41 protein-coding genes are annotated in these 40834 nt (G+C 70.9%); 23 read left to right on the forward strand and 18 right to left on the reverse strand.

What is annotated here, in order from left to right:
* Nucleotides 1–124: 124 nt before the first annotated feature.
* The gene (locus G401_RS51115; protein WP_051367835.1) at nucleotides 125–1405 is read right to left on the reverse strand and encodes a diacylglycerol/lipid kinase family protein; all 1281 of its coding nucleotides are present in this window, start codon (nucleotides 1403–1405) and stop codon (nucleotides 125–127) included.
* A gap of 17 nt (nucleotides 1406–1422) precedes the next feature.
* Here G401_RS51115 and G401_RS51120 point away from each other — a divergent pair, with 17 nt between their 5' ends.
* Nucleotides 1423–2004, forward strand: coding sequence for a phosphatase PAP2 family protein (locus G401_RS51120; RefSeq protein WP_051367838.1), 582 nt, complete (start codon nucleotides 1423–1425; stop codon nucleotides 2002–2004).
* Here G401_RS51120 and G401_RS0137380 read toward each other — a convergent pair.
* Genes G401_RS0137380 through G401_RS0137390 form a run of 3 tightly spaced genes read right to left on the reverse strand, consistent with a single transcriptional unit; the run spans nucleotide 1979 to nucleotide 4895 of the window.
* Nucleotides 1979–3049 (reverse strand): ATP-dependent DNA ligase, encoded by a 1071-nt coding sequence (locus G401_RS0137380; RefSeq protein ID WP_027346504.1) that lies wholly within the window; start codon nucleotides 3047–3049, stop codon nucleotides 1979–1981. The genes G401_RS51120 and G401_RS0137380 overlap by 26 nt on opposite strands.
* 38 nt (nucleotides 3050–3087) lie before the next feature.
* Nucleotides 3088–4107 (reverse strand): RNA polymerase subunit sigma-70, encoded by a 1020-nt coding sequence (locus G401_RS51125; RefSeq protein WP_084558055.1) that lies wholly within the window; start codon nucleotides 4105–4107, stop codon nucleotides 3088–3090.
* Nucleotides 4089–4895 carry an SDR family NAD(P)-dependent oxidoreductase gene (locus tag G401_RS0137390; RefSeq protein ID WP_211240957.1) on the reverse strand — a complete coding sequence of 269 codons (807 nt, stop codon included), beginning with the start codon at nucleotides 4893–4895 and terminating at the stop codon, nucleotides 4089–4091. Before G401_RS0137390 ends, G401_RS51125 begins: the two co-directional genes overlap by 19 nt.
* Nucleotides 4896–5021: 126 nt before the next feature.
* On the opposite strand from G401_RS0137390, the gene G401_RS0137395 reads away from it, so the two are divergent.
* The 3 genes from G401_RS0137395 to G401_RS0137405 are packed head-to-tail and all read left to right on the forward strand — an operon-like array spanning nucleotide 5022 to nucleotide 7949.
* On the forward strand, nucleotides 5022–6245 hold the full coding sequence (locus G401_RS0137395; RefSeq protein WP_051367851.1) for an APC family permease: 1224 nt from the start codon (nucleotides 5022–5024) through the stop codon (nucleotides 6243–6245).
* A gap of 21 nt (nucleotides 6246–6266) precedes the next feature.
* Nucleotides 6267–7544 (forward strand): hemolysin family protein, encoded by a 1278-nt coding sequence (locus tag G401_RS0137400; RefSeq protein WP_027346507.1) that lies wholly within the window; start codon nucleotides 6267–6269, stop codon nucleotides 7542–7544.
* Nucleotides 7545–7574: 30 nt separating this feature from the next.
* Nucleotides 7575–7949, forward strand: a complete 375-nt coding sequence (locus G401_RS0137405) for an STAS domain-containing protein (protein WP_245602056.1) — start codon at nucleotides 7575–7577, stop codon at nucleotides 7947–7949.
* Nucleotides 7950–8079: 130 nt separating this feature from the next.
* Here G401_RS0137405 and glsA read toward each other — a convergent pair whose 3' ends face one another.
* Together glsA and G401_RS0137415 are read right to left on the reverse strand one after the other, a co-directional pair.
* Nucleotides 8080–8976: a glutaminase A gene (glsA, locus tag G401_RS0137410; RefSeq protein ID WP_027346509.1), complete on the reverse strand. Its 897-nt coding sequence runs from the start codon at nucleotides 8974–8976 to the stop codon at nucleotides 8080–8082.
* Between the two features lie 295 nt (nucleotides 8977–9271).
* A complete protein-coding gene (locus G401_RS0137415; RefSeq protein ID WP_027346510.1) occupies nucleotides 9272–9697 on the reverse strand; it encodes an SRPBCC domain-containing protein in 426 nt (141 codons plus the stop codon).
* Between the two features lie 95 nt (nucleotides 9698–9792).
* Between G401_RS0137415 and G401_RS0137420 the strand changes: the two genes are divergently transcribed.
* Nucleotides 9793–10938 carry a metallophosphoesterase gene (locus G401_RS0137420; protein WP_027346511.1) on the forward strand — a complete coding sequence of 382 codons (1146 nt, stop codon included), beginning with the start codon at nucleotides 9793–9795 and terminating at the stop codon, nucleotides 10936–10938.
* On the opposite strand, the gene G401_RS0137425 is transcribed toward G401_RS0137420, so the two are convergent.
* Nucleotides 10935–12533, reverse strand: a complete 1599-nt coding sequence (locus G401_RS0137425) for a P-loop NTPase family protein (protein ID WP_157546749.1) — start codon at nucleotides 12531–12533, stop codon at nucleotides 10935–10937. The genes G401_RS0137420 and G401_RS0137425 overlap by 4 nt on opposite strands.
* Before the next feature lie 72 nt (nucleotides 12534–12605).
* On the opposite strand from G401_RS0137425, the gene G401_RS0137430 reads away from it, so the two are divergent.
* Entirely contained in the window at nucleotides 12606–12920 is a 315-nt protein-coding gene (locus G401_RS0137430) for a hypothetical protein (protein ID WP_027346513.1), read from the forward strand.
* A gap of 41 nt (nucleotides 12921–12961) precedes the next feature.
* Nucleotides 12962–13444, forward strand: coding sequence for a DUF6232 family protein (locus tag G401_RS0137435; protein ID WP_027346514.1), 483 nt, complete (start codon nucleotides 12962–12964; stop codon nucleotides 13442–13444).
* Nucleotides 13445–14684: 1240 nt separating this feature from the next.
* On the opposite strand, the gene G401_RS0137440 is transcribed toward G401_RS0137435, so the two are convergent.
* Both G401_RS0137440 and G401_RS0137445 read right to left on the reverse strand, forming a co-directional pair.
* A complete protein-coding gene (locus tag G401_RS0137440) occupies nucleotides 14685–15494 on the reverse strand; it encodes a polyprenol monophosphomannose synthase (RefSeq protein WP_051367841.1) in 810 nt (269 codons plus the stop codon).
* A 163-nt stretch (nucleotides 15495–15657) separates the two neighbouring features.
* Nucleotides 15658–16071 carry a ribonuclease domain-containing protein gene (locus tag G401_RS0137445; RefSeq protein WP_027346516.1) on the reverse strand — a complete coding sequence of 138 codons (414 nt, stop codon included), beginning with the start codon at nucleotides 16069–16071 and terminating at the stop codon, nucleotides 15658–15660.
* 169 nt (nucleotides 16072–16240) lie between these two features.
* Between G401_RS0137445 and G401_RS0137450 the strand changes: the two genes are divergently transcribed.
* Both G401_RS0137450 and G401_RS0137455 read left to right on the forward strand, forming a co-directional pair.
* A complete protein-coding gene (locus G401_RS0137450; protein ID WP_027346517.1) occupies nucleotides 16241–16747 on the forward strand; it encodes an RNA polymerase sigma factor in 507 nt (168 codons plus the stop codon).
* Nucleotides 16744–17691 carry a CU044_5270 family protein gene (locus G401_RS0137455; protein WP_027346518.1) on the forward strand — a complete coding sequence of 316 codons (948 nt, stop codon included), beginning with the start codon at nucleotides 16744–16746 and terminating at the stop codon, nucleotides 17689–17691. Before G401_RS0137450 ends, G401_RS0137455 begins: the two co-directional genes overlap by 4 nt.
* On the opposite strand, the gene G401_RS0137460 is transcribed toward G401_RS0137455, so the two are convergent.
* Nucleotides 17688–19118, reverse strand: a complete 1431-nt coding sequence (locus tag G401_RS0137460; protein WP_027346519.1) for a glycoside hydrolase family 76 protein — start codon at nucleotides 19116–19118, stop codon at nucleotides 17688–17690. The two genes, G401_RS0137455 and G401_RS0137460, sit on opposite strands and share 4 nt — an antisense overlap.
* A 191-nt stretch (nucleotides 19119–19309) precedes the next feature.
* Nucleotides 19310–20191, reverse strand: a complete 882-nt coding sequence (locus G401_RS51130; RefSeq protein WP_051367843.1) for an N-acetylglucosamine kinase — start codon at nucleotides 20189–20191, stop codon at nucleotides 19310–19312.
* Nucleotides 20192–20297: 106 nt separating this feature from the next.
* On the opposite strand from G401_RS51130, the gene G401_RS51135 reads away from it, so the two are divergent.
* The 9 genes from G401_RS51135 to G401_RS0137510 all read left to right on the forward strand — a co-directional run bounded on the left by G401_RS51135 (nucleotide 20298) and on the right by G401_RS0137510 (nucleotide 29424).
* Nucleotides 20298–21248, forward strand: a complete 951-nt coding sequence (locus G401_RS51135) for a MurR/RpiR family transcriptional regulator (protein ID WP_051367845.1) — start codon at nucleotides 20298–20300, stop codon at nucleotides 21246–21248.
* Nucleotides 21235–21987 (forward strand): sugar isomerase domain-containing protein, encoded by a 753-nt coding sequence (locus G401_RS0137475; RefSeq protein ID WP_027346520.1) that lies wholly within the window; start codon nucleotides 21235–21237, stop codon nucleotides 21985–21987. Before G401_RS51135 ends, G401_RS0137475 begins: the two co-directional genes overlap by 14 nt.
* Before the next feature lie 77 nt (nucleotides 21988–22064).
* Nucleotides 22065–23435 (forward strand): N-acetylglucosamine/diacetylchitobiose ABC transporter substrate-binding protein, encoded by a 1371-nt coding sequence (ngcE, locus tag G401_RS0137480; protein WP_027346521.1) that lies wholly within the window; start codon nucleotides 22065–22067, stop codon nucleotides 23433–23435.
* Nucleotides 23435–24343 carry a carbohydrate ABC transporter permease gene (locus G401_RS0137485; RefSeq protein WP_027346522.1) on the forward strand — a complete coding sequence of 303 codons (909 nt, stop codon included), beginning with the start codon at nucleotides 23435–23437 and terminating at the stop codon, nucleotides 24341–24343. Before ngcE ends, G401_RS0137485 begins: the two co-directional genes overlap by 1 nt.
* Nucleotides 24344–24346: 3 nt before the next feature.
* Nucleotides 24347–25162: a carbohydrate ABC transporter permease gene (locus G401_RS0137490; RefSeq protein WP_027346523.1), complete on the forward strand. Its 816-nt coding sequence runs from the start codon at nucleotides 24347–24349 to the stop codon at nucleotides 25160–25162.
* A gap of 182 nt (nucleotides 25163–25344) precedes the next feature.
* Nucleotides 25345–26562 (forward strand): glycosyl hydrolase, encoded by a 1218-nt coding sequence (locus G401_RS0137495; protein WP_027346524.1) that lies wholly within the window; start codon nucleotides 25345–25347, stop codon nucleotides 26560–26562.
* Between the two features lie 852 nt (nucleotides 26563–27414).
* Nucleotides 27415–27537 carry a ribosomal protein bL36 gene (locus G401_RS0137500; RefSeq protein ID WP_027346525.1) on the forward strand — a complete coding sequence of 41 codons (123 nt, stop codon included), beginning with the start codon at nucleotides 27415–27417 and terminating at the stop codon, nucleotides 27535–27537.
* An 89-nt stretch (nucleotides 27538–27626) separates the two neighbouring features.
* Nucleotides 27627–28616, forward strand: coding sequence for a fatty acid desaturase family protein (locus G401_RS55345; RefSeq protein ID WP_084558059.1), 990 nt, complete (start codon nucleotides 27627–27629; stop codon nucleotides 28614–28616).
* Nucleotides 28561–29424: a fructosamine kinase family protein gene (locus tag G401_RS0137510; protein WP_027346532.1), complete on the forward strand. Its 864-nt coding sequence runs from the start codon at nucleotides 28561–28563 to the stop codon at nucleotides 29422–29424. The genes G401_RS55345 and G401_RS0137510 overlap by 56 nt, the downstream gene beginning before the upstream one ends.
* Here the strand turns inward: G401_RS0137510 and G401_RS51145 are convergent.
* The gene (locus G401_RS51145; RefSeq protein ID WP_051367849.1) at nucleotides 29408–30112 is read right to left on the reverse strand and encodes a TIGR03089 family protein; all 705 of its coding nucleotides are present in this window, start codon (nucleotides 30110–30112) and stop codon (nucleotides 29408–29410) included. The genes G401_RS0137510 and G401_RS51145 overlap by 17 nt on opposite strands.
* A gap of 9 nt (nucleotides 30113–30121) precedes the next feature.
* Nucleotides 30122–30586 carry a VOC family protein gene (locus G401_RS0137520; RefSeq protein WP_027346526.1) on the reverse strand — a complete coding sequence of 155 codons (465 nt, stop codon included), beginning with the start codon at nucleotides 30584–30586 and terminating at the stop codon, nucleotides 30122–30124.
* Nucleotides 30587–30778: 192 nt separating this feature from the next.
* Between G401_RS0137520 and G401_RS53850 the strand changes: the two genes are divergently transcribed.
* Together G401_RS53850 and G401_RS0137530 are read left to right on the forward strand one after the other, a co-directional pair.
* A complete protein-coding gene (locus G401_RS53850) occupies nucleotides 30779–33277 on the forward strand; it encodes a protein kinase domain-containing protein (protein ID WP_051367850.1) in 2499 nt (832 codons plus the stop codon).
* A 13-nt stretch (nucleotides 33278–33290) separates the two neighbouring features.
* Entirely contained in the window at nucleotides 33291–34118 is an 828-nt protein-coding gene (locus tag G401_RS0137530; RefSeq protein WP_027346527.1) for a DUF1295 domain-containing protein, read from the forward strand.
* Here G401_RS0137530 and G401_RS0137535 read toward each other — a convergent pair.
* From G401_RS0137535 to G401_RS0137550, 4 genes are all read right to left on the reverse strand, one after another.
* Complete coding sequence (locus G401_RS0137535; RefSeq protein WP_027346528.1) at nucleotides 34102–34557, reverse strand: hypothetical protein; 456 nt, start codon at nucleotides 34555–34557, stop codon at nucleotides 34102–34104. The genes G401_RS0137530 and G401_RS0137535 overlap by 17 nt on opposite strands.
* Before the next feature lie 109 nt (nucleotides 34558–34666).
* Nucleotides 34667–35053 carry a VOC family protein gene (locus G401_RS0137540; protein WP_027346529.1) on the reverse strand — a complete coding sequence of 129 codons (387 nt, stop codon included), beginning with the start codon at nucleotides 35051–35053 and terminating at the stop codon, nucleotides 34667–34669.
* Nucleotides 35053–35334 carry an ArsR/SmtB family transcription factor gene (locus tag G401_RS0137545; RefSeq protein WP_027346530.1) on the reverse strand — a complete coding sequence of 94 codons (282 nt, stop codon included), beginning with the start codon at nucleotides 35332–35334 and terminating at the stop codon, nucleotides 35053–35055. Before G401_RS0137545 ends, G401_RS0137540 begins: the two co-directional genes overlap by 1 nt.
* A 414-nt stretch (nucleotides 35335–35748) precedes the next feature.
* Nucleotides 35749–36162: a MarR family winged helix-turn-helix transcriptional regulator gene (locus tag G401_RS0137550; protein WP_027346235.1), complete on the reverse strand. Its 414-nt coding sequence runs from the start codon at nucleotides 36160–36162 to the stop codon at nucleotides 35749–35751.
* A gap of 29 nt (nucleotides 36163–36191) precedes the next feature.
* Between G401_RS0137550 and G401_RS0137555 the strand changes: the two genes are divergently transcribed.
* From G401_RS0137555 to G401_RS51160, 3 genes are all read left to right on the forward strand, one after another.
* Nucleotides 36192–36566: a VOC family protein gene (locus G401_RS0137555; RefSeq protein WP_027346236.1), complete on the forward strand. Its 375-nt coding sequence runs from the start codon at nucleotides 36192–36194 to the stop codon at nucleotides 36564–36566.
* A 99-nt stretch (nucleotides 36567–36665) separates the two neighbouring features.
* Nucleotides 36666–38615, forward strand: a complete 1950-nt coding sequence (locus G401_RS0137560) for a beta-galactosidase (RefSeq protein WP_027346237.1) — start codon at nucleotides 36666–36668, stop codon at nucleotides 38613–38615.
* Between the two features lie 82 nt (nucleotides 38616–38697).
* Nucleotides 38698–39378 (forward strand): GtrA family protein, encoded by a 681-nt coding sequence (locus tag G401_RS51160; protein ID WP_245601996.1) that lies wholly within the window; start codon nucleotides 38698–38700, stop codon nucleotides 39376–39378.
* Between the two features lie 898 nt (nucleotides 39379–40276).
* Here the strand turns inward: G401_RS51160 and G401_RS56965 are convergent.
* The coding region (locus G401_RS56965; RefSeq protein WP_027346531.1) for a hypothetical protein at nucleotides 40277–40834 on the reverse strand (558 nt) is incomplete at its 5' end.

Here is a 40834-nt window from a genome sequence, read left to right on the forward strand (position 1 = left end):
GATGCTTCGCCCCACTGTGCTGGCAGTGGAGTCCCCGGAGCGCAGCGATAGGGGCGCAACGGTCTCCCGCGGGAGGAGCGGAGGCGAGATCGACGAACCCGGGACAAAATGCTGTTAAAGGGCGTCAATTCCAAGGTGGGCGGTTGCGGAGGATGTTCCAGAGCGCCAGGGTCGTCTGGCGGAAGCCGGGGACCCGGCCCACCGCGCCCGGCGCCACGGTCCCGCGGGGAAGTCGGACCCGGAGCACGTCGGAGAGCGCCTCGAAGACCAGGGGCGGCTCCAGCTCCAGGGCTTCGCCGTCGATGCCGACCGGGACCGGTGCGCCCGACTCGACCGTGAGGCCGGACGCCGTCCAGGACTGCACCGCGAGCGGGCGGGCGCGTACCACGAGGATGCCGAGTTCGCCGGTGTCGATGCGGGGGCGGCCGCCGAGGGCGACCGGGGTGGCGACGGCGTACGGGTTGTTGGAGACGAGGATGAGGGCCGCCGAATCGTACGGTTCGCCGTCCGGGCCGGCGAACCGCAGGTCGAAGGGGGCGGCGTCCGCGCCGAGCAGGTCGGGCAGCATCGTGGCCGCTGTGAGCAGTTTGGCCTCGCGGTACTCCTGCGCCTGGACGATCATCGCGTACGCGCCGAGCGAGACGTTGTTGACGAACACGCGGCCGTTGACGCTGCCGAGGTCGATGCGCCGCTCGACGGCCCGGCCGAAGCCGTCCAGGGCCCGGACCGGGTCGGTCTTGTCGAGGCCGAGATCCTGCGCGAAGTGGTTCCGCGTCCCCGCCGGTACGCACACGAACGCGACTCCGTGCCGCCGGGCGACGTCGGCCACGAGTGCCTGCGAGCCGTCCCCGCCCGCTATGCCGATCGCGGTGGCTCCGTCGCGTACGAGGGAATCGGCCAGCTCTTGAAGATCCTGGCCGGGGGTGAGCGTCTCGACCCGGATGCCGCGGCGGCGGGCGCGGGCGGCGAGGGCGGGATCGGCGCCGCCCGAGGCGGGATTGACGATGAGGACGGGCTTGAGCGCGGCCTTGACGGAGACGGCGACGGGCGGTGGGCCGGTGTCGGGGGCGAGCGGGCGGTGGCGGCCGATCGCGGCGCGGGCGAGCGCGACGGAGGCGACGGAGAGCACGATCACGGTGATGACGCCGGCGAGCGCGGTCAGGCCGAGCAGCCAGCCGGCGGCGGTGAGGCAGGCGACGGCGAGCGCGAGTCCGAAGATCCGGCGCGCACCCCGGTTCACCAGGGCGAGCCAGCCCGACAGGACCGCGCCGGCCACCGCGACCAGGGTCACGGCGAGCGCGAACGGGTGTCGCAGGAGGACCCAGCCGACGGCGGCGATCGCGCCCGCGAGGGCGAGCAGCGCGCCGACGGCGGCGAGGCGGTTACGCAGCGGAGGCGGGCTCACGGTCGTAGTCTCGCAGAATGGACGCAGAACGCGAGCCGATCGACGTACCGAGGGAGATCGTGACCGAGCTGGACCACGTGGACCGGCTGGTCTACGCGGCGGTGGCCGGTTCGAAGACCCCGACCATCGACGACGGCCTGCGCCGGCTGTCCAACGCGGCCAACAACTCCCGGCTGTGGATGGGGGTCGCCGCCGGGCTGGCCCTGTTCGGGCCGCGCGGCCGTCGCGCCGCCGCGTCCGGGCTGATCGCGATCGCGGCCACCTCCGCGCTGACCAACCTCCTCCTCAAGACCACCGTGGTACGCAGCCGCCCCGATCGCGCCTCCGCCGCGGTGGCCCGGTCCCGCCACGTACGCATGCCGGAGTCGACGTCGTTCCCGTCCGGGCACTCCGCGTCGGCCTTCGCCTTCGCGACCGCGGCCGGCGACGCGCTCCCGATCGCGACCGTGCCATTGCACGCCGTCGCGGGCGCGGTCGCGTACTCGCGGGTCCACACGGGAGTGCACTATCCCGGGGACGTGGTGGTCGGCTCGTTCGTCGGCTTCATCGTCGGCACGGCGGTCAACGCCGCCTTCAAGATCGTCCCAAGACGTCGTTGAGGTCGTAGGAGACCGGCTCGTCGAGCTGCTCGAACGTGCACGACTCCGGGGTCCGGTCCGGGCGCCAGCGGGAGAACTGGGCGGTGTGGCGGAAACGCGTACCCTCCATGTGGTCGTAGCGGACCTCGACGACGCGTTCGGGCCGCAGCGGCGTGAAGGACAGGTCCTTGCCCGCGTTCCACCGGCTGTACTCCGAGCCGCGCGGCGGCCGCTCGCCCTCGTGCTGGGCGGCCCAGTTCCACGGGTGCCCGTCGAACGTGGTCACCAGCGGCTGGAGCTCCTCGAAGAGGCTGATCCGCCTGGCCATCGGGAACGCGCCGATCACCCCCACGCTGGCCAGCCCGCCGTCCGCCTGGTAGAGCCCCAGCAGCAGCGACCCGATCCGGTCCGGCCCGCTCGTGTGCACGCGGTAGCCCGCGATCACGCAGTCCGCCGTCCGCTCGTGCTTGATCTTGAACATCGTGCGCTTGTCGGGTTCGTAGAGCCCGTCGAGGGGCTTCGCCACGAGACCGTCCAGCCCGGCCCCCTCGAACTGGTGGAACCAGCGTCCGGCCAGCTCCCGGTCGGTTGTCGCGGGCGTGAGGTGGATCGGCGGCCGCGCACCGGCGAGCGCCTGGACGAGGGCCTGCCGCCGCCGCGCGAACGGCCACTGGGTCAGGTCGTCGTCGCCCAGCGCCAGCAGGTCGAAGGCCACGAAACTCGCCGGGGTCTCGGCCGCCAGCTTGGCCACGCGGCTCGCCGCGGGATGCAGCCGCAGCTGCAGCGCCTCGAAGTCCAGCCGCACGCCGCCGGGAGCGACCAGGATCAGCTCGCCGTCGACGACGCAGCGCTGCGGGAGGTTCGCCTTCACGGCCTCGACGACCTCCGGGAAGTACCTCGTCATCGGTCGCTCGTTGCGGCTGCCCAGCTCGACCTCGTCGCCGTCGCGGAAGACGATGGTCCGGAACCCGTCCCACTTCGGCTCGAAGCTCAACTTCCCGTCAGGGATGCCTTTGACGGCCTTCGCCAGCATGGGGGACACAGGCGGCATCACAGGCAGCTCCATGCCCACCATTCTGCTCCCGCTGTCCAGGTTCAAGATCCCTATCCGCTGGAATCACGGGCGGGAGTCCAGATGAGGGGGAGGTCGAAGGCGGGGAAGAGGCGTTCGTCGAACGTGGTCATCTCCACCACCTTGTCGCCTTCGACCCGCAGGACGTCGATCTTGAACGCCCGGTACGCCGAGTCGCCCCACTTGCGCAGATAGCTGGCGGCGGCCGGCATCCGGTTGGCGCGGACCGGGACCAGTTTCCAGTCGCCGATGCTGCCGTCCCCGAAGGCGTTGCGGAGCAAGGGTTCCACCGTGGCGTACCCGTCGAAGAGCATGGGCAGGGGCGGCATGGTGACGCGGATGTCCTCGCGGAGCAGGGCGAGGGCGGCTTCGGCGTCCGCGCGCTCGTGGGCGTCGATCATCCTGCGGAGGAGGTCGCGCTCGTAGGCGCTGGGCGCGGCCGGGGCCGGGCGGTGCCGGGCGAGGGTCGCGCGGGCGCGCTGGAGGGCGCTGTTGGCGGCGGCCTCGGTCAGGTCGAGGGCGGCCGCCGTCTCGCGGGCCGGCCACGCGAGGACGTCCCGCAGGATCAGGACGGCCCGCTGGCGTGGCGGCAGCAGCTGGATCGTCGCCAGGTACGCGAGCTCGATCGTCTCCTTCGCGACGACCACGGCGTCCGGCTGGTCCTCCGCCGGGGCGGCCTCGTCGAGCAGCCGGTCCGGGTACGGCTGCAGCCACGGGATGTCCGCATAGGACCCCGCCGCCGGTACGCGCCGCTTCCTGGCCCGGATGAGGTCGAGCGTGGTGTTCGTGGCGATCTTGTACAGCCAGGCCCGGTAGTTCGGGCCGCCGTCGAAGCCCGCCCGGTGCCGCCAGGCGCGTACGAGGGTGTCCTGCAGGGCGTCCTCGGCGTCCTCGAACGAGCCGAGCAGGCGGTAGCAGTGGATGTGCAGCTCGCGGCGGTGCCGGGCGACGAGGCGGCCGAACGCCTCCTCGTCCCCGGCGGTCGCGGCCGCGATCAGCGCGAGATCGCTCACCCGCTCCACGGTAGCCGCGGTCACAGCACCAGCCCGCATGTCACGTTGACGATGGTGCTGGTGATGCCGGCGGCCCGGTCCGAGGCGAGGAACGCCGCCGTGTCGGCCACCTGTGCGATCTCGGGCGCCCGGCGCAGCGCGGCGGCCTGGCCGATCATCTGCTTGACCAGTTCGGGGTCGGGCGCGTTGTCGCCGCCGACCGCCCGGAGCTTCGCCGGTGTCAGCGTCTCCGAGACCGCCGCCGTCCAGATCCCGGCGACGCGTACGCCGGCCGGCCCCACCTCGGCCGCCAGGTAGCGCATGAAGGTCTCCAGCGCCGCGTCGGCCGGACCGGTGCCGCCCATGCCGGGCGCGGTGCCCTGCGAGGAGCCGCTGGTCAGGTGCAGGATCACGCCGGAACCCTGCTCGGCCATCCGGCGGGCGGCCGTGCGGGCGGTGATGAAGGCGCCGAGGATGCCGTCGGTCACCGGGCGGGCGAAGTCGGCGGCGGCCATCTCCAGCAGCGGCCGGCCCTGGACGTCGCCCCGGGCGGCCAGGTTGAAGGAGACGTCGACGCGGCCGACCGAGTCGACGTGGGCGGCGACGGCGGCCTCGTCGAGCACGTCGAGCACGGTCGTCGCCACCGTGCCGCCGTCGGCCCGGATCTCGCCGGCCAGCTTGTCCAGCACCGCGGCGTTGCGGCCCGCCACGAAGACGGCCGCGCCCTCCCGGGCGAACGTGCGTGCGATGCCGCCGCCCAGGGCGCCGCCGCCGTAGATGATCACATTCTTGTCGCTCAGCAGTCGTGTCGTCATGCTCATGGAACGCCGGGCCGGACGCGTACTCATCGGTCCTCCGCGAAGATTCTGGAGAAATTCCGCGGGGGAAATGTCGTAGGCACGGTGGAGGCTGGGGCCGTGACCGTCACAGAAGAGGCGCCGGCCGCCCCGGTGACCCACGCCGGCGGGCTGTCGATGCCGCAGGGCGTGGCGCTCTACGTGGGCGCCGTCCTGGGTACCGGCGTGATCGCGCTGCCCGCCCTCGCCGCCCGCGCCGCCGGCCCGGCCTCCCTGCTCGCCTGGCTCGGCCTCGTCCTCGCCTCGATCCCGCTGGCCGCGACGTTCGCCGCGCTCGGCGCCCGCCATCCCGACGCGGGCGGCGTCTCGACCTACGCCCGGCGCGCGTTCGGCCCCCGGGCCGCGGCCCTCGTCGGCTGGTGGTTCTACGCCGCGGTCCCGGCGGGCGCACCGGCCGCCGCCCTCTTCGCCGGCGGCTACGTCACCGCTGCCTTCGGCGGGGGCACCACGACCACCTACCTCACCGCCGCCGGCCTCTTCCTCGCCGTCGGCCTGGCCAACTACTTCGGCGTACGCGTTTCCGGGCGGGTCCAGCTGGCGCTGGCCGGCGTACTCGTGGTGCTGCTCGTCGTGGCGACCGTCGCCTCGCTGCCGCACGCGGACCTGGGCAATCTGCGGCCCTTCGCGCCGCACGGCTGGGCCGCGGTCGGGTCGGCCGCCGCGCTGCTGGTCTGGAGCTTCGCGGGCTGGGAGGCGGTGACGCACCTGGCCGCGGAGTTCCGCCGGCCGGCCCGCGACCTGCCCCGGGCGACGGCCGCGGCGATCGTGGTGGTCGGCGGCCTGTACCTGGCGATCGCGACGGCGAGCATCCTCGTGCTCGGCCCGGCGGCGGGCGACTCCGACGCGCCCCTGGCGGAACTGCTGGCGCGCGGCCTCGGCGGGCCGGCGAAGGCGATCGGCGCGGTGGTGGCCGTGCTGCTCACCCTGGGCGTGATGAACACGTACTTCGCGGGCGCGGCGAAGCTGGGTTCGGCGCTCGGCCGCGACGGCGCGCTGCCGGCCTGGCTGGCGCGCGGCTCGCAGGCCGGCTCGATCCCGCGGCGCAGCCTCGGCCTGACCATGCTCGTCGCGCTGCTCGGCTGCGCGGTCGTGGCCGTGACCGGCGTGGGCACCGGACCGCTCGTGCTCGCCACGACCGGCTGCTTCGTCGCCGTCTACGCGGTCGGCACCGCCGCCGCGATCCGGCTGCTGCCGCGGCGTACGGCGGGGTGGTGGACGGCGGTCGTCGCGCTCGTGACGGTGGGCGTCCTCATCGTGACGACCGGGCCCTATCTGGTCTGGCCCGTGGTCGTCGGCGTCGCGGCGCTGATCTACGTCCGCCGCAGGAATGTCATCGTGTGATCGAGCCGGTACCGTGTGCGCGTGGGCGGCTACGGACTCCAGCTGATACTCGTGTTCTTCCTCATTCTCGTGAACGCGGCGTTCTCCGGCAGTGAAATGGCCCTGGTGTCCTTGCGGGACAGTCAGATCCAGCGGCTGGAGAGCAACTCCCGGGGCGGCCGCGTGCTGGCCAAGCTGGCGCGCGACCCGAACCGGTTCCTCGCGACCATCCAGATCGGCATCACGACGGCCGGCTTCCTCGCCTCCGCGGCGGCCGCGGTCTCGCTGGCCGAGCCGCTCGTGAAGGCGTTCGCGTTCCTCGGGTCCGCGGCCGACGCCGCGGCGATCGTGGTCGTCACCCTGGTCCTGACGTTCGTGACGCTGGTGTTCGGGGAACTCGCGCCCAAGCGGATCGCGATGCAGCGGGCCGAGGGCTGGGCGCTGTTCGTCGCGCGCCCGCTCGACTGGCTGTCGTCCGCCACCCGCCCCGCCGTCTGGCTGCTCGGCCGGTGCTCGGACATCGTCGTCGGGCTCTTCGGCGTCGACCCGGCCGCCGGCCGCGAGGAGATCTCGGTCGAGGAGATCCGCGATCTCGTCGTCGCGCAGCGGCATTTCAGCCCCGAGCAGCGCACGATCATCGCGGGCGCCTTCGACATCGCCGACCGTACGCTGCGCGAGATCATCGTGCCCCGTCGCGAGGTCACCTACCTGCGGGCCGATCTGCCCGTGGCCGAGGCGCTGGGCCGGCTCGCCGATTCCGGGCACTCCCGGGCGCCCGTCTGCGGTCCCGAAGGGCTCGACGACGTCGTGGGCGTCGTGCACCTGCGCGATCTGCTGGGCGGCGACCCCACCCAGGCCGTACGCGACCGGGCCCGCGAGCCCCTCTTCGTCCCCGAGACGCTGACGGTGTCGCACGCGATGCGGCAGATGCGTACGGAGCGGCAGCAGCTGGCCCTCATCGTCGACGAGAGAGGGGCGATCGACGGCATCGTCACGATGGAAGACCTCGTCGAGGAGGTCGTCGGCGAGATCTACGACGAGACCGATCCCGACATCGAATCGGCGATCACCGAGCCGGACGGCGCGTACCTGGTGCCGGGCAGTTTCCCGCTGCACGACCTGCCCGACCTCGGCATCGACAGCGCCCGGTTCGAGGACGCCGACTACACCACCGTGGCGGGGCTGGTCCTCGCGCACCTCGGCCAGATCCCGAAGCAGTCCGGCGACATCGTGTCCCTGCCCGGGCTGACCTGCGAGGTCATGGCGATCCGGGGCCGGGCCATCACCCAGGTGCGCCTCCGCCGGACGAAGAGCCGTTAATCGATCATGCAGGGCGGGTACGCTCCCGCCGTGCCCGCTTCCATCCGCCAGTACACCGTGGACGGTCTCGACGATGTGCAGGTCGTCGCCATCATCGGTGATCTGGACCTCGACTCCGCCGCCCAGCTGCGGGAGGCCCTCGCCGGCCTCGTCGAGCGCGGTGTGACGCGTATCGTCGTCGACCTCGGCGACCTGCGGTTCTGCGACTCGACGGGGCTTTCGGTCCTGATCACCACCCAGCTGCGGTGCCGCCGTGACGGAGGATTCCTCCGCCTCGCGGCGCCCGGCCCGGCCATGCGCCGCCTGCTGGCGGTCGTCGGCGTGGCCGACCATGTGACGGCCTTCGAGACGGTACGCGCCGCCGCGAGCGCCGACCTGTCCCAGCAGCTGCGCCCGTACGCCTAGAAGAGACCGGAGACAGGCGGTGGACCGGGCTCACCGGTCCACCGCCTCATGCCCCGTCGCGGCAGCGGGGACGACTGCCCCACCGTCCCGCGCCGCCGACGGGCCGCTTGTCAGAATCCTTGGAACGGGTTCAGAAGACCGACCATCCCGACATCGAAGTGAAATGATCGAGTGCCTCGATCGCGGCGATCGAGTTGCCCGACCGGTCGAGCCCGGGTCCCCAGGCGCAGATCGCGCCCCGGCCCGGTGCGATCGCGAGGATGCCGCCGCCGATCCCGCTCGTGGCGGGCAGTCCGATGCGGTGCGCCAGATCGGCGCTGGCACCGTAGAGGCCGGAGGTCAGCATCGTCGCGTTGATGCGCCGGGTGTCCGCTTCGGACAGCAGCCGGCTGCCGTCCGCGCGTACGCCCCGCCGGGCCAGGAACAGTCCGGCGAGGGCGAGATCCCGGCACGAAGCCGCGACCGCGCTCTGGCCCACATAATGTTCGAGCACCATCCCGATCGGGTGGCGCAGGTTGCCGAAGGCCGCGACGAGCTGGGCGATGGCCGTGTTGCGGTGGCCGTGTTCCAGCTCGTCGGCGACGATCTCCTTGTCGAGCTCGACGCCGGGATTGCCGGACTCCGAGCGGATCAGGTCGAGGACGGCCTGGCACGCCGCCCCGCCCGCGACGGCCAGCAGCCGGTCGACGACCACAAGCGCGCCGGCGTGCAGGAAAGGATTGCGCGGTACGCCGAACGCGGCGTCCAATGCGGACAGTGAATGCGGCGGCCGGCGGCCCATGCGCCCCCACGAGACGGCACCGTCGTGCGACACCACGAGGGCGAGGGCGAAAGCCTTGGTGATGGACTGCGCGGAGAACGGGACGAGCCAGTCGCCCGCGCCGAAGACCTCCCCGTGCACGGTCGCGACGGCGATGCCGAAGCTGCGCTCGTCGACTTCCGCGAGAGTGGCCACGTCGGGCGACAACCGGCCGGAACCGAACCACGGCCGGGTGGCGGCGTACGCGGAGTCGAGGATGGCCTGCACCCGTCGCTCCCTTCCGCCGCGCCTGCCCGGTGAGGACGGTGGTGACGGCGGGGGCCCCGCACCGGGCGACCCGCCGTCCCCGTCCGGCCACCGGGATGGTGGTGGCCGGCCCCCCATGGGAACGCCGATCCCCTAGCGTTCCCATGTGTTCCTCGCCCCATCAGCGTGCGGGATGGGCGACCCTCTGGGAAACGGCTGAACCCCTTGCACGTCCCTTGCGTGCCCCTAGGGCCTGTCTCCCGGATCATTCGCGGCCCGTTGGCGGCCTCAGACGACGAGATCCGGGAGACAGGCCCTAGGTCCGCAACGGGTCCTGGCCCTCCGCCGCCAGCAGGTCGTGGAGGTTCGTGAGGATCGGGGCCCAGCCCTGGCGCCATCCCTCCACGTCCTGCGGCCGGGCCAACTGGTCGTGGTGCAGGATCAGGCGTACGCCCTTCTCGGCGGGTTCCAGGTCGAACGCCACCCGGGTCGTGTGGCCGTCGCCGGACGTCTGGCGGAACGAGTAGGCCAGGCGGCGGGGTTCCTCGTATTCGAGCACCTCGCCGGTGTCGGTCACGGTGTCGGAGTCGCCGTCGTGGAAGCGTACGGGGGAGCCGATCTTCCAGTCGGATTCGATGCGGCGGTCGAACCAGTAGCGCCGGGTGATCTCACCTTGGGTCAGCGCTGCCCAGAGCCGCTCCGGTGTCGTCGGAATCTCGTCTTCATATACGAACTTGGTCATATCGTCATCTTCGTCCGCTTGTGGCGACCTCGCAGCACGGCGGCCGGCGGCGCGAGGCACACTCGATGGGGAACAACCGAAAACGAGGAGATCACATGTCGGTCAGCGAGACCGTCCCGGCCAGGTCGGCCGCCCGCAGTCTGCGCCCGGTGCTGTTCGGGCTCGCGCTCCTCACGGTGCTCGGGCTGCTGTTCGGCGTACCGTGGTGGATCATCACCCAGGCCTGGCCGGCGCCGGTGAGCGTGGTGGGCACGGTGGTCTTCGCGGTGGCGCTGCCCGCGATGCCCGCCCTCATGTTCCTGGGGCACGGCCCCAGGCAGTGGGACGCCGCGGCCCGCGCGGGCGACAAGCTGGTCGGCATCATCTGGGTGCTCTTCACCTGGTCGGTCATCGGCGCCGTGGCCCGGATCTTCGTCGCGCCGAAGATCGTCGCGGTCGCCGTGCTCGCCGTCGCGGTCGTCCTCCTTGCCTACGGGTACGCCGAAGCGATGCGTACGCCCCGCATCCGCAAGGTCGACGTGGTCCTGCCGAGGCTGGGCGCCGGACTGGACGGGATCAAGGTCGCGCTGATCACCGACACGCACTACGGCCCGATCAACCGGGCGAAGTGGTCGCGGAACGTGGCCGCCGCCGTCAACGAGCTGGAACCGGACATCGTCTGCCACACCGGAGACATCGCCGACGGTACGCCGGTGCAGCGCGCCGAGCAGTCCGCCCCGCTGGGCACGATCCGGGCCGCGTACGCGCGGGTCTACGTGACCGGCAACCACGAGTACTTCGCCGACGCGCAGGGCTGGCTGGACCGGATGACGGAACTGGGCTGGGAGGCCCTGCACAACCGGCACATCCTCGTCGAGCGGGGCGGATCGACGCTGGTCGTCGCCGGTGTCGACGACTACACGGCGGCCGGATCGGGCCTGCCCTCGCACCGCCAGGACCACGCCGCGGCGCTCGCCGACGTGGCCGCCGACCAGCCGGTGCTGCTGCTCGCCCACCAGCCCAAGCAGATCACCCGGGCGGTGGAGGCCGGCGTCGACCTGCAGATCTCGGGGCACACGCACGGCGGGCAGATGTGGCCGTTCCACTACCTGGTGAAGGTGGACCAGCCGTCGGTGCAGGGGCTCACCCGGCACGGCGAGCGTACGCAGCTCTACACGTCGCGGGGGACCGGGTTCTGGGGGCCGCCGTTCCGCATCTTCGCGCCCTCGGAGATCACCCTGCTCACCTTGCGGTCCGCCTAGGGCAGCGCGTCGGTGAGATGAGCCAAGCCGTACGCCAGCCGGCGGAAGTAGGTCGCCCGCGACAGGTGCAGCCGGTGCGCGAGAAGATCGTGGCCGCCGGCCCGGCGTACGAAGTAGAGATCGAGGATCCGGCCGGCCTCGGCGTCCTCCGGTTCGGGGGACGCCGCCAGGGCGCTGATGAGGGCGACGAGCAGCCGGGCGAGCGCCTCGGGGGACCCGGCCCGCTCGGCGAGAGGTGAGGACGCCAGCCGCGCGGGCACCCGCAGGTTGGTCAGCGCGTCGCGGACGGCTTCTTCGCGAGGGCGGCGCCCGCCCAGCCGGGTCAGCCACGCGGACAGGGAGTCCGGGGCGAACCGCCGCGTGTAGACGGCGCTGCCGCGCCCGCACCGGTAGACGTCCGACCGGGTCTCGCCGAGCCGGCGCAGCCCGAACCGCGCGGACATCTGCTGGTAGGGCAGGAACGGCGTCGACACCACGAGCCGGCCGGCCGTGATCGCCGACGACAGGATCTCCCGGACGAGCATCGGCTGCGTGCGCGCGTACGCGGGGCGGATGGCCATCATGCCGACGACGAGACCGGGTTCGCCCGACGACAGCAGGCCGGGCGCGTACTGCTGCAGGAGCGGGTCCAGGACGGGCAGGTCCGCGTCGAGCTCGGTCAGGTTGACCATCCCGATCGGACGGTCCTCGCCGTCGACGGCCAGCCGGAAACCGTGCGACCGCCCGGCCAGCCACAGCCCGAGCATGCGATCCGCCCGGCGCCGGGTCAGCCCCTCCGCGGCCGCCCAGATCCGGACCAGCTCGCCCAGCGCGTCCGCGTCCTGCGTCCCCGCGGCACGTACGCGTACCGGCCCGGGCGCCTCGGCGAACAGATCACGGCGTACGCGCGGGGCGCCGGACAGGTACAGCACCTGATCGGCCAGGCGGGCACGCAGCACGGGGTCCTCGGTCCGGCCGAGCTGCCGGTACCGGGTCGCGACCGTCCGGGCGGCCGCCTCCGCCCGCCGAGCCGGATGCCGCCACGTGTACGCGAGCTCGAACAGCGTCCGGAACGGCTCGACGACGCTCAGCCCGTGCGGTTCGTCGCGTACCACGCTGAGGTCGCGGAGCCGGTCGAAGGCGTCGGCCGGCAGGCGTACCAGGTCGGCGAGGAGATCCGCGTCAGCGCCGTCCACCGTGGAGATCACGGGCAGGGCGGCGGCCAGCCGGGGACGGATCTCCGTGGCGAGGCGGCGCAGGACCTCGGCACACGCGGCGTCGGCCAGCGCCCCGGGCACGCGTACTCCCGCGCGGCAGGCCCGGGCCAGCACGTCCGCCAGGAGAGGCAGGCCGCCCGCCAGGCGTACGACGAGATCGGGATCGTCGAGATCCGCGCAGAGCGAGCGGATGTCGGCGTCGGACCACGGCGTGAGCTCGACGACCTCGAGGCCGGACTGGCCGAGGGGGCGACGGCTCTCCCGCGCGAGGCCCGGGAAAGCGGCCAGCAGCCGGCTCTTGCCGACGCCGAGCGGACCCGTGACATTGACCGAGACCGGGCCGCTGGCCTGCGCCAACACTGTGAGCCGGGCCAACGCCTCGTCGCGATGCAGCCGCACGGAGGGCGAGACTACCATTGATGAGACTTGATTGATACCGCGCCGCGCGTCGATCCTCCTAGCGTCGGATGCATGACCATCACCCGCATCCTCGCCGCCGCGGTGCTCGGCGCCGGCAGCCTCGCGTTCCTGTCCACCCAGCCGGCCAACGCCGCCGTGAACCCCGCCAACTGCACGTGGGGCTACAACCTGTCGATCAACCAGGTCTCCGCGACCTGCTTCGACCCCGTCCAGTCGAACTGGTACCTGCGGCTCGGCTGCGACCGTTTCGACGGCCGCCACCTCAACATCAACGGAACCCTCGTCTACGGTCCCGGCACGGGCACCTCGATCGCCCGCTGTCCTGCCAACACCGAGATCGTCAGTGAGACCATCATCAATCTCTGATGGTGCGCGGGGGCGCTACCGTGTAAGCGGAGGGCGCCCCCATGATCACTTACTATCGCGACCCGACCGTACTGGTGACGTCGGCGTACGTGCAGGTGGAAGGGCGCGCCTGGCGCCTGAGTGAACTCGAGTACGTCTGGCACCGCGAAGCACCCCCGACCTGGCGCGTACGCGGCCGCACCGCCAGTCGCGGCCTCCTCAACACCGCCATGATCCTCGTCGGGATCCTCGGCTTCGTGCTGCTCATCGCATTCCTCGCCGCGGGGTACACCGAGGCCACCTCGGTCGGCGGGGTGCCACGGTCCACATTGCTGCTCCTCGCGGTGGTACTCATCCTGATCGGAGTGGGAGTGCCGGTCTGGGAGTGGGCGCTGCACCGGGTGGACGAGAGCTATGACAAAGGCGATGCGATCTACGAGATCTGGGCGCAGGTGGACGGGCGGTCGGTCCTGGTGCTGCGGCTGGCGGACCTGACGCGCTTCGGCCAGATCTATCGTGCACTCGAACGAGCGTTGGGCGGATGATCGCCGCTTTGCCTTTGCCGCTCCTTGCCTTTGCCGCCTTGGTGCCTTGCCGCCTTGGTGCCTTGGTGCCTTGCCTTTGTCGCGACTGTCCGACTTGTGCACCCGAGTATCCGACGATCTTGCGCGAATGCCCCGAATCTCGTCCCGTGTACCCGAATTGCCCGGACATTCGCGCAAGATCGTCGCTGGTGTTGAGGGTCAAGGGCGGCGCTTCGGCTCGGCTCGGTCGGGCTCGGCTCGGTCGGGTTCAGCTTGGTCGGGTTCAGCTTGGTCGGGCTCGGCTTGGTCGGGCTCAGTTTGGTCGAGCTCAGTGTGGCCCGGTTGGGCTTTGTCGCGACTGTCCGATATGGGTGGCGGGGACCATCTTCGATGGCGCGATCGTGTGACGCTATTCCGGCAACGGAGGCTGATTGGCCTTGATCGTGTAACGCCATCTCGGCAGGAGAGCGCTTTCGTGCCGGAATAGTGCTACATGATCAAGGAGGTGGCCTCGATCATGCTGGGCCCGTGGTCAGGCCGTCCCGGACTTTGTCGCGACTGTCCGATACGGGGGTTGGGTGGGCCGGCTCGCTGGTGATCGTTTGCGGCTGGGATGTAGTTTTCGGGCCTGTTCCCTCGATCCACTACGGCTGGGATGTAGGTAGGGGGCGGTCTGCCGCATGTGGAGCGCTGTGAATCTTGGGCGAGGGGCGGGTTTGACATCTCTACCGCTGTGGATCACGCTCAAGCTGCTTGATCGTCGGCTTCTCCCGTGGTGTGGGAAGGATCTTCCGGCGGGTGGGCCGGGGTCGCCGATTTCTTGATCGATGACGGGTGGGGTGTAAATCCGGCCCGATCTGCATGATCGTTTACGCGTCAGGTGTAGCTGAGGGCGGTCAGCGTGCTCCAGAACCGTAAACGATCATGCGATCGGTGGCCGTTTTACACCTGAGCCGTAAACGATCACCCCTCCGGCCCGCCAGCGAGCACCCATATCGGACAGTCGCGACAAAGGCCAGCCGGTTCCGGGGCGGGCGGCCCGGGATCAGTCGACCCGGGGCTGGACGGCCCGGCCTGGCGGGTCGGAGCTGGACGACCCGGGCCAGACGGATCGGCGTTGGATGGCCCGGGGTCAGACGGGTCGGAGTCGGACAGTCGCGACAAAGGCCAAGCAGGCCGGCCCGGAACGGTCTCCCCTCAAGCGGAACGGGGGCGAGACCGAGGACCGGAACTCGATCTTGATGGAAAAGGGAGAACAGGATCAGCGGGGACGGCGCTGGAAGCGGAGGGCCAGGGGTACCCAGAGGCCTTCGAGCTGAATCCCCAGCGTGATCTTGCTCTGCCCGGTCAGCCGGTCGTCGAAGTGGATCGGTACCTCGACGGTCTTCACGCCCGCCAGCAGGGCCCGGTAGTTCATCTCGATCTGGAAGCTGAATCCGGTGCTGCGTACGTGGGCGAGGTCGATGGACTTGAGGGAGTCCGCCCGCCACAGCTTGTAGCCCGCCGTCGTGTCGGCGATGCGCAGCCGCAGGACCGTGTTCACGTACGCGCTGCCGCCCCGGCTCAGCATCCGCCGGTAGAGGGCCCAGTTCGAGGAGAGCGATCCGCTGGCGACGTAGCGGCTGCCGATGATGAGGCCGGCGTCGGTCGACAGCATCGTGCCGAGCATCTGCGGGATGAACTCCGGCGGGTGGCTGAGGTCGGCGTCCATCTGGATGATGAACTCGTCGTCGTGGGCCATCGCCTCGGCCATGCCGGCGAGGTGGGCCTTGCCGATGCCTTCCTTGGCCGTGCGGTGCACCACGAGCATGCGGTCCGGGCGTTCGGCGTTGTACTCCGCGGCGAGGCGGTCGGCCAGGTCGCCGGTGCCGTCGGGGGAGTTGTCGTCGACGATGATGACGCGCAGCCGGGAAAGTTTCAGGGCGAACAGCCGCTCCAGCAGTTGCGGCAGGTTGTCCACCTCGTTGTAGGTGGGGACCACCACCGCCACCGGCGCGTCGCACCAGGGTTGCGGCAGCACCACGGCGGGGCCGAAGCGTGCGGCCGGGCCGCTTGCGAGCGCTGTGGTCATCCGGGCGTTCCTCTCCGCATCATCCGATCCGGCGGACCGGCTCGGCCTTTCAGGGACGGCAGTCGAGTCGGTAAAGCCTAGCCTGTGGCCGGGCGGGTGCGGCAAATCGTGCCGCCCACCCGGCCGTGACGACCGTCTGAGCAGGAGGAACGCGTACGCGTGATCAGAGCTGGTAGAACGTGACGTAGTGGTCGGGGGTGAACCAGACGACGCCGCTGCTGCGATTGACGACGATCCGGTACGCGTCCCGCGCCGCGCCCTTGGCCCGCGGGTACACGTCGTACTCGTAGTAGGTGGCGCCCGCCGGGAGTTCGCCTTCCCGGTTCTGGAACCGGCCGCCGGTGTAGTTGTAGAGGCCGCCGCTCCAGGTGTACCAGCCGGCGGTGGTCGGGTAGCCCTTGGCCGACCAGCCCGTCCGGGCGGTACGCGCGTCGGCGCAGCGGGAGACGGTGCAGGTGGGGTAGACGGACGCCTGGGCGGGCTGCGCGACGACCGTGGTCGCGACGAGGCCGGCGAGGACGGCGACGAGGGTGACGACGAGCCGGGCGACCCGGCGGTACGCGGTCGAGGTTTCCATGGCGACCATGATGTGACGACTTTCGTCAATATGGAACATCACGAATACAAAAAACCGCGTGAACTCTGGGGCACACGCAAGGCGGTGACGCGCAAGGCGGTGACGCGTACGGCGGTAATCATGACCGGGCCCGCGACAGAAGAAGGGCAGGAGCAGAACGGAGGACCGCATGGGGCCACCGCACGACGAACAGTGGTTCACCGGAACCTACGAGAGACACTATCCGCAGGTCGTCCGCTATGTGCTGCGCCGGACGGCCGACGCCGACCTGGCTGCCGAGCTGGCCCAGGACACGTTCGCCGTGGCCTGGCGGCGGCGCCGGGACGTGCCCGAGCACTGCCTGCCCTGGCTGTACGCGGTCGCCCGGCGGCTGCTCGCCAACCACTGGCGGGCCGGGCGTTCGGGGGAGCGGGCCATGGCCGAGGTGGACGCCGGGTACTGGGACGGGGACGCCGATGCTGTCGCCGGTGTCGCTGATCTGCGTACGGCGCTGGGTGCGTTGTCCGAGGCGGATCAGGAGATCCTCCGGCTCGTGGGCTGGGAGGAGCTGACCGTCGCCGAGGCCGCGCAGGTGCTCGGGTGTACGCGTACGACGGCCGCGGTGCGGTTGCACCGGGCGCGCAAACGGCTGCTGGCGAGCCTGGACCGGCCCAGGGAAAGGGTGGAGACCCGATGACGACCGAACAGACAGTCCGCGACCTGCTCGGGCCGGCCGATCCGGCCCGCGGTGTCACGATCGCCCCGGCCCGCCGGTCCGCGGCCGACCTCATGGCCGCCGGCGACGACCGCCGTTCCCGCCCCACGCGCCGCCTCGTGCTCGCCGGCGGCGCGCTCGCCGCGGCGGCCGCCGTCGCCGCGGTCGCCCTCCGGACACGATCTACTGTGGACGACGGCACGGTGCTGGTCCCGGTCGCGTACCAGTTCGGCGACGAGGCTCCGGCCGCGCGCCAGGAACTGCTCGCGCTCGCCGCCCGCCTCACGGACGCCGCCTACGAGCATCACACCGGACAGTACGCGTACCACCTGCTCCAGAGCTGGGGAGATCCCGTGGTGACGGCCCCCGACGGCCGGAGCTCGATGTCGTACGCGCTGCGGATCCGGACGTGGCTCGCCGCCGACGGATCCGGCCGGCAGATCACCGACGAGATGCAACGGGAGTACCCGGATGCGGGTTCGCGGGCCTACTGGTCCGGCCGGCCCTCGCCGATCGGTGGCGGATCGACGGACCTGTCCGCGACCCCGGTCCCGCCGCTGCCGGACTCGCCGGCCGGACTGACGCAGCGGCTGAAGGTCGAGTACGGCGGCGGCGCGGTCGCGAAGGAGGTGGCGACGGTCTACGCCGAGTACGCCGTCCCCAAGGCGACCCGCGCCGCGATCCTCCGGGTGCTCGCGGACGTGCCCGGGTGGGTCTGGCGGGGGAACGTGACCGACCGCGCCGGGCGGGCCGGTGTGGCCGTGACCTTCGACGATCGCGTACACCACCAGCAGAACCTGCTCGTGTTCGATCCCGGCACGGGCGGGCTGCTCGCGCACGAACTCGTCACCTTGCTCGCGCCGGTGCGGATCTCGGCGTACCAGCTGATCCTGGCGACCGACCGCACCGGCGCGATCGGTTCCTAGAGGGCGGCCGCGTTCATCAGGTCCAGGGCGCTCTGCTGACGGGCGGCGTCGGTCTTGTCCACCGGCCCCGCCCAGTGCGCGCCGTAGGTGTCCAGAGCCGTCCGGTCGGACGCGTACGCCGCATCCGCGTTCCGCTTCAGGTACGCCGCATACGGATGATCACTCAGGTACGCGTTGAGCGCTCCGAGGCCGCGCGCGTACGCGCCCTTGAAGGTGGTGCCGTCGCCGCCGCAGTCGCCGCTCTCGCACGGCTCGCGCAGCAGGCCGCCGCTGTTCAGCGTGGCGCTGGTGCTGGACGCGCCGGCCAGGTTGCGCGCGGTGGTCGCGAGGCTCGCGTCACCGGTCGCCCGGGCCAGCTCGACCAGCCCCGCCAGCGGTACGCCCTGGTTGTACGTCCACACGGTGCCGCCGTTGTTCTTGCAGGTGGAGAGGTTGATCCCGTCGTTGATCAGGTTCGACGAGTTGATCATTCCGGTGCCCTGGAACCAGGTCCACTCGGCCCGCGCCCGCGCCAGGTAGGTCGAGTCGCCCGCGACCCGGTTGTGCAGAGCCGCGGTCACCTGCAGGTACAGGCTGTTGGCGATGGCGTTCTTGTAGGTCTTCGCGGTGCTCCACCAGACCCCGCCGCCACACGTCGAGTCCCAGTACCGCGCCATGTAGTCGGCCGCGTTGCGCGCCGTCGTCAGATAGCGCCCGTCCCCGGTCAGGTCGTACGCGTCGATCCAGGCGAGCGCCCACCAACCCGTGTCGTCGATGTACGTGTTGGTGAACCCGCCGCCGCCCTGGAGGGAGTACGTGCGGTCGATCGCGTACCGGTAGCTGGGCATCCCGGTCACGCGTACGTTGTCGATGATCGCGGTCAGCGCGTTGGCCGAGTTCCACCAGCCGGTCGTGTCGAACAGGCCGGTGCCGAGGTTGTAGAACTCCATGAGCCCGGTCGCCGCCGCGGTACGCCGGTTGCCCGCGTTCCACGTCGTCCGCGCCCAGGGCGTGCAGGCGACCTCGGGACGGTCGCCGGCCTTGCCGCACGCGCGCAGCGCCCCGACGCCGAGATTCGCCCAGTCGTCCACATTGAACATCAGCGTACGCCAGCCGCGCTGGCCGGCCGGGATGGACGTGTCGCCGAGCTTGCTGCCCGAACCCCAGGTACGCCCGCCGTCGAAGGACCGGTCGAGCCATACCTCGTCGCCGGGGTTGCCGGTCTCGATGGAGGCCCAGCCCATGTCGTCGCCGTCGTCGAAGTGCAGGACGATGCCCCGGCCGTAGACGGCGGTCCGGACGGGCTGGCGGTCGCCGAGGGTCAGGGCGGGGTCGCGCGCGTCGCAGTACTTGTCGCAGATGGTGGCCGCGGCCGCGGGCACGGCCGGCACGACGAGGACCGCGAGCGCCCCGATGATCAGGGAGGATGTCCAAGAGAGCGCTCTCATGGAGCGTTCTTAACAGAAACGTCGATAACCGTCAATGACGCACGGCCCCCCAAGATCCCGCTTGGATCAGGTTTTCGCACGTAATCATGGTCCATGATTCGGGTGATTTCCCTGATCCAAGCGGGATCTTGGGGCAGCGGGATCTTGGGGCGGCGGGGCGGGGCGGCGGGTGGGCGGCGGGGCGGGTGCGGTCAGGGGATGGCCGCGCGGGCCAGGCGGGCGGCTGCCTCGGCGGCGTCGCCCGCGATCGCGACGGTGGCGCCGCGGGTGGTGAGCAGGCCGGCGACCGCCGTCTGGACCGGGGTTCCGCCGGTCAGCAGGCCGCCGGCGAGCACGATCGGGCCGTCGGGGTCACCGAGATCGTCCAGGGTGGCGACCAGTTCCCGGGCGGCATCGTCCACGATGGACTTCGCCACCGGGTCGTCCCCGGCATGGGAGCACACGACCGGTGACAGGGCGCCGAGCCCGCCGGCCCGGGCGGCGTTGCCCCAGCGGACCAGACCGTCCACATCGGACGCGCCGGCGTGCCGCCGGACCTCGTCCGCGAAGGCGGATGCCGGCCAGTGGCGCACGACCCGGCGGACGGCTTCGAGGCCCAGCCAGACGCCGGAACCCCGGTCGCCGAGCAGCCATCCGTGCCCGTCCGCCGTACGCGTGATCGCCGCGTCGCGTACAAGGGCTGCCACTGCTCCGGTGCCCGCGATGAGGACGGCGCCCCGCGGCGCGTGCGTGCCCGCGGCGAAGGCGGTGACCGCGTCGGCGAAGGGCAGGAGCGGGGCGGTGAGGCCGAGTTCGGCGAGCGCCCGGTCGTAGTGGGCGCGGGCGGCGGCGACGCCGGTGACGCCCGCGACCCCCAGGGCGACGGCGGCGACCCGGTCCGGGGACCGGCCCTCCAGTGCGGCCCGTATAGCGAGCTGGAGGGCGGCGGCCGCCGCCGCGCCGTCGGTGACGGGATTGCCCGGACCGGCGTGCCCCCGCCGCAGCACCGCGCCCGAGGAGTCCACGAGGACCGCGCGGGTCGAGGTGCCGCCCGCATCCACGCCCACGATCAGGTCCCGTGCCTCGTCCGTCATGCGGCAGATCTCAGCATAGGAAAACAACTATTGACAAGACCTCGCCGCGATCGTAATTTTCATCGCAACCCAGAGCACGTGAAAATTTCGGAAAGGGAACCTGAGCATGTCGGTGGTGAGCGGCGGCCTCATGGAGCGGCTGAAGACGGAGGGTCCGGGCCTGCCCGACGCGCTGGCGCGCATCGCGGAGCAGATCCTGGCCGACCCCGAGGCGGCGGCCCACGCCAGCATCGTCGACCTCGCCGAACGGGCCGGCACCTCGACGGCGACCGTGACCCGGTTCAGCCGGATGTTCGGCTTCCGGGGGTACGCGAACCTGCGCGTCGCCGTCGCGACCGAGACCGGCCGGGCCGAACAGGCCCGCTGGGAGACCGACATCAGCGGGGACATCGCGCCGGGGGATTCCCTCGACCGCGCGCTCAACGTGATCGCGACCGCCGACACGCGGGCCATCCAGGCGACCGCGGCCGGGCTGGATCTGTCCGCAGTGGACACCGTAGCCGCCGCCATCGCCGGGGCGGGCCGGGTCGAGATCTTCGGGCTGGGCAGCAGCGGCACCGCCGGGCATGAGATGGCGTTCCGGCTGGAGCGCATCCGCATCCCGGTCTGGTACCGGCCGGACGCCCACCGGGCGCTGACCAACGCGGCCCTGCTGGGTGCCGGGGACGTGGCGATCGGCCTGTCCCACTCGGGGCGTACGCGGGAGGTCATCGAGGCGCTCGCGGAGGCGGGCGACCACGGTGCCACCACCGTCGCCATCACCTCCTTCGGCCGCTCGCCGCTGGCCGAGGTGGCCGACGTCGTGCTGACCACGACGGTGCACGAGACCACCTTCCGGCTGGCCGCGCTCTCGGCGCTGCACTCGCAGCTGGTCGTGCTGGACCTCATCTACGTCGCCGTGGCGCAGAAGACGTTCGACCGCACAGCCGAGGCGCTGGAGGTCACCGTCCGCGCCGTCGACGCCCATCGGCTGCCCGACACCGCCAAGCGCCGGGGCGCGGTCGCGCGAGCAGAAAGTCCAGTCCAGAAGAAAGGCAAGACGCGTGACGATCAGTAGCGCTGCGTACCTGACGGTGATCCGGGAGGCGATCGAACGGGTCGGCTCCGGCCAGCCCGAGCGCCTCGCGGCCGCCGCCGAGATCCTGGCCTCGGCCGTCGCCAAGGGCGGGGTGATCCAGGCCTTCGGCTGCGGGCATTCCGAGGCGCTGGCCATGGAGATCGCCGGCCGGGCGGGCGGGCTCGTGGCCTCCAACCGGCTCGCCCTGCGCGACATCGTGCACTACGGGGGCGATCCGGCCACGGTGCTCGCGGATCCGTCGCTCGAACGCGACCCCACCGTCGCCCGGCGTATCTACGACCTGGCGCCGGTCGGCCCGGACGACGCGTTCGTCATCGCCAGCAACTCCGGCGTCAACGGGGCGATCGTCGAGATGGCTCTGGTGGTCAAGGAGGCCGGGCACCCGTTGGTGGCGATCACCTCGGTGGCGCACAGCGCGGGCGTGGACTCCCGGCACCCGTCCGGCAAGAAGCTCGGCGACCTCGCCGACGTGGTCCTCGACAACGGCGCGCCCTACGGCGACGCCGCCCTGCCCCTGCCCGGCGGCGGCAGCATCGGCGCCGTCTCCTCGATCACGGCCGCGCTGCTGGCTCAGCAGCTCGTCGCCGACGTAGTCGCCCGGCTCCTCGACGCCGGGATCACCCCGCCGGTCTACCTGTCCGACAACGTGCCCGGCGGGCGCGAGCACAACAACCAATTGGAAGCGCGGTACGCCGGGCGCATCCGGCGTACCGCTTAGGAGAAGAGAGAACCGCTGCGATGGTTCATTTCCCCTCGTCAAGAGTATCTTCCACGGTTCCGGCCTCCCGCCGCGCCGTGCTTTCCGCCGCGGTCGCGGTGGCGGCCACCCCTGTTCTGGCCGGTTGCGTGACCTCCTCGGGCGGCGGCAACGAGTCCGCCGGCAGCGGTGCCAAGACCGCGGACAACCCGCTCGGCGTACCGGCCGACGCGGGGCTGGAGGTCGTCATCTTCAAGGGCGGCTACGGCGACGACTACGCCAAGAGCGCCGAGGCCACGTACACGCAGAAGTTCCCGAAGGCCAAGGTCGACCACAAGGGCATCCAGCGCGTCGGCGAGGCGCTCCAGCCCCGGTTCGTCGCCGACACCCCGCCGGACGTCGTGGACAACTCCGGTGCCGGCCGGCTCGACCTGCCGACCCTGGTCGCCTCGGGCAAGCTGGCCGACCTGACCGAGCTGCTGGACGCGCCCGCGTACGACAGCCCGGACAAGAAGGTCCGCGACACGCTCCTCGCGGGCGTCGTCGACGACGGCACGTTCGGTGGCAAGGTGGCGACGCTGAACCTCACCTACACCGTGTGGGGCATGTGGTACTCCAAGCCGCTGTTCGACAAGCACGGGTGGGCGTACCCGCAGACGTGGGCGGACATGCTCACGCTCTGCGAGGAGATCAAGAAGGCGGGCATCGCGCCCTGGACCTACCAGGGCAAGTACCCGGAGTACATCAACGACCCGATGCTGACGATGGCGGCCAAGACCGGCGGCACGGACCTGCTGAAGTCGGTCGACAACCTCGAACCGAACGCGTGGAAGAACGCGGCGCTGATCGGCGCGGCCGAGGCGTTCGCCGAGCTGGCCGGCAAGGGCTACATCATGGCCGGCTCGGAGGCGCTGTCGCACACCGAGTCGCAGGCGGCCTGGTGCCAGGGCAAGGCGGCGCTGATCCCGTGCGGCTCGTGGCTGGAGAGCGAGCAGAAGGGCGTCACCCCGGCCGGTTTCGACATGGTGATGGGCACGGTCCCGTCACTGACCACATCGGACAAGATGAAGGTCACCGCCATCGAGGCGGCCAGCTCCGAGTCCTTCCTCGTCCCCGCGAAGGCCAAGAACAAGCAGGGCGGCCTGGAGTACCTGCGCATCCTGTTCTCCAAGGCGTCGGCGAAGTCGTTCGCACAGGCCAACTCCACGTTGCCGGCCATCGCCGGGGCGACCGAGGGGCTGTCCCTGTCGCCCGCCCTCACCTCCGTACGCGATGCGGCGGAAGCCGCCGGGACCGAGGCGTTCAGCTACCGGTTCCGCAGCTGGTACGCGCCGCTGGCCAAGGCGGTCGACGACGCGACGGCCGAACTGGTGAACAAGCGGATCAATGCGCAGGCCTGGGCCGACCGGGTGCAGAAGGCCGCCGACGCCGTCGCCAAGGACACCACTGTCACGAAGTACACGCGCTGATGAAACACGGAAGGTACCGGTTCATCATCGGCGCACTCGTACCCGCGCTGATACTGCACGCGCTCTTCGTGCTCTCGCCGTACGCGCAGGCGTTCTACCTGTCGCTGACGGACTGGACCGGTGTCGCGGGCAACGCGCACTTCGTCGGGTGGGGCAACTACGCCCGCCTCGGCGGGGACGCGCTGTTCCTCGATGCGCTGCGCAACAACGCCGTGATGTTGGTGGCGGTGCCGGTGGTGACCATCGGGATCGGGCTCTTCCTCGCCTCCATGCTGCACCTCGGCGGGCGGCGGAGCCTTCACGGCGTACGCGGGGCGGCCTTCTACAAGATCGTGTACTTCTTCCCGCAGCTGCTGTCGCTGGCGATCGTGGCGGTGCTCTGGCAGTTCGTCTACAACCCCAACAACGGGCTGCTGAACGGGACCCTGCGGGGCGTGGGGCTGGGCGGGCTGGCGCGCAGCTGGCTCGCCGAGCCGAACCTGGCCCTGGCCGCGGTGATGACGGTGATCGTGTGGTCCTCGGTCGGCTTCTACATGGTGCTGTTCAGCGCCGCGATGGACGCCATCCCCAAGGAGCTGTACGAGGCCGCGATCATCGACGGCGCGGGCGGCTGGTCGACGTTCCGCCGGATCACCCTGCCCCTGGTACGCGACAACGTCCGCGTGGCGTTCGTCTACCTGGGAATCGCCGCGCTGGACGGCTTCGCGATCGTGCAGATCATGACGGTCGGGCCGGGCGGGCCGGACGGGCACACCGAGGTGATCGGGCTGAGCCTGTACCGCAACGCCTTCACCTACGGCAAGTTCGGGTACGCCTCCGCGATGGGCGTGACGTTGTTCTTCCTGACGCTCGTGATCGCGGTCTTCGCCCTGCGGGGCGGCCGGGCGACGGACCGGGTGGAGGTGTAGACGATGAAGAGGGTGCCGCTGCACGTGGTCATGATGGCCTGGGCGGTCGTCACGGCGTTCCCGTTGCTGTGGGCGGTGATGAGCTCGCTGAAGAGCGACTCGGAGATCCTCGACAGCCCGTGGACGCCGCCGTCCCGGCCGCATTTCGACAACTGGTCCCGGGCGTGGGGTTCGGCCAGCATCGGCCGTTACTTCCTCAACAGCCTCATCGTCGTCGGGGGCGCCCTGGCGCTGACGATGGTGCTCGGCTCGCTGGTCGCCTACACCCTGGCCCGGTACGAGTTCCGGGGCAACCGGCTCGTCTACTACACGTTCGTCGCGTCCATGTTCTTCCCGGTGTTCCTGGCGCTCGTCCCGCTGTTCTTCGTCGTGCAGCAACTGGGACTGCTGGGCACCTATCCGGGACTGATCCTGGTCTACACGGCGTACGCGATGCCGTTCACGGTGTTCTTCCTGCACTCGTTCTTCCGCACGCTCCCGTCGGCCGTCGCCGAGGCGGCGTTCATCGACGGGTGCTCGCATCTCAAGGTGTTCTACCGGGTGATGCTGCCGATGGCCCGCTCCGGGCTGGTCAGCGTCGGCATCTTCAACTTCCTCGGGCTGTGGAACCAGTACCTGCTCCCGCTGGTGCTCAACCCCGATCCCGACCGGTACGTCCTGGCACAGGGGCTGGCGGCGCTGTCCGTCAGCCAGGGCTACCGCAGCGACTGGAGTGGACTGTTCGCCGGGCTCACCATCGCGATGCTCCCGGTGCTGTTCGCGTACGTCGCCTTCCAGAGACACCTGCGCGCCGGCCTCACGGCGGGCGCGGTCAGGTAACCGAGTTTCCCCAGACACCTGCGCGCCGGGCAGTCAGCCGGTGTCGCAGGCAGTGAACGCGGGCAGGGTACGCCGGCGCGACGTGGCGCCGGAACCCCGTCCTGCCCGCCCCCGGGGTCGCCGAGTCGACCGGCGGCCCCTGTGGGCCGAATCCCCCCGGCCCTGAAGGAGGAGAGGCAGTTATGTCTCGCAGTATCAAGGCGGCCGTCGCGGCCGCCGTGCTCACCGCCGGTACGCTCGTCGGACTCGCCACCGTGACGTCCGGCGCCGCGGCCGCGGCCGACTGCGGCGTCCTGTTCGACGACTTCAACTACACCTCGTCGACCGATTCCTCGCTCACCGCCCACGGCTGGGTGCCGCGCAGCTACCAGGGCGGTCCCGGCGTACCCGGGGCGGTCTGGAGCGCCGCGAACATCACGTTCCCGTCGTCGGGCATCCTGCAACTGAACTCCGGTACCGACGGCACAGGTGCCGGTACCACCCACGCCGAGATCTACACCAGCCAGAAGCGCTACTTCGAAGGCACGTACGCGACGCGTATCCGGTTCACGGACACGCCCGCGAGCGGCAACGACGGCGACCACATCAACGAGACGTTCTTCACGATCAGCCCGCTCAACGGGGACCTCGACCCGACCTACTCCGAGCTCGACGTGTCGGAGTACCTGCCGAACGGCGGCTGGGGCGAGACCGGGCCGATCAACTACCAGACCACCTGGTACACCTACCGCAACGACCCCTGGTACGCCGACAACCAGCACTCCGAGGAGCGCCAGAGCTACGACGGCTGGCACACCCTGGTGGCACAGGTGGCCAACGGGCACGTCCTGTACTACATCGACGGGACGCTGGTCGGCGACCACACGGGCAAGTACTACCCGCGCCAGACGATGACCATCAACTACAACCTGTGGTTCATCGACACCGCGGCGCACACCGGCGGGACGAGCAAGTACATCGAGCAGGTGGACTGGCTCTACTTCGCCAAGAACCAGGTCGTCGCACCGGCCGACGCGACCGCCAAGGCCGCCGCGTACCGGTCGGCCGGCACGGGCTTCGCGGACACGGTGGACGCCGGCGGCACCTGCACCACGCCGTCGACCTCCGCCTCGGCCTCCCGGTCGGCGTCCCCGTCCCCGTCCGCTTCGCGGTCGGCCTCCCCGTCGGCTTCCCCGTCGCGGTCGACCTCGCCGCTGCCGGGCAACTGCTCCGGCGTACCGGCCTGGAACATCAACTCCGTCTACAACACCAACGACCGCGTCACCCACGAGCGCAGCAAGTACGGCGACCCGAACGGGCCGGCGTCCGGCGACGGCGTACACGTGTGGCGGGCCAAGTGGTGGACCCAGGGCTCGGAGCCGGGCTGGACGGCGAACTGGGAGGACCTCGGCCGCTGCTGAGCCGTTCGCCGAGTAGTTCCCCACGTGGCGGGGCCGCCGTGACGGCGGCCCCGCCTTTCGTCGTCCATCGATCACCGCCGTGCCGTGATCTTCGCCGCGGGTAAACCCTCGCGGTAGACGACGATCCCACTCAGGTAGGACGACCCGCGGCCGGCCTGCGGATACGGTTCTTCTGGCGCATGTGCGGCAGGTGGCCGAGCAATCGGGGGATTGCAGTCGATCTTCGGCTGTGGTGCGGCGAGCCGGGTCGCGAGGTGGCGCTGGGACTCCGCCCGGTTCCTCGGCGGCCGTGGCGGGCCCTCCCAGCCCATGTCAGATGGGCATTCCAGGGCATTTCACATTCTTTGAAGATCAAATTCAGGTCCCGGGTTCGTCGATCTCACCTCCGCTCCTCGCGCGGGAGACCGTTCCGGCCCCGGGGGGCCTCCACTGCCAGGTGAGTGGGGCGAAGCATCGTTCACTGCCGTCCGCTCACGGTTTCACCCCTTCACCCCTGGCCTTGACGACTGTCCGGTACGCGTGTTCGGCGGCCCGGACGCGCACGTCAGCCGCAATCGATCAAGGACTCAGCGCCGCCGATCCACATGACGGAAGATCGTTCCCGCATCGCGAACAACGACGAGCCGACCCGCCCAGCCGGCATATCGGACAGTTGCGGAAAGGGCCCGCTGGCGGCGATCTTGCGCGAATGTTCGGGCATTTCTGGCACACCGGACGAAATTCGGGACATTCGCGCAAGATCGTCGGATGGGGCGGCGGGGTCGCCGCGGGCGGGGAGGGCGGGGGAGGGGCGGGGGGAATTTCGGTGGGGGTGGGGTGGTTGTGGGGGCGGAAGGAAAGGGGTGACCTGCGATGAAGGTACGAAGCTCGCTGCGCAGCCTGGCCCGCCGCCCGGGTTCGGTCGTGGTACGCCGCGGCCGCAAGGTGCTGGTGATCAACAAGACCGATCCGCGGCTCAAGGGCCGGCAGGGCTGACAGCCGGCGAACCGGCTGCCGCTGGACATACATCCAACCGTCGCCCGGCCGTTGTGGTTCCCGTTCATGATCATGGTTAGTGTCCGGTCGTGGTCGGGGTTCCCCAGCGTCACCGGGCGACTCTTTCGCTCGGTCTCCTCGCGGCCGCCCTTCTGCTGGCGGCCGGACAACTCGTACTCATTCCCGTGCTGATCGCGGACGAGGTGCGGTGGGGGTGGCTGCTGCTGCCGCTCACGTTCCTCACGACGCCGCTCTGGTCGCTGATCCACGAGGCGATCCACGGCGGCCTGCTGCGTACGCGTACCTGGAACGATCGGGCCGGCCGGGTGCTCGCCGTCACCTACGGCGCCCCGTTCGCGCTGCTCAAGACCGGTCATCTACTGCATCACCGGTTCAGCCGGACCCGGCGGGAGCGTACCGAGATCTACGATCCGGCCGTCACGAGCTTCGCGGGGGCGGCCCGGAAGTACTTCACCCAGTTGCTCGGCGGCCTCTATCTCGCCGAGGCCGCGAGCGTGGTGCTGATGGCCGCGCCGGCGTCGGTGTGGCGGTGGCTGGCCCGGCGTACGGACGCGGAGGGCACGGTCACCGGGCTGGTCTTCGACACCGTGGCACGCCGGCATCTGCGCCAGTTCCGGATCGACGCGGCCGGCATCGTCGTCCTGTACGCCGCGGCGCTCTGGGCGTACGGCCGGCACGCCTGGATGCTGGGCCTCGCCGTGCTGGGCCGGGCGGTGCTGATCTCGTTGGCGGACAACGCCTACCACTACGGTACGCGGCTGGAGGCGCCGCTGGAGGCGATGAACCTGCGGCTGCCGCGGCCGCTGGAGGCGTTCGTGCTGGCGTTCAACCTCCACAACGTGCACCATCAGCATCCGGGCGTGCCCTGGTACGCGTTGCGCGAGCAGTTCCTCGCCGACGGCGACGAATTCCACCTGGACTGGTTCCCCGCGGTGCTCCGGCAGTTGCGGGGCCCGATCCCGGCGGATCGCGAAGACGTGCGTCCCGTGGTTCGATGGCCGGATGGATCTTCTCCGCGACCGCCTGGTACGCAACGGCTTCAGCCCGCTGACCGTTGAGGGCGCGGCCGGCGGGGTGGTCGCGCAGGCCGCCCTGGTGACATTCGCCGACGGCACGCTGGCCTTCGCCAAGACGTTCGCCGATCCCGGCCCGGACCTGTTCGCGGTCGAGGCCGAGGGCTTGTCCGCGTTGCGGGCGGCCGCGCTCGCGACGCCCGAGGTTCGCTATGTCTCCCCGGATCTCCTTGTGCTGCAGCCGATGTCGCCGAGGCCGGCGGACGGGCGGTTCTGGGAGCGGCTCGGCCGTGAGCTCGCCCGCCTCCATCTGTCCACAGTGAATGACCGCTTCGGCTGGCACCGGGACGGCTGGCTGGGCCGGCACGTCCAGGAGAACTCCTGGGACTCCGACGGCCACCGGTTCTTCGCGGAGCGGCGCGTACTGCGGTGGCTGCGCGAGAAGCCGGCCGAGGACGCGTTCGACCCGGCCGACCGGCGGGCGCTGGAACGGCTCTGCGTACGCCTGCCGGAACTCGTGCCCGCGACGCCGGCCAGTCTGACGCACGGCGACCTGTGGTGCCAGAACGTCCTCGCCGACACCGTCGGGGCCCCGGTCGTGATCGATCCGGCCGTCTCCTACGCGTGGCCCGAGACCGACCTCAGCATGCTGTACGCGTCGCCCCGGCCGCCCGAGTCGGATCGGCTGTTCCCGGCGTACCAGGAGGTGCGGCCGCTCGACGACGGCTGGCGGGAGCGGATGGCGTTGCTGCACCTGCGGGAGCTGATGAGCACGATCGCCCACGGTGACGACGACTGGGGTGCCGCCGCCGAGGTACGCCGGCTGACCGGGCCGTTCAGAGTACGCGGGTGACGCCCTCGCGGGCCATCCGATCGTCGAGCCTCGTCCGGTTCAGGTTGGCGCACAACACGACCGAGGCGCCGAGCACCATCGGGGCGAGCAGCCAGCGCACCGGGTTCTCGTGCTCGGTCGCGTCGACGAGGACGCGGTCGCCGGCCCGGATGCCGGCCGAGTGGCCGATCTCGGTGGCGAGCGCGGCCCAGGCGCCGTGGCTCGTGCCGTCGACCGTCGCCGGCGCGGACGGCAGGACCTGGCGGTACGGAGGCGGGCTGTCGGCGTACCGCTGGATCTCGGTGACGTAGTCGAGATAGCCGAGCGGGACGTCGGCCAAGGGCGCACCGTGGGGGGCGAGGCCGAGCACGTAGCGGTGGGTGGCGTCGGGGATGTCCTCGATCCACGAGCCGATGCGGTGGCGGGCCACGAAGGTCGCGTCGAGCGGGTCGTTCGCGCCGGGGCCGAGCGGGGCCAGCCCGGCGGTGGACTCCGGCCGCAGCGACAGCGCCATGCCGGCCGCCCACGCGCCGAGCAGGACCGCGGCGGTCTGCCAGTGCGGCGGGAGCAGGACGGCGATCCGGCTGCCCGGCCGCAGGCGGCAACCCTCGCGCAGCATCCCGGCCGTACGCGCCGACCAGGCGCCGAGGTCGGCGGCCGACAGCTCGGTACGCTCGCCCGTGTTGTCGTCGTAGTAGGTCAGGAGCATCCGACCAGGCTACGCCCGACCTTCGTACGCGTCCCGTAGCCCCTGAACGTCGATCTTGCGCATTCCCATCATGGCCTGGACGACGCGGCCCGCCTTGGCCGGATCCGGATCGTTCATGAGCTCGATGAGCGTCTTGGGAATGATCTGCCAGGAGACGCCGTACTTGTCCTTGAGCCAGCCGCACTGGCTCTCCTCGCCACCGTCCGCGAGCAGGGCGTTCCACAGCCGGTCGACCTCGGCCTGGCCGTCGCAGTCGACGTAGAACGAGATCGCCTCGGTGAAGGGGAACTCGGGGCCGCCGTTGAGCCCCACGAAACGCTGCCCGGCCAGCTCGAACGTGACCGTCAGCACGGTGCCGTCGGCGGTGTGGGCGACGTCGACGATGCGCCCGTCGGAGAAGATCGAGACGTAGTGCTTCGCGGCCTCCTCGGCGACCCCGTCGTACCAGAGATAAGGCGTGATTTTCTGCGTCATCCACCCATTCTCGCGGCGCGTACCGACAATTTTCCGCGTGTCGTGAAAAGCATGCAGGTCAGGGGCCTGGATCGCGGCGAATTTCGGCACTGGCTGAAATACGGCAGCCACCGGCTTTCCGCAGCGCCACACTTGTGGTGCACTGTGCCCTGGTCAGTGGAGAGGGATCAGCGCAAACACTCGGGAGCAGCGGTGGTCGAACCCCTCGTCGGGGCGGTGCTGAGCGGGCGGTATCGCCTGGTGCAGCCGATCGCGACCGGGCAGTCGGGCGGCGTCTGGGAGGCGCACGACGACGTGCTCGGCCGTTCCGTCGCCGTGCGCGAGCTGCGGCTGGGCGCCGACGTGCCGGCCGCGGTCCGGCCCGGACTGCTGCGCCAGGCGGCCGCCCAGGCCCGGGCCACCGGCCGGCTCGCCCACTCGGGCATCGTGACCGTCTACGACGTCCTCGAGGACGACGACCGCGCGTGGATCATCATGCAGCGGGTCGTCGGCCACTCGCTCGCCGACGACGTGGCCGCCGACGGGCCGTGGTCGGCGCCCCGGGTCGCGCGGCTGGGTCTGCAACTCGCCGACGCGCTGGCGGCCGCGCACGCGACCGGCCTGGTGCACCGCGACGTGCGGCCGACCAACGTGCTGCTCGCCGACGGCGGCGGCCCGATGCTGAGCGACCTCGCCACGCCGCAGATCGCCGCGGTCGGTGCCGTGGCCGACCTCGCCGCGACCCACCGCGCGGCCGGCTACGCGGCCCCCGAACTGTCCCGTCGGGAGCGGATCACCGTCGCCGCCGACTTCTACAGCCTCGGCGCGACCCTCTACTTCGCCCTGACCGGACGCGTACCGTCGGGCGGGAGCACGCCCTGGCCGCAGCCGGACAGCCCGGTCGCGGACGTGATCATGAGCCTGCTCGCCGACGATCCCGCCCAGCGCCTTCCCCTGTACGCGGCCGTCGACCGGCTCACCTCGGTCGTCGGAGCCGTGAGCGCGGAGTCCGCCGAGATCCCGGAGAGCGTGGAGGCGCCGCGGCCCGGCCGGCTCCGCCCGACGCCGCTGCCGCCGATCGAGGTCTCCCAACCGCCGCCGGAGTACCCGCGGTCGCGGCGCCGGACCATGCTCGTCGCGGGCAGCCTGGTCGCCGTCCTCGCCGTCGCCGGGGTGGCCTTCGCGCTGCGGCACTCGTCGGCGCCGGCGGACTCCCCGGGTACGCACAACGCCGGCCCGCAGCCGACGGTGTCCCCGGCCGCCACCGGCCCGGACACGATGAGCCCGCAGCCGCCGTCCGGCGTGAAGGTGTCCGGCCGGACGACGACCGCGATCACGCTGGCCTGGGACCCCGCGATCGACGACGTCGGCGTCATCGAGTACCGGATCTCCCGCAACGGTACGCAGGCCGGCACGTCCCCGACCCCCGGCTATGTCGACAGTGGACTGAAGGTCGACACGGGCTACACCTACACCGTGGTGGCGGTCGACGCGGCGGGCAACGTCTCGCTGCCGAGCGCCAAGACCGCCGCGCGTACGCTCAAGGTGCCCGACGTCCGCAAGCCGACCTCCCCGGCCAGGGTACGCGTCGTCGGCCGGTCGACGACCTCGATCGCGCTGGCCTGGAACGCCGCCACCGACGACGTGGGCGTGACCGACTACCAGGTCTTCCGCGACGACCGCCGGGTCGGGAGCACGACCCGGCCGAAGTTCACCGACGAGGGCCTCACTCCGGAGTCGACCCACTCCTACACGGTGCGGGCCGTCGACGCGGCGGGGAATCTCTCGGCGTACAGCGGGCGGGCCTCGGGGACGACGCTGAAGACGCCGGACACGACGGCCCCGTCCGTCCCGAGTGGACTGACTGCGCTGCGGACCACCACGTCCTCGGTGTCCCTGCGGTGGAACCCGTCCATGGACGACGCCGGCGTCGTGGACTACCTCGTGGCCCGGGACGCGCTCGCGGCGGTGACCGTGGACACGACGTCCTATGTGGATTCCGGTCTGGCGATGGGCACGTCGTACACCTACTCCGTCAGCGCGCGCGACGCGGCGGGCAACGTCTCGGCACCGGCCAAGCTCACGATCACGACCGTCAAGCCGCAGGTCGTCGGGCTCACCACGGTCGCCGGCGGGGGAGCCGCACCGGGCTGCCAGGTCACGGTACGCACGACGGTCGCCGTGTCGGCCGGCCCGGTGACCGTGCAGCTCGCGGTGACGATCAACGGCGCGAGCAGTTCCACGAGCGTGGTCTTCACCGGCAGCGGCCCCCAGTCGCGCCAGGTCGACGTGGGGACCGCGGCGTCGGGCAGCGACGGCAGCGCCACCGTGAGCTCCACGACCCCCAACGCGGTCGACTCGTCCGCCGACTGGAACGCCCAGGCGGGCTGCCAGCCGGGCTTCACGCTGACCGACGCGGCCGCCTCGGCCGGCGACTGCGGCACCTCGCCCGTCCAGGGCTCGATCACCATCGCCGCCCAGCACAACGCGGGGCCCGTCGCGTACACGGTGGTGATGAACGTGGACGGGCAGGAGGCGGCGAGCACGACGGTGACGGTGAGCCCACACGACTCGCAGCCCGTGGCCCTGACCTCGGCCACCGCGTACGCCGAGGGGACGCACACGGTGAGTTTCACGGTGTCCGGCGCGAGCGGCAGCCGAACGGCCGCCGCCGGCGACGTAACGGTGCTCGCGTGCCCCCAGCAGGGATGATTAGCATGCGATCATGCACCCGCTCAGCCTCTGCCTCTGGATCCTCGCCGCCGCCTGTGCCACGACGTGGCTGCTGTCCCTGATCACGCACGAGCATTCGTGGGTCGACCGGATCTGGTCGCTGATCCCCGTGGCGTACGTGGCGGTCTACGCGGGTGCGGCGCACTTCCGGGACGCCCGGCTCAACGTGATGCTGGTGCTGGTCACGCTGTGGGGAGCGCGGCTGACCTTCAACTTCGCCCGCAAAGGCGGCTACAGGCCGGGCGGTGAGGACTACCGCTGGCAGGTCCTGCGCGGCCGGATGCCCCGGTGGCAGTTCGAGCTGTTCAACCTGTTCTTCATCACGGTCTACCAGAACGTCCTGCTGCTGCTGATCTGCCTGCCGGCCCAGGTCGCGTACAAGCACCAGGGCGGGTTCGGGCTCGGGGACGTGGCGGCCGCGACGCTCTTCCTGCTGCTGCTCATCGGCGAGACCGTGGCCGACCAGCAGCAATGGAACTTCCACGCCTGGAAGGCCGCCGAGACCGCCGCAGGGCGTACGCCCGATCCCCGGTTCCTGCAGTCGGGACTGTTCGCGTACTCGCGGCACCCGAACTTCTTCTTCGAGCAGGCCCAATGGTGGGTCGTGTACGCCTTCGGCGCGCTGGCCCTCGGCCGGGTGTTCCACTGGTCGATCATCGGCGCGGTGCTGCTGAGCCTGCTGTTCGTCGGGTCGACCCGGTTCACCGAGAGCATCTCGCGCTCGCGCTACCCCGAGTACGCCGACTACCAGCGCCGGGTCTCCGCGGTGATCCCGTGGTGGCCCAAGGCGGCCGGGGCGGCGGTCAGCCGATCACGATGAGCAGGACCTCGTCCTCGTCGAGGCCGGCGATCGAGTCCGACAGGACGGCCATGCTCTCGTCGATGGCCGCGGTCAGCTCCTCGTCCTCGAAGCCGTAGCCCATGTCGTCGAAGTACGCGGCGATCTCTTCCAGCGCGTGGTTGGCCGGATCGAGGTCGGGCAGGAAGCTCTTCTGCTCGGCCGTGATCAGCACCGCGTAGGAGAGCAGTTCGCTCAGCGACTCGGTGTCGGCGTCGAGCTCGGGCGCACCCAGGTACGCGCCCCGCTCGTCGAGGTACTCCAGCAGGTACAGCATGCAGTAGCCGGACCAGCCGTAGTCGTCGTGGACCCGCCGGCCGTGCTTGCGGATCGCCGTCATCAGAGCATCGGCGTCGTCGGCCCGGACCAGGTCGTCCAGATCGGAACGGTGCAGGACGTTGAACGTGGCGATGGCGGACAAGGGGTTCCTCCTCGCGAGGCGTACCGGCGAGGAATCCTCTCACGCCCAGGTTGCCGATGACGCCCCGGTCGCACGGTCCGGATCCGGACTCCCCACGCTGTTCCCGAGCTCAGTTCGACTGGGCGATCTGCAGGAGGTTGCCGCAGGTGTCGTCGAGCACCGCGGTCGTGACCGGCCCCATGTCCACCGGCTCCTGCACGAACTTCACCCCCAGGGCGGACAGGCGGGCGAACTCGGCGCGGACGTCGGCGACCGCGAAGGAGTTGACCGGGATGCCGTCGGCCATCAGCGCGGCCTTGAACGGCTTGGCGGCCGGGTGGGCGTCCGGCTCCAGCAGCAGCTCGACCCCGTCCGGGTCCTCCGGCGAGACCAGGGTCAGCCACCGGTGCTCGCCCATCGGCACGTCGTGCTTCTTCACGAAGCCGAGCTTGCCGGCGTAGAAATCGAGAGCCTTGTCCTGATCGTCGACGAGGACGCTGGTGACAACAACGCGCATCATTTCTCCTCAGTGGACGGCAGCCATCGTGCGACGGCCTGCCGGAGCGGCGTGAGATCGAGATGGTGGAACTTGTAACGGCCGTCGCGCCTGGTCACGACCAGGCCGGCCTCCTCCAGCACGGCCAGATGCTGCGAGACGGCCTGCCGGGTGGAGGCCAGGCCGTGGCGCATGGCCAGGCGGGAGCAGATCTCGAACAGCGTCTGGCCGTCCCGCTCGGCCAGCTCGTCGACGATCTTCTGCCTGGTGGGGTCGGCGAGCGCCCGGAAAACATCCCCCACAGGCCCACCATAGGCAAGCCGTCACTTGCCTGTCAATCACCGCCGTCCCCGCGCCCCACGCCGCCCCCCTCACGCCCGGCCCCCTTGCGCCCGGCCCCCTTGCGCCCGGCCCCCTTGCGCCCGGCCCCCTTGCGCCCGGCCCCCTTGCGCCCGGCCCCCTTGCGCCCGGCCCCCTTGCGCCCGGCCCCCTTGCGCCCGGCCCCCTTGCGCCCGGCCCCCTGGCCCCCGGCCCCCTTGCGCCGCCCCTGCGACGATCTTGCGCGAATGTACCGGCTTTTCGGGCATTTCAGGCAGAATTCGAGGCATTCGCGCAAGATCGTTGGGAGTGGACGCAAGGCCGCCGGGGGTGGACGCAAGGCTGCCGGGAGTGGAGGCGAGGCCGCCGGGAGTGGAGGCGAGATCGTCGGGAGTGGGTCAGAGGCAGCGGCGCAGGAGCGCGGTGAGCGTCGCGCGTTCCTCGGCGGAGAGCGGCGCGAGCACCTCGGCGGTGACCGCCTCGGCCGTCTGCTCACAGGCTTCGAGCTCGCGGACGCCGCCCTCCGTGAGGGTCACGAGGTGCCGGCGGCGGTCGGCGGGATCGCGCTCCCGCCGGGCCAGGCCGGCCTGCTCCAGGGCGTCGATCGTGCGGACCAGGTCGCTGGGGTCCTGGCCGAGAAGATCGCAGAGGTCGCGTTGAGAGCTGGGGCCGCGTTCGGTGAGGGCGGCGAGGACCGCCATCTCGCGGAGCGTCCGGCCGCGTCCGGCCAACTGGTCCATGAGGCGCCGGCGGCCTCGCTTGCCGAGCTGGGAGAGCTGGTAGACGGGGAGGGAGTGGAGGCGGTCGACCATGGGTTCAGGATAGTTGGTAAGTTACCACTATGGCTAACTACCCACGAATCTACCCGCGCGTCATCGCCGACGACTTCGCCGCCACCGTCCGCTTCTACACCGAGACGCTCGGCCTCGCCGCCGAGAAGGTCGTGCCCCAGTTCGAGTACGCGAGCTTCGACTTCGACGGTGAGACGGGTCTGGCGATCCTCGGGCGCGCGGCGCTCGGTGCGGCGGTCGCGACCGAGCCCGGCCGGGGTGCGGGGATGATGCTCGTCCTGGTCGTGCCGGACGTCGACGGACTGGTCGCGCGGTTGCCCGCCGAGGTGGTCGTCGCCCCGCCGGCCGACCGTCCAGGATGGAACCTCAGGTCGGCGTACGTGCGCGATCCGGAAGGCAACCTCGTGGAGATTCAGACCTACTGAAGTGGTTGACGCGCTCGTTGTACGCAAGTTAGTTTTACTTCCGAAATAAGTACCGCGATAGCCGGGAGTACGGGCGTGAGCAGCGAAAACGGGCGTGTCTTGAACACCGCCGACTACCCCTACTATCGCGATGATGCCGAGGTCTGGGCCGACCGGCTGCGCGCCCTGCGCGACGACCTCGGCATCACCGTGGTCACCTGCTACATCCCGTGGCGGCACCACCAGCCCGTGGCCGGCGAGGCGCCCGACTTCACGGGCCAGACGCATCCGAGCCGCAACGTGGTCGGCTTCCTGGAGCTGTGCCAGGCGGCGGGGCTCACGGTGATCGCGAAGCCGGGCCCGTTCATCCACGCCGAGACGACCTACGGCGGCCTGCCGGACTGGGTCGGCCCGATCGCGGACGAGCGCATCGAACCGCTGCTGGACTCGGCCGGGCAGCCCTCGCGGTGGGGCTGGGACCTGCCCGAGCACCCGTCCGGGCGGCCGCTGCCGGCGCCGTTCGGAGCAGTGTTCTCGGCGTACACGCGGGAATGGCTGGATGCGGTCGGGCGGCAGGTGCTCGACGGGCGGCTGTTCCCCGAGGGGCCGGTCGCGATGATCCAGATCGCCAACGAGGGCATCTACACCAACGGCGCCCGTGAGGTCACCGCCTTCGACTACAGCCCGTCGGGGCTCGCCTTCTACCGCGAGTGCCTCGCCGAGTGGTACGGGTCGGTGGACGCGTACAACCTGCGGCACGGGACGGGTTTCGGGTCCTGGTCCGACGTCGACGGGCCCCGGGCCTGGGATGCCAAGCACCCTCTCGTTTACGCCGACTGGGGCCGGTTCCACGACGCGTACCTCGGCCGGGTCTATCGCATGTGGACGGACTGGGTCGGCGTCGACGTCCCGACGGTGGTGAACCTCAACCCGCCGACGATCAAGGAACTCGACGACTGGCTGGCCCGCGTACGCCCGGCCGGCTGGGACCGCATCGACTACGGCTTCACCAACTGGATGGGCGTGGTCTCGACCGACCTGGACGCGCACGCCCGCTACGTGATCGCGGCCAAGCTCGCCCCCGGCCCGAACATGGAGGAGAACTGGGGCTTCTCCGAGCTCTACGACCGCGCGTACGCCGACGCGGCCACGAGTCACCACCAGACGCTGCTGGCGCTGGCCGCCGGGGCGACCGGATTCAACGTCTACACCGGCGTCGGCACCTCCGGCTGGCTGCGGGAGCTGGACGACCAGCACACCGAGCCGTACCCGGACTGCTCGCCGATCGCCGAGGACGGCTCGGCCACGGTGAAGGCGCCGGTCGTGAAGGCGCTCGCGGACTTCTTCGCCCGGCACGGCGACGAGTTCCTCGCCTGCGTCCCCGAGACCGGTGGCGCCTTCGGCCTCTACCGCCCGTACGCGGGGATCGCCGCCTGGTCGGCCGACCCGGACGTGCCGCAGTGCGGCCGGGTGCTGCGCGCGTACCACGAGCGGATGCGGTCGGCCGGACTCGACTACACGCTCGTCGATCTCGAAGCCGCCACGGCGGACGAACTGGCGGCCGTCGAGCACCTGACCGTCCCCGGTGGAAATTTCATGGCCGAGGACGTGCAACGGAAACTGGCCGCGTACGCCACCGCCGGCGGGCTGCTCACGATCGAGGGGCCGCTGCCGGAGACCGACGAACAGCTGCGGCCGTGCGCCCTGCTGGCCGGGATTCCGCTGGTCGCCGGCCCGACAGCCGAGCCGGGCGCCCGGGTCGTCGCCGGACACGCGGACGTCTACCGGCGTACGGGCGAGGGCGGCGTCGCGTACCTCACGGTTCTTGCCCAGAGTGACAACGACGGCCCGGTGCGGATCGCGGTCGAGGGCGAGGAGCTGGCCTTCACCCTGGCCCGCGGCGGCGCGGCGATCGTGCGGCTGGTCGACGGCGCGCTGGACGACGTCATAGTCAAGGGCACCAATTCGTTCCTGGACAGTGCCGAGGTCGCGGCGGTGACCCACCGGGGCACCATGATCAGCGCGACCGGACCCGGCGACCTGGTGATCATCGGCGGTCTACCGGGTTGATTGTGACGCGCGCCACGAGCTCCGCCCCGTTCGGCGGGGCTCTCGGCGCGCACGCCGATCACTGCGGAGATAGGCTGCCCCGGTGACCGACGAACCCAAGGGATTGCGCAGCCGGGCCTCCAGCATGATCGGCCGCGTGCTGGCCAAGCTGCCGGAGCCGCTCCGCGCGAAGATCCTGCACCACCGTGAAGCGTTGAAGTTCCTCATCGTCGGCGGAACCTGCTTCATGATCACCGTAGTGATCAACTACGCGCTCAAGCTCACGATCCTGGGCGACAAACCGGTCACGGCGCTCACCATCGCCACGATCCTCGCGACCGTGGCCTCCTACGTCCTCAACCGCGAGTGGTCCTTCCGGACCCGCGGCGGCCGCGAACGCCACCACGAAGCCGCGCTCTTCTTCGCGATCAGCGGCATCGGCGTCGTCCTCAACGACGTACCCATGTGGATCGCCCGCTACATGCTCGACATCCGCGTACCGGACGTGACCCGGTTCACCCAGGAGGTCAGCGACTTCGTCTCCGGCATCATCCTCGGCACGCTGCTGGCGATGGTGTTCCGGCTGTGGGCGTTCAAGAAGTGGGTCTTCCCGCACCAGGACGTCCGGCCCGCCGGCAACTCCACGGTCGCGGCCCACCTCACCGCGGGCACCAAGGGCCATCCGATCGTCGCGCCGACCGCGGCTAATCGCCGCAAATCCGGCAATCCTGGGCCTAAGGCTCCGTCCGGGAAGAAGGTCTCCTCCGGCAAGGGCCGGCGCTGACTCGCCCCCTTCGCCCGTCCTTTGCCGCGACTGTCCAACTCCGGCTCGTCTGCCCCGGTCCGTCTGCCCCAGCCTGGTCGGCTTTTGTCGCGACTGTCCGATATGGGCGCTCGGTGGCGGCCGGGGCGGTGATCGTTTACGGCTCAGGTGTAAAACGGCCGCCGAGTGCATGATCGTTTGCGGTTCTGGAGCATGCTGACCGCCTCCGGCTACACCTGATGCGTAAACGATCATGCGGACCGGGCCGGATTTACACCTCACCCGTAAACGATCAAGAGATCGGCGGCATCTGCCCACCTGGCGGAAGATTGTTCCCGCATCGCAGGCGACGGCCGGCGCCGGAACTGCTGGGCCGTGATCCACAGCGCCCGGGATGTACAAACCGCACCCTCGCCCAAGATCGAAAGCGGTTCGGTGTAGGAAATCGCCCCATAGCTACATCCCAGCCGTAGTGGATCGAGGGAGCGGGTCCGAAAACTACATCCCAGCCGCGAGCGATCACCGATAAGCCCACCCGCCCGAACCCCGTATCGGACAGTCGGGACAAAGTCCGGGGGAGCCGACCGCGGGCCCGGCATGATCGCGGCAATCTCCTTGATCATGTAGCGCCATTCCGGCAAAAGAGCGCTCCCCTGCCGAAATGGCGCTACACGATCAAGGTCGACGGGTCCCCGTCGCCGGAATAGCGTTACATGATCAAAGAGTCGCGGCGTGCACCTCCGCCCATACTGGACAGTCGCGACAAAGTCCGACCGGGCCCAGCCGAACCAGCGCCCCCGCCCCCTGAAACCGGCGACGATCTTGCGCGAATGTTCGGGCAATACAGGCACTCCGGACGAAATTCGGGGCATTCGCGCAAGATCGTCGAGGTTGATCGTGGAGTGTGGGTGGGAGGGGGTTACAGGTAGCGGACTGCTATGGAGGCGAAGACGTCGGCGTCGGTGTCCGGGCGGCAGAAGAGGTTGCGCAGGCCGATGGTCGCCGGGTCGTCGGGATCCAGTCCCGCCGAGAGGACGGACGATCGCCAGCGGTCCGTGTCGGAACAGGCGTCGAGCAGTTCGGCGAGGATGATCCGCCGGGTCGACGCCTCTTCGCCGCGGTGCGCGCCGAGCGCGTCGAGCAGCCACGGCCAGCGGACCATGACCTCGACGAAGCGGGCCATCTCGATGCTGTGCCGTTCGATCGCGGTCAGGCTGCTGGACAGGAAGCCCGTGCGGTAGTCCAGCACCATGTAGAACCGCCACAGGTTGACGAACGCCTTGGTCTGCCGCGGGTTGCGGGCGGGCAGGGCGAGCACGGCGGTACGCAGCGCGCGGCGTACGGGGGCGAGGCTTTCGAGGTATTCGGCGAGTTGTACGCCCTGATCCTCGGGCCCGGCGACGGTCACCTCCTCGGTGGACGTGTCGATGTTGACGCCGCCGCCGCTGACGGAGGCCGCCGGCGGGACGGAGACACG

Source organism: Hamadaea tsunoensis DSM 44101 (assembly GCF_000428945.1).
In the GTDB taxonomy this organism is placed as follows: domain Bacteria; phylum Actinomycetota; class Actinomycetes; order Mycobacteriales; family Micromonosporaceae; genus Hamadaea; species Hamadaea tsunoensis.

What these genes read in the sequence shown, in the direction of transcription:
- G401_RS0137420 (WP_027346511.1), top strand. Translation starts at nt 9,793, where the DNA reads ATGTCGGTCAGCGAGACCGTCCCGGCCAGGTCGGCCGCCCGCAGTCTG.
- G401_RS0137445 (WP_027346516.1), bottom strand. Translation starts at nt 16,071, where the DNA reads ATGGAAACCTCGACCGCGTACCGCCGGGTCGCCCGGCTCGTCGTCACC.
- G401_RS0137510 (WP_027346532.1), top strand. Translation starts at nt 28,561, where the DNA reads ATGGATCTTCTCCGCGACCGCCTGGTACGCAACGGCTTCAGCCCGCTG.
- G401_RS0137455 (WP_027346518.1), top strand. Translation starts at nt 16,744, where the DNA reads ATGACGACCGAACAGACAGTCCGCGACCTGCTCGGGCCGGCCGATCCG.
- G401_RS0137495 (WP_027346524.1), top strand. Translation starts at nt 25,345, where the DNA reads ATGTCTCGCAGTATCAAGGCGGCCGTCGCGGCCGCCGTGCTCACCGCC.
- G401_RS0137490 (WP_027346523.1), top strand. Translation starts at nt 24,347, where the DNA reads ATGAAGAGGGTGCCGCTGCACGTGGTCATGATGGCCTGGGCGGTCGTC.
- G401_RS0137530 (WP_027346527.1), top strand. Translation starts at nt 33,291, where the DNA reads ATGCACCCGCTCAGCCTCTGCCTCTGGATCCTCGCCGCCGCCTGTGCC.
- G401_RS0137540 (WP_027346529.1), bottom strand. Translation starts at nt 35,053, where the DNA reads ATGCGCGTTGTTGTCACCAGCGTCCTCGTCGACGATCAGGACAAGGCT.
- G401_RS0137485 (WP_027346522.1), top strand. Translation starts at nt 23,435, where the DNA reads ATGAAACACGGAAGGTACCGGTTCATCATCGGCGCACTCGTACCCGCG.
- G401_RS0137550 (WP_027346235.1), bottom strand. Translation starts at nt 36,162, where the DNA reads ATGGTCGACCGCCTCCACTCCCTCCCCGTCTACCAGCTCTCCCAGCTC.
- G401_RS51130 (WP_051367843.1), bottom strand. Translation starts at nt 20,191, where the DNA reads ATGACGGACGAGGCACGGGACCTGATCGTGGGCGTGGATGCGGGCGGC.
- G401_RS0137435 (WP_027346514.1), top strand. Translation starts at nt 12,962, where the DNA reads ATGATCACTTACTATCGCGACCCGACCGTACTGGTGACGTCGGCGTAC.
- G401_RS51135 (WP_051367845.1), top strand. Translation starts at nt 20,298, where the DNA reads ATGTCGGTGGTGAGCGGCGGCCTCATGGAGCGGCTGAAGACGGAGGGT.
- G401_RS51145 (WP_051367849.1), bottom strand. Translation starts at nt 30,112, where the DNA reads ATGCTCCTGACCTACTACGACGACAACACGGGCGAGCGTACCGAGCTG.
- G401_RS0137520 (WP_027346526.1), bottom strand. Translation starts at nt 30,586, where the DNA reads ATGACGCAGAAAATCACGCCTTATCTCTGGTACGACGGGGTCGCCGAG.
- G401_RS0137415 (WP_027346510.1), bottom strand. Translation starts at nt 9,697, where the DNA reads ATGACCAAGTTCGTATATGAAGACGAGATTCCGACGACACCGGAGCGG.
- G401_RS0137450 (WP_027346517.1), top strand. Translation starts at nt 16,241, where the DNA reads ATGGGGCCACCGCACGACGAACAGTGGTTCACCGGAACCTACGAGAGA.
- G401_RS51125 (WP_084558055.1), bottom strand. Translation starts at nt 4,107, where the DNA reads ATGCGGGCTGGTGCTGTGACCGCGGCTACCGTGGAGCGGGTGAGCGAT.
- G401_RS0137380 (WP_027346504.1), bottom strand. Translation starts at nt 3,049, where the DNA reads ATGGAGCTGCCTGTGATGCCGCCTGTGTCCCCCATGCTGGCGAAGGCC.
- G401_RS0137460 (WP_027346519.1), bottom strand. Translation starts at nt 19,118, where the DNA reads ATGAGAGCGCTCTCTTGGACATCCTCCCTGATCATCGGGGCGCTCGCG.
- G401_RS0137500 (WP_027346525.1), top strand. Translation starts at nt 27,415, where the DNA reads ATGAAGGTACGAAGCTCGCTGCGCAGCCTGGCCCGCCGCCCGGGTTCG.
- G401_RS51120 (WP_051367838.1), top strand. Translation starts at nt 1,423, where the DNA reads ATGGACGCAGAACGCGAGCCGATCGACGTACCGAGGGAGATCGTGACC.
- G401_RS0137390 (WP_211240957.1), bottom strand. Translation starts at nt 4,895, where the DNA reads ATGAGTACGCGTCCGGCCCGGCGTTCCATGAGCATGACGACACGACTG.
- G401_RS0137440 (WP_051367841.1), bottom strand. Translation starts at nt 15,494, where the DNA reads ATGACCACAGCGCTCGCAAGCGGCCCGGCCGCACGCTTCGGCCCCGCC.
- G401_RS0137395 (WP_051367851.1), top strand. Translation starts at nt 5,022, where the DNA reads ATGCCGCAGGGCGTGGCGCTCTACGTGGGCGCCGTCCTGGGTACCGGC.
- G401_RS0137555 (WP_027346236.1), top strand. Translation starts at nt 36,192, where the DNA reads ATGGCTAACTACCCACGAATCTACCCGCGCGTCATCGCCGACGACTTC.
- G401_RS0137430 (WP_027346513.1), top strand. Translation starts at nt 12,606, where the DNA reads ATGACCATCACCCGCATCCTCGCCGCCGCGGTGCTCGGCGCCGGCAGC.